Origin of the sequence: Pantoea dispersa (assembly GCF_019890955.1) — a bacterium.
GTDB lineage: Bacteria > Pseudomonadota > Gammaproteobacteria > Enterobacterales > Enterobacteriaceae > Pantoea > Pantoea dispersa.
Genome location: NZ_CP082346.1, coordinates 857,033 through 914,703 on the forward strand (window position 1 = coordinate 857,033; position 57,671 = coordinate 914,703).

At 60.6% G+C, this 57,671-nt stretch carries 39 protein-coding genes and 3 tRNA genes (2 of these 42 running past the window's edge); 29 read left to right on the plus strand and 13 right to left on the minus strand.

Going from position 1 to position 57,671, the window contains the following annotated elements; all coding sequences use genetic code 11:
* On the plus strand, positions 1-53 hold the 3' end of the coding sequence (recJ, locus tag K7H94_RS03950; RefSeq protein WP_211725015.1) for a single-stranded-DNA-specific exonuclease RecJ. Its footprint begins 1,675 nt before the window's first position; the window shows 53 of its 1,728 coding nt (coding positions 1,676-1,728); the start codon falls outside the window, past its left edge; its stop codon occupies positions 51-53.
* 3 nt (positions 54-56) lie between these two features.
* Here the strand turns inward: recJ and K7H94_RS03955 are convergent, their stop codons facing one another.
* Positions 57-2,813, minus strand: a complete 2,757-nt coding sequence (locus K7H94_RS03955) for an autotransporter domain-containing protein (RefSeq protein WP_222951682.1) — start codon at positions 2,811-2,813, stop codon at positions 57-59.
* A 551-nt stretch (positions 2,814-3,364) separates the two neighbouring features.
* Here K7H94_RS03955 and prfB point away from each other — a divergent pair.
* Both prfB and lysS read left to right on the plus strand, forming a co-directional pair.
* Positions 3,365-4,463 (plus strand): peptide chain release factor 2 gene (gene prfB, locus K7H94_RS03960; protein WP_104093670.1). Its coding sequence is split into 2 segments (ribosomal slippage): positions 3,365-3,439 and positions 3,441-4,463, totalling 1,098 coding nucleotides; the frame shifts between segments, so codons are not numbered across the junction.
* Between the two features lie 9 nt (positions 4,464-4,472).
* On the plus strand, positions 4,473-5,993 hold the full coding sequence (gene lysS / locus K7H94_RS03965; protein WP_211726624.1) for a lysine--tRNA ligase: 1,521 nt from the start codon (positions 4,473-4,475) through the stop codon (positions 5,991-5,993).
* Positions 5,994-6,242: 249 nt separating this feature from the next.
* Here the strand turns inward: lysS and K7H94_RS03970 are convergent, their stop codons facing one another.
* Positions 6,243-6,869: a serine protease gene (locus K7H94_RS03970; RefSeq protein ID WP_166720497.1), complete on the minus strand. Its 627-nt coding sequence runs from the start codon at positions 6,867-6,869 to the stop codon at positions 6,243-6,245.
* A gap of 391 nt (positions 6,870-7,260) precedes the next feature.
* On the opposite strand from K7H94_RS03970, the gene K7H94_RS03975 reads away from it, so the two are divergent.
* Positions 7,261-8,424 (plus strand): MFS transporter, encoded by a 1,164-nt coding sequence (locus tag K7H94_RS03975; RefSeq protein ID WP_059012302.1) that lies wholly within the window; start codon positions 7,261-7,263, stop codon positions 8,422-8,424.
* Here the strand turns inward: K7H94_RS03975 and K7H94_RS03980 are convergent.
* Positions 8,421-9,341, minus strand: a complete 921-nt coding sequence (locus K7H94_RS03980; protein WP_222951683.1) for a LysR family transcriptional regulator — start codon at positions 9,339-9,341, stop codon at positions 8,421-8,423. The genes K7H94_RS03975 and K7H94_RS03980 overlap by 4 nt on opposite strands.
* Positions 9,342-9,451: 110 nt before the next feature.
* Here K7H94_RS03980 and lysA point away from each other — a divergent pair, with 110 nt between their 5' ends.
* Both lysA and K7H94_RS03990 read left to right on the plus strand, forming a co-directional pair.
* Positions 9,452-10,705, plus strand: coding sequence for a diaminopimelate decarboxylase (gene lysA, locus K7H94_RS03985; RefSeq protein ID WP_222951684.1), 1,254 nt, complete (start codon positions 9,452-9,454; stop codon positions 10,703-10,705).
* A complete protein-coding gene (locus K7H94_RS03990; RefSeq protein WP_058757074.1) occupies positions 10,705-11,157 on the plus strand; it encodes a GNAT family N-acetyltransferase in 453 nt (150 codons plus the stop codon). Before lysA ends, K7H94_RS03990 begins: the two co-directional genes overlap by 1 nt.
* A 191-nt stretch (positions 11,158-11,348) precedes the next feature.
* Here the strand turns inward: K7H94_RS03990 and galR are convergent, their stop codons facing one another.
* Positions 11,349-12,350: an HTH-type transcriptional regulator GalR gene (gene galR, locus K7H94_RS03995; protein ID WP_222951685.1), complete on the minus strand. Its 1,002-nt coding sequence runs from the start codon at positions 12,348-12,350 to the stop codon at positions 11,349-11,351.
* Between the two features lie 196 nt (positions 12,351-12,546).
* Here galR and K7H94_RS04000 point away from each other — a divergent pair, with 196 nt between their 5' ends.
* The 8 genes from K7H94_RS04000 (at position 12,547) to lplT (ending at position 29,587) form a co-directional block, all read left to right on the plus strand.
* Positions 12,547-14,820, plus strand: a complete 2,274-nt coding sequence (locus tag K7H94_RS04000) for a molybdopterin-dependent oxidoreductase (RefSeq protein ID WP_222951686.1) — start codon at positions 12,547-12,549, stop codon at positions 14,818-14,820.
* A gap of 311 nt (positions 14,821-15,131) precedes the next feature.
* Positions 15,132-16,862, plus strand: a complete 1,731-nt coding sequence (locus K7H94_RS04005; protein WP_021506690.1) for a penicillin-binding transpeptidase domain-containing protein — start codon at positions 15,132-15,134, stop codon at positions 16,860-16,862.
* Positions 16,863-17,305: 443 nt separating this feature from the next.
* On the plus strand, positions 17,306-18,511 hold the full coding sequence (locus tag K7H94_RS04010; protein ID WP_222951687.1) for an MdtA/MuxA family multidrug efflux RND transporter periplasmic adaptor subunit: 1,206 nt from the start codon (positions 17,306-17,308) through the stop codon (positions 18,509-18,511).
* Positions 18,508-21,657, plus strand: a complete 3,150-nt coding sequence (locus K7H94_RS04015; RefSeq protein WP_222951688.1) for a multidrug efflux RND transporter permease subunit — start codon at positions 18,508-18,510, stop codon at positions 21,655-21,657. Before K7H94_RS04010 ends, K7H94_RS04015 begins: the two co-directional genes overlap by 4 nt.
* Entirely contained in the window at positions 21,654-24,755 is a 3,102-nt protein-coding gene (locus tag K7H94_RS04020) for an efflux RND transporter permease subunit (RefSeq protein WP_222951689.1), read from the plus strand. Before K7H94_RS04015 ends, K7H94_RS04020 begins: the two co-directional genes overlap by 4 nt.
* Positions 24,756-24,767: 12 nt before the next feature.
* The gene (locus tag K7H94_RS04025; RefSeq protein WP_420874725.1) at positions 24,768-26,159 is read left to right on the plus strand and encodes an efflux transporter outer membrane subunit; all 1,392 of its coding nucleotides are present in this window, start codon (positions 24,768-24,770) and stop codon (positions 26,157-26,159) included.
* Positions 26,160-26,249: 90 nt separating this feature from the next.
* Entirely contained in the window at positions 26,250-28,400 is a 2,151-nt protein-coding gene (gene aas, locus K7H94_RS04030; RefSeq protein WP_166720489.1) for a bifunctional acyl-ACP--phospholipid O-acyltransferase/long-chain-fatty-acid--ACP ligase, read from the plus strand.
* Entirely contained in the window at positions 28,397-29,587 is a 1,191-nt protein-coding gene (lplT, locus tag K7H94_RS04035) for a lysophospholipid transporter LplT (protein ID WP_222951691.1), read from the plus strand. The genes aas and lplT overlap by 4 nt, the downstream gene beginning before the upstream one ends.
* 129 nt (positions 29,588-29,716) lie before the next feature.
* Here lplT and K7H94_RS04040 read toward each other — a convergent pair whose 3' ends face one another.
* From K7H94_RS04040 to mutH, 4 genes are all read right to left on the minus strand, one after another.
* Complete coding sequence (locus tag K7H94_RS04040; RefSeq protein ID WP_021506697.1) at positions 29,717-30,757, minus strand: NADP(H)-dependent aldo-keto reductase; 1,041 nt, start codon at positions 30,755-30,757, stop codon at positions 29,717-29,719.
* 143 nt (positions 30,758-30,900) lie between these two features.
* A complete protein-coding gene (locus K7H94_RS04045; RefSeq protein ID WP_021506698.1) occupies positions 30,901-31,119 on the minus strand; it encodes a YgdI/YgdR family lipoprotein in 219 nt (72 codons plus the stop codon).
* Between the two features lie 116 nt (positions 31,120-31,235).
* The gene (locus K7H94_RS04050) at positions 31,236-31,946 is read right to left on the minus strand and encodes a TerC family protein (protein WP_021506699.1); all 711 of its coding nucleotides are present in this window, start codon (positions 31,944-31,946) and stop codon (positions 31,236-31,238) included.
* 97 nt (positions 31,947-32,043) lie between these two features.
* Positions 32,044-32,730 carry a DNA mismatch repair endonuclease MutH gene (mutH, locus tag K7H94_RS04055; protein ID WP_058757065.1) on the minus strand — a complete coding sequence of 229 codons (687 nt, stop codon included), beginning with the start codon at positions 32,728-32,730 and terminating at the stop codon, positions 32,044-32,046.
* A 684-nt stretch (positions 32,731-33,414) separates the two neighbouring features.
* On the opposite strand from mutH, the gene rppH reads away from it, so the two are divergent.
* The 12 genes from rppH (at position 33,415) to recD (ending at position 51,738) form a co-directional block, all read left to right on the plus strand.
* Positions 33,415-33,945 (plus strand): RNA pyrophosphohydrolase, encoded by a 531-nt coding sequence (rppH, locus tag K7H94_RS04060; protein WP_031279497.1) that lies wholly within the window; start codon positions 33,415-33,417, stop codon positions 33,943-33,945.
* Positions 33,946-33,957: 12 nt separating this feature from the next.
* Positions 33,958-36,204, plus strand: coding sequence for a phosphoenolpyruvate--protein phosphotransferase (gene ptsP / locus K7H94_RS04065; RefSeq protein ID WP_058757064.1), 2,247 nt, complete (start codon positions 33,958-33,960; stop codon positions 36,202-36,204).
* Positions 36,205-36,316: 112 nt separating this feature from the next.
* Positions 36,317-37,198: a prolipoprotein diacylglyceryl transferase gene (gene lgt, locus K7H94_RS04070; protein ID WP_222951692.1), complete on the plus strand. Its 882-nt coding sequence runs from the start codon at positions 36,317-36,319 to the stop codon at positions 37,196-37,198.
* Complete coding sequence (gene thyA, locus K7H94_RS04075; protein ID WP_222951693.1) at positions 37,195-37,989, plus strand: thymidylate synthase; 795 nt, start codon at positions 37,195-37,197, stop codon at positions 37,987-37,989. The genes lgt and thyA overlap by 4 nt, the downstream gene beginning before the upstream one ends.
* A 202-nt stretch (positions 37,990-38,191) precedes the next feature.
* Positions 38,192-38,662 carry a prepilin-type N-terminal cleavage/methylation domain-containing protein gene (locus tag K7H94_RS04080; protein WP_058757063.1) on the plus strand — a complete coding sequence of 157 codons (471 nt, stop codon included), beginning with the start codon at positions 38,192-38,194 and terminating at the stop codon, positions 38,660-38,662.
* Complete coding sequence (locus tag K7H94_RS04085) at positions 38,653-39,192, plus strand: prepilin peptidase-dependent protein (RefSeq protein ID WP_222951694.1); 540 nt, start codon at positions 38,653-38,655, stop codon at positions 39,190-39,192. The genes K7H94_RS04080 and K7H94_RS04085 overlap by 10 nt, the downstream gene beginning before the upstream one ends.
* The gene (locus tag K7H94_RS04090; protein WP_222951695.1) at positions 39,189-39,617 is read left to right on the plus strand and encodes a DUF2509 family protein; all 429 of its coding nucleotides are present in this window, start codon (positions 39,189-39,191) and stop codon (positions 39,615-39,617) included. Before K7H94_RS04085 ends, K7H94_RS04090 begins: the two co-directional genes overlap by 4 nt.
* Position 39,618: 1 nt before the next feature.
* A complete protein-coding gene (locus K7H94_RS04095) occupies positions 39,619-39,909 on the plus strand; it encodes a prepilin-type N-terminal cleavage/methylation domain-containing protein (RefSeq protein ID WP_230857086.1) in 291 nt (96 codons plus the stop codon).
* Between the two features lie 61 nt (positions 39,910-39,970).
* Positions 39,971-43,351 (plus strand): exodeoxyribonuclease V subunit gamma, encoded by a 3,381-nt coding sequence (gene recC, locus K7H94_RS04100; RefSeq protein ID WP_222951696.1) that lies wholly within the window; start codon positions 39,971-39,973, stop codon positions 43,349-43,351.
* A 109-nt stretch (positions 43,352-43,460) separates the two neighbouring features.
* On the plus strand, positions 43,461-46,358 hold the full coding sequence (gene ptrA / locus K7H94_RS04105; protein ID WP_222951697.1) for a pitrilysin: 2,898 nt from the start codon (positions 43,461-43,463) through the stop codon (positions 46,356-46,358).
* A complete protein-coding gene (gene recB / locus K7H94_RS04110; protein WP_222951698.1) occupies positions 46,355-49,894 on the plus strand; it encodes an exodeoxyribonuclease V subunit beta in 3,540 nt (1,179 codons plus the stop codon). Before ptrA ends, recB begins: the two co-directional genes overlap by 4 nt.
* A complete protein-coding gene (gene recD, locus K7H94_RS04115; protein ID WP_058757057.1) occupies positions 49,891-51,738 on the plus strand; it encodes an exodeoxyribonuclease V subunit alpha in 1,848 nt (615 codons plus the stop codon). Before recB ends, recD begins: the two co-directional genes overlap by 4 nt.
* A gap of 51 nt (positions 51,739-51,789) precedes the next feature.
* On the opposite strand, the gene argA is transcribed toward recD, so the two are convergent.
* Positions 51,790-53,118: an amino-acid N-acetyltransferase gene (gene argA, locus K7H94_RS04120; RefSeq protein WP_021506712.1), complete on the minus strand. Its 1,329-nt coding sequence runs from the start codon at positions 53,116-53,118 to the stop codon at positions 51,790-51,792.
* A gap of 232 nt (positions 53,119-53,350) precedes the next feature.
* Here argA and amiC point away from each other — a divergent pair, with 232 nt between their 5' ends.
* Entirely contained in the window at positions 53,351-54,586 is a 1,236-nt protein-coding gene (gene amiC / locus K7H94_RS04125) for an N-acetylmuramoyl-L-alanine amidase AmiC (RefSeq protein ID WP_031279511.1), read from the plus strand.
* Between the two features lie 88 nt (positions 54,587-54,674).
* On the opposite strand, the gene K7H94_RS04130 is transcribed toward amiC, so the two are convergent.
* The 3 genes from K7H94_RS04130 to K7H94_RS04140 form a co-directional block, all read right to left on the minus strand.
* Positions 54,675-54,751: transfer RNA gene (locus K7H94_RS04130), tRNA-Met, on the minus strand.
* Between the two features lie 52 nt (positions 54,752-54,803).
* Positions 54,804-54,880: transfer RNA gene (locus K7H94_RS04135), tRNA-Met, on the minus strand.
* Positions 54,881-54,932: 52 nt separating this feature from the next.
* Positions 54,933-55,009 (minus strand) — tRNA-Met (locus K7H94_RS04140).
* Positions 55,010-55,216: 207 nt separating this feature from the next.
* On the opposite strand from K7H94_RS04140, the gene mltA reads away from it, so the two are divergent.
* The gene (gene mltA, locus K7H94_RS04145; RefSeq protein ID WP_021507388.1) at positions 55,217-56,365 is read left to right on the plus strand and encodes a murein transglycosylase A; all 1,149 of its coding nucleotides are present in this window, start codon (positions 55,217-55,219) and stop codon (positions 56,363-56,365) included.
* Between the two features lie 60 nt (positions 56,366-56,425).
* Positions 56,426-57,232 carry a tRNA cyclic N6-threonylcarbamoyladenosine(37) synthase TcdA gene (gene tcdA / locus K7H94_RS04150; RefSeq protein ID WP_222951699.1) on the plus strand — a complete coding sequence of 269 codons (807 nt, stop codon included), beginning with the start codon at positions 56,426-56,428 and terminating at the stop codon, positions 57,230-57,232.
* Here tcdA and csdE read toward each other — a convergent pair.
* Positions 57,220-57,671 carry the 3' portion of a cysteine desulfurase sulfur acceptor subunit CsdE gene (gene csdE / locus K7H94_RS04155; RefSeq protein WP_058771612.1) on the minus strand. It continues 1 nt past the right edge of the window, so the window shows 452 of its 453 coding nt (coding positions 2-453); its start codon straddles the right edge of the window (only 2 of its three bases are visible, at positions 57,670-57,671); it ends in the stop codon at positions 57,220-57,222. The two genes, tcdA and csdE, sit on opposite strands and share 13 nt — an antisense overlap.

Sequence of the window (57,671 nt, forward strand, 5' to 3'; positions counted from 1 at the left end):
GCGGCAATCGCTCGGTACAGCTGATCATCGACCATATCTGGCCGCAGTCGTAACCTTTAGAACGTGACGTCGACACCGCCGCGCAGCACCTTCTCATCGCCGCGATCGGCCACGTGGCGGTCGGCACGCAGAAACAGCCGCGCGCGTGCCGACTGCACCAGATCAACCCGCGCACCAAACCACTGCGAGCGGCGATCGAGCTGCATACCCGGGATGGTGAAGCTCTGCTGACCGCTGCCGAAGCCGCTCCAGCGCGCGCTGACGTCCATCGACGGATTGCTGAACGCGTACTGGTATTCGCCATACAGGCTCAGCATGCTCCACCAGCCCGCCGACCAGTCCTGGCGCGCGCTGAGATTCAGGCCACCGTAACCGACGCTGCGGCGATAGCTGTCGCCGTCGCCCTGCAGGCCAAACGCGCTGCCGCTGTCGCTGAAGCTGCCGGTTTGCAGGCCGGTTTCACGCCAGCCGAGATAAGGCTCAATGCGATAATCCTCCTGCAGCGTCCAGCGATAGCCGCTCTGCAGCGCCGCCTGCCAGCTGTCTGTGCGGGCGGAAGAGGAGACCGGTGCAGCTTCATCCAGCAGCACCAGGCGCTGCAGTTTGTCGCGTCCATGCTGATAGCTGAGATTGCCCTGCCAGTACCAGGCTGGCGTCACCGCATAGCGCCCATACAGCATTACGCCCTGCAGGCTGTTCTGGCTGTTGCCGCCGGTGTCGTCATAGGTGGCATCAAGCTGAGTGTGCGTCCAGGCGATGCCGAGGCGCAGGCCGGGCAGGCCAAAATCGCTGTCGGCACCCAGCGCGGTCAGGGTGTTGCGATAGCGGTTGCCGAGATAGCCATCCTGATCGAGCGAACCGCGCAGCTGACCGCTCTCCAGCCAGAAGCCGAAGCGCCCCTGTTCGCTGGCATCATCGATGCGGTTGTTGAGCAGGCGCGTCTGATAATCAAGCGCGTTGAACAGCACCGCATTGCCGGAGGCATGCGCCTGGCCGGACAGGGAGTTGATCGCCGCCTGTGCGCTGCGGGTGTCCGCCAGCGTCTGGAAGGCGCCTGCGGCCGCCAGCGCTGACTGCTGCGCACTGCTCAGCGTCGCCTGACCCTGCCAGCGGTCTGCCAGCTCAAACGCCTGCTCCAGGTTGCGGCTGGTTTGCTGTGCGCTGGCACTGTCCATTCCCATCGCCTGTGCCGCTGCGGCGGTGTTCTTGCGCGTCAGCTGGCCGGTAACGCTGTGGGCGTCATAGCTGACGGAACCGTCGAGAAATACGCCGGTATTGACCTGGCTAAACTGGCCGCTCACGCCGCCGCCGCTGGTCAGCAGCGTTTCCTGCTGTTTCACCACGTAGCTGGCGGAGGGCGGCGCCAGGTTCAGCGTGCCGTCGAGCGCCGCGTTGCCGGTCACGCGCAGCGGATTGTTCAGCGTGACGTTGAGCGTACCGTCGGCGCTTTGCTGATAGTTGCCCGTCACCTGCAGGCCGCCGTTAACCGATCCCTGGTTGACCAGATTGCCGCCGATGCGCCCGCTGCCCCCCAGTTTGCCGCTACCGTTCACCAGCGCATTGCCGGCAATCGCACCGTCAATCAGCAGGCTATTAGCGGAGACCTGCGTCAGGCCCTGATAGCTGTTGTTGCCGGTCAGCTGCAGCGTACCGCCGCGTTCGCTGCCGTCCAGTACCAGCCCGCGATCGCCGCTGATGTCATTGCTGAACACATACTGGCCGCCGTCGAGGCGCGCACTGAAGTCCTCTGCCCAGAATTGTCCCGGCCCGTTTAAGGCTTTGGCGGCGTTAAGATCGCCCCAGCCGAACGTCTCATTGTATGGCCGCCCGTTCGCGCTGTCGGCGACGTTATCGTGCGCATCACTGCGGTAGGTAGCGGTGGTCAGCAGGGTTTGCTGCAGGTTATGGCCGCTCATCCACGGGAAACGCTGCAGCAGCTGCGAAGCTGCGGCCGTCACGCGCGGTGCGGCAAATGAGGTGCCGAAGCTGCGCACCTTTACCCAGCTGCCGTCAGAATTTTGATACAGATAATCGGTATAACCCGGCGCGGTCAGGCACCATGCGGCGGCCGCGCCGCAGGCGTCAAACGGTCCGGTGCCGGCTGCGCGTCCCGGCAGATCATAACCGGTATGATCCATGATGCCGGTGACCGCCAGCAGATTACGCGCCAGCTGCGGGTCGTTATACATCAGCGGTGTCAGCACGTCCGGTGCCGGCGTAGCGCCGCTGTTGTTGCCGGTGATCATCACCGCCAGCCCATCTGCCGCAGCCACCGCGTTAAGCCCCTGATACAGTGACTGATAGCGCTGGCGCGCATCGCTCAGCGCCTGCTGGCTGGTGAGGCGCTCCTGCGAACCGTAGGACATATTGAAGATGCGCACGCCCTGCGCCACTAAGCCCTGCACCGCGCGCGCAGTATTGTCATAGCTGAAAATGTTATTTTGTGACGCCTGCGCCACATACAGCGCGCTGTCAGGCGACAGCCCCAGCAGCGTCATCGCCACCAGCGTGCCGTGGCCGTTGATTCCCATGTTGTCGTTCAGCGCGGTGTTGCTGCCGACATAGCTGGAGAAATTCACGTTGGCGTAATTAATTTCGCTGCGGCCCGGGGCCAGACCAGAGTCAATGATGCCCACTTTATTGCTGGCGGCCGTGGCCGGCACTGTGGGTTCAATAACGGGCGTGACCGGGGTTAAGGTGCTGCCGCTACCACCACCGCCGCCGCCGCCGCCACCACAGGCGCTCAGCAGAAACGGGATGATCAGCGCCAGCAGGCGCGGTGAGGATCGAAAAGTAACAACAGGATAATGCATGGCAACTCCTCATGCCTCTCAGGGCATGTTGTCGCCCGTTCACGTTAACGGGCCTGAATGCAGTCTTTCCCTGTCACGAATACTCCTGAGCAACGTGGCTGACAGACAGAACGCAATAGATGAAGCACGAACCCCTGAGATTCCGCCAGGGTGCAGAAAGGATAAGGTGCGCACTGGCCGGTTGATGGCCAGGACAGCGCAGCATTGCGCAGGCTAATCACGCTATATCACGCTTCGAACCAGACATTTCTGATGGTGGGGTTTTAATGATTTTGTCTGAGAAATCATGGGTTTTAATAACGCCAGCTGGCGTTTATTGCCGTGATTATGTAGGAAAATTCTGAAGGCGCACCGCGTAGGTGGCGAAAGACAGCGGGATTTCTGGCAACCGTCATACCTGCTGGTTTCCAGAACTGGCGCAATTATTTTCTGCCGGTTCATACGCGGTATAGCCATTGATGTGCAAAGCTACAAACCAGGCGCGCTTTCGGGTAAACTAGCGCGTTACTTTTATCTCCTCTCACCGAATCGTCAAAAAAGACTGAAAAGCCATGTTTGAAATTAATCCGGTCAAAAATCGTATCCAGGACCTCAGCGAGCGCAGCAGCGTTCTTAGGGGGTATCTTTGACTACGATGCTAAGAAAGAACGCCTCGAAGAAGTAAACGCCGAGCTGGAACAGCCGGACGTCTGGAACGAACCTGAACGCGCGCAGGCGCTGGGCAAAGAGCGCGCCTCGCTGGAAGCGGTGGTTGAAACGCTCGACCAGATGCAGCAGGGGCTGGAAGATGTGCAGGGTCTGCTGGAGCTGGCGGTTGAAGCCGACGACGAAGAGACCTTTAACGAAGCCGTGGTCGAGCTGGACGCACTGGACGTGAAGCTGGGTGAACTGGAGTTCCGCCGTATGTTCTCCGGCGAATACGACAGCGCCGACTGCTACATGGATATTCAGGCCGGCTCTGGCGGCACCGAAGCGCAGGACTGGGCCAGCATGCTGCTGCGCATGTATCTGCGCTGGGCGGAAGCCAAAGGCTTCAAAACCGAGATCATCGAAGAGTCCGAAGGCGAAGTGGCCGGTACCAAATCAGCCACCATCAAAATCATCGGTGATTACGCTTACGGCTGGCTGCGTACCGAAACCGGCGTTCATCGTCTGGTGCGTAAGAGCCCGTTCGACTCCGGCGGTCGTCGTCACACCTCCTTCAGTTCGGTATTTATTTACCCGGAAGTGGATGACAACATCGACATCGAAATCAACCCGGCCGACCTGCGTATCGACGTCTATCGCGCCTCGGGTGCCGGTGGTCAGCACGTTAACAAAACCGAGTCAGCGGTGCGTATTACCCACCTGCCGACCAACATTGTGGTGCAGTGCCAGAACGACCGCTCGCAGCATAAGAACAAAGATCAGGCCTTCAAACAACTGCGTGCCAAGCTGTATGAATATGAAATGCAGAAGAAGAATGCCGATAAGCAGGCGGCGGAAGAGAACAAGTCGGACATCGGCTGGGGCAGCCAGATCCGTTCATACGTTCTTGACGATTCGCGCATCAAGGATCTGCGTACCAGCGTAGAAACGCGTAACACCCAGGCCGTACTGGATGGCGATCTTGACCGTTTTATTGAAGCAAGTTTAAAAGCAGGGCTATAAGGAACCGACATGTCTGAACAACAACCGCAGAGCGCTGATGCCGCCCTTGAGTTAAACAACGAACTGAAAGCGCGTCGCGAAAAACTCAGCGCGCTGCGTGAAAAGGGCGTGGCGTTTCCTAACGATTTCCGCCGTGACACCACCTCCGATCGTCTGCATGCCGACTATGACAGCAAAGAGAACGACGAGCTGGAAGCGCTCGGCGTTGAGGTGAGCGTAGCCGGTCGTATGATGACCCGCCGCATCATGGGTAAGGCATCGTTCGCCACCCTGCAGGATGTGGGCGGTCAGATCCAGATCTACGTTTCCCGTGACGATCTGCCGGAAGGCGTCTACAACGAGCAGTTCAAAAAGTGGGATCTCGGCGATATCCTCGGCGCGCGCGGTAAGCTGTTCAAAACCAAAACCGGCGAGCTGTCGATCCATATCTCTGAGCTGCGCCTGCTGACCAAAGCGCTGCGTCCGCTGCCGGACAAATTCCACGGCCTCGCCGATCAGGAAACCCGTTACCGTCAGCGTTACCTTGACCTGATCTCCAACGACGATTCGCGCAAGACCTTCAAAATTCGCTCACAAATCATGGCCGGCATTCGTCAGTTCATGGTTAACCGCGACTTTATGGAAGTGGAAACGCCGATGATGCAGGTGATTCCCGGCGGCGCGTCCGCGCGTCCGTTCATCACCCATCACAACGCGCTCGACATCGACATGTACCTGCGTATCGCGCCGGAGCTGTATCTGAAGCGTCTGGTGGTCGGCGGTTTTGATCGCGTGTTTGAGATCAACCGTAACTTCCGTAACGAAGGGATCTCGCCGCGCCACAATCCAGAGTTCACCATGATGGAACTCTATATGGCGTATGCGGACTACAAAGATCTGATCGAACTGACCGAGAGCCTGTTCCGCACCCTGGCGCAGGACGTGCTGGGCACCACGGAAGTGCCTTACGGTGAGCACACCTTCGATTTCGGCAAGCCGTTTGAGAAGCTCACCATGCGTGAAGCGATCAAGAAATACCGTCCGGAAACGGACCTCGCCGATCTGGATGACTTTGACAAAGCCGTGGCGATTGCTAACACGCTGCACATTAAAGTGGAGAAGAGCTGGGGTCTGGGCCGCGTGGTGACCGAGATCTTCGAAGAGACCGCCGAAGCGCACCTGATTCAGCCAACCTTCATCACCGAGTATCCGGCAGAGGTGTCACCGCTGGCGCGTCGTAATGACGAGAACCCGGAAATCACCGACCGCTTTGAGTTCTTCATCGGCGGCCGTGAAATCGGTAACGGCTTCTCCGAGCTGAACGATGCGGAAGATCAGGCCGAGCGTTTCCTGCAACAGGTTAACGCGAAGGACGCCGGTGATGACGAAGCGATGTTCTACGACGAAGACTACGTCACCGCGCTGGAGCACGGTCTGCCACCGACTGCGGGTCTGGGCATTGGTATCGACCGCCTGGTCATGCTGTTCACCAACAGCCACACCATTCGTGACGTGATCCTGTTCCCGGCTCTGCGCCCGACCGGTAAGTAATCAGGTTGCCTTCACCCTCACCCTAACCCTCTCCCGTGGGGAGAGGGGACTTGCCTGTACCCCGGTGTGAGAGGGCCGCTGTGGTTTTCTCCCTCTCCCCGTGGCAGAAGGCCGCTGTGGTTTTCTTCCTCTCCCTGTGGCAGAGGACCGCTATGGTTTTCTTCCTCTCCCTGTGGCAGAGGACTGCTGTGGTTTTCTCCCTCTCCCTGTGGGAGAGGGCCGGGGTGAGGGCATCAGCGCGCACCCAACCTAAGACTTCACCACGCCCTCCAGCCATGCCTGGAACCGCGCATAAGGCACATATAGCGCCACATCTTTAAACAGCGTTTTGCCGCTCTTATTATCATCAATCCGACTGCTATAGCCGACAATCACCCCGGCCAGCGTGTCGTCGCTGGCGTTATATACCGCGCCGCCGGACATGCCTTTCACCACGCCGGCATTGGCCGCCACCACTACGCAGCTGGCCTTATTCCAGTCATTGCTCAGCGTCGTATTGATCAGGTTTTTGCCGCTTGATGCCACCGGCAGCGCGGAGATAAAGCTATACCCATACAGATTAACGTTGTCGCCGATATGGCTGTTGCGGAATTGCGGGGGCAGGTTGGCTTCTTTATTCGCATGATAAACCACGGCGATATCGCACTCCGGATGCCAGGCCTTCACCCGATACAGCGAATATTTGGCCACGTGCGCCGCCGTCAGGCTGTATTCGCGCGTCAGGGGGATAGTGGTGCCCAGCGCACCCATGCCGAGCACGGTGGGGATGCCGGTGACGGTCATATCGACGCGCCTGGCCGCTTCTGAGCTGTATTCATAGTGCCCGACCGAGCAGCCGCTTAAGCCGCCGATCGCCAGCGCGATGATCCATCGCATAACTCTGTCCCCCTGTTGTGTTGACGCCGCATTACCGGGCAATCCATTGGGGTATCGGCAATGTGCGACCATCCTTTACTGCCTGATTTAACGCCAGAAAGCGCCGTCGCTGTGACAGCGATCACAACCTGTTATCAAGCGTAGTCTGTTATCGCCATCCTGTCTCAGTGATGCATAAGCGACACTTTTTAGTGCCGGGATTATTGCCGCGCAGGCAAAATAGCCTTGCTGCCGCCCGGGTGGTTGAGAGTCAGAGGCTGTGCTTTAATAGCAGACTGTGACGCAGTTCAAAAATAAACATCCCCGCACTGTCGGAGGGATACGCGTCTGTCTTAACCGTACGGCGTTCGTCGTGCGGCCCGCCTGCAAAATTATTTTGGGAGAGTGTGTTATGCCTGTTGCATTACTGGCGCTGGCGCTGAGTGCGTTCGCCATCGGCACCACGGAGTTCGTCATCATGGGGTTACTGCCGGAAGTGGCGGGTGACCTGCAGGTGTCGATTCCTTCTGCGGGCTGGCTGATCAGCGGCTATGCGCTGGGCGTGGCTATCGGCGCGCCAATCATGGCGTTGCTGACCGCGAAACTGCCGCGTAAACGTACCCTGATTCTGCTGATGATCATCTTCATCATCGGCAACGTACTCTGTGCGCTGGCTTATACCTATAACCTGCTGATGCTGGCGCGCGTTATTACCGCGTTGTGTCACGGTGCGTTCTTCGGCATCGGTTCAGTGGTGGCGGCCAGCCTGGTGGCGCCGAGCCGTCAGGCATCGGCGGTGGCGCTGATGTTTACCGGTCTGACGCTGGCCAACGTACTGGGCGTGCCGCTCGGCACCTGGTTTGGTCAGCTGTTTGGCTGGCGCGCCACCTTCTGGGGCGTGGCGATTATCGGCATCCTCGCGTTCATCGCGCTGATTGTCAGCCTGCCGACTAACAAAGATGAAAAACCGGTGCACCTGGCGAGCGAAATCAGCGCGCTGGCCAACGGCAAACTGTGGCTGTCGCTGCTGATGACGGTGTGTTTTGCCGCCGCGATGTTTGCGCTGTTCAGCTACATTGCGCCGCTGCTGCTGCAGGTGACCGGCATCAGCGATCGCGGTGTCAGCTGGACGCTGTTCCTGATTGGCGCTGGCCTGACGGTGGGTAACATTGTTGGCGGGAAACTGGCGGACTGGAAAGTGTCGTTCAGCCTGATCCTCAGCTTTTCGCTGATCGCCGTGTTCTCGCTGCTGTTCAGCTGGACCAGCCATGCGCTGTGGCTGGCAGAGGTAACCCTGTTCCTGTGGGCGATGGCGACCTTCGCCACCGTGCCGGGCCTGCAAATCAACGTGGTGCGCCACGGTAAAGAGGCGCCAAATCTGGTGTCGACGCTCAACATCTCGGCCTTTAACGTCGGTAACGCACTCGGTGCGTGGGTGGGCGGCGCAGTGATCGACAAAGGCTATGGCCTGACGGCGGTGCCGGTCGCGGCGGCAGCGCTGGCGGCAGCGGGATTAGTGGTTTGTCTGCTGACCTTCCGCAAATCGGGCGGTCAGCGCGAGACGGTGCGCGCTTAAGCCAGACGCTGGGCGATGCGCTGCGGAAAGGTGGCCACCTGCTGCTGCAGGTGGTCGCAGAAGTGATCGACCAGCGCCGATGCCGGCCGATGCTGTGGCCGCACCAGGCTCACCGTGAACGGCACGGCAATACTGAAGCGGCGCATCACCACGCCGCTGTCGGCGTAATCCAGCGCCGTCAGCGGATTAACAATCGAAATACCCACCCCGGCGCGCACCATCGCGCACACCGACGCGGCGCTGTGCGTCTCCAGCACCAGCCGCCGCTCCACCTGCTGCTCATGGAACAGCGCATCCAGCAACTGACGATAGCTATCGCTGCGCGACAGGCTGACATAGTTTTCACCGTGAAAATCCTGCGGCGTCAGCACCGTCCGCTGACACAGCGGATGCTGCGGCGGCAGCACGCACACTTCATCACTGGTCAGCAGTGCCAGGCGTTCAGTCCCGGCGGGCGCATGCTGGGTTTCGGTCAGACCGAGATCGTAGCGCTGCGCCGACAGCCACTCCTCCAGCAGCGGCGACTCCTGCGGAATAATATTCAGGCTCACCTGCGGATAGCGCTGTAAAAACGGCTGCAGCAGCGGCGGCAACAGCGACTGGGAAAAGACCGGCAGGCAGGCGATGGACAGCTCGCCCTGGCGGAACTGGCGCAGTCCTTCGGCGGCATCCATGATGCGATCCAGACCGTACCACGAGCGCTGCACCTCTTCGTACAGCCGCAGCCCCTGCACGGTGGGCTGCAGGCGGCCGCGCACCCGCTCAAACAGCTGTAAGCCCAGCTGCTGCTCCAGCCGCGCCAGTTCGCGGCTCACCGTTGGCTGCGAGGTGTGCAGCAGCGTGGCGGCCTGGGTCAGATTGCCGCTGGTCATCACCGCGTGAAAGATTTCGATATGCCGCCAGTTAATTTTTGCCATCGTCCCCTCCGTGTCATCCATATCATATTTGCATAGCTGATGCTTAAACAGATATTTTTCTGCATCACTGTGCTGTGGCTAAATGACAGCAACGACTCAGGAGAATGCTCATGCCACGTCCACTTAACGATTCCCAGACGGCGCTTAACGCCACAAATCTGCTGCCGCTGGCGCAGCGCTACAGCGGCCCGTTCTGGGCTTACGATGCCGAAATCATTCAGCAGCGTATTGCGCAGCTCAGCGCGTTTGACGTGGTGCGCTTTGCGCAAAAGGCCTGCTCGAATATTCATATTCTGCGGCTGATGCGCGCTGCCGGCGTCAAGGTCGATTCGGTCTCGCTCGGCGAGATCGAACGTGCGCTGGCCGCCGGTTTTCAGCCGGGCGGCGAGGATATTGTGTTCACCGCCGATGTGCTGGACTCGCCGACGCTGGCGCGCATCGCCGAGCTGAAGGTGCCGGTGAATGCCGGCTCCGTGGATATGCTGCATCAGCTCGGCGCGGTTTCGCCGGGTCACAGCGTCTGGCTGCGCATTAATCCGGGCTTTGGCCACGGTCACAGCCAGAAAACCAATACCGGCGGCGAAAACAGTAAGCACGGCATCTGGCATAGCGATCTGCCGCTGGCGCTGGCGGCGATTCAGCAGCATGGCCTGCAGCTGGTGGGGCTACATATGCACATCGGTTCCGGCGTCGATTATGGCCATCTGCAGCAGGTGTGCGACGCGATGGTCGACCAGGTAGTGGCCTTTGGTCAGGACCTGCAGGCCATTTCGGCGGGCGGCGGGCTGTCGATTCCTTACCGCTTTGGTGAGGAGGCGATTGATACGCAGCACTATTACGGCCTGTGGAACGGCGCGCGCGAGCGTATCGCGGCGCACCTCGGCCATGCGGTGAAGCTGGAGATTGAGCCGGGCCGTTTTCTGGTGGCGGAGTCGGGCGTACTGGTGTCGCAGGTGCGGGCGGTGAAGCAGATGGGTAGCCGTCACTTTGTGCTGGTGGATGCCGGTTTCAGCGATCTGATGCGTCCGTCGATGTACGGCAGCTATCACCATATTTCGCTGCTGCCTGCCGATGGCAGCGCGCCGGGTGAGGCGAATGTGGAGAGCGTGGTGGCCGGGCCGCTGTGTGAGTCGGGAGATGTGTTTACCCAGCTGGAAGGGGGCAAAGTGGAAACCCGCGCGCTGCCAGCGGCACAGGTCGGCGATTATCTGGTGTTCCATGATACCGGCGCTTACGGCGCATCAATGTCCTCCAACTACAACAGCCGTCCGCTGATCCCGGAAGTGCTGTTTGAGCAGGGCGTGCCGCGTGAGATTCGCCGTGCGCAGACCATTCAGGAACTGCTGGCGCTGGAGCTGAACTGATGCGCATCGTGCCGCTCAGCAGCGTGCCGCATCACGCCAGCCAGATCACCGACTGGCTATGGCAGGCGTTTGGTGACGGCACCTCGCGCGCGTTTTACGACAGCATTGTACGCAGTAGCCTGAACGGTGCCGCGTTTCCGGTGACCTTTGTCGCGCTGGATGACGATGACGTGCCGCATGGCACGGTAGGGTTCTGGCGCTGCGATTTGATTAGCCGTCAGGATCTCTATCCGTGGGTTGCCGCGCTGTATGTGGATGAAGCGGCGCGCGGGCAGGGGCTGAGCGCCGCCCTGCAGCAGCACGTGCTGGATTACGCCCGCCAGCGCGGCTATGCAACGGTGTGGCTGTGGTCGACGTTTGGCGGCTACTACGAGCGATTCGGCTGGCAGTATCAGTGTGATGCGCTGGAGTTTCCTGAGGTGCAGGTGAAGGTGTATTCGCAGGATTTATAGTGGGTTGGGTGCGCGCTGGCCCTCACCCCAACCCTCTCCCGCAAGCGGGCGAGGGGGCTGACCGCGCGCTCCCTGCCGCGAGGGCTGACCGCGCGCTCTGGAACGTTCTTCTCCCGTCAGGGCTGACCGCGCTCTGGAACGTTCCCTCTCCCTCAGGGAGAGGGTCAGGGTGAGGGAAAGCCCGCACCCGTTTAACCCGGTCCACCCACCGAATGCCGCCTGACCAGCGTCGGGCTAAACATATTGGTCACCTCCGGCAGCGCGGTGCCGTTGGCCAGCGCCAGCGCCAGCTGCGCGGCCTGCTGCGCCATGGTCACAATCGGATAGCGCACCGTGGTCAGGCGCGGACGTACGTAGCGCGACACCAGCACATCATCAAAGCCAATCAGCGACATCTCTTCCGGTACGCGAATGCCGTTATCGCTCAGCACCGCCAGCGCACCGGCGGCCATCGAATCGTTGTAGCACGCCACCGCGCTCACCTGCTTGCCGCGTCCGAGCAGTTCCGTCATTGCCTGCTCGCCACCGACCTCATCCGGTTCTCCCCACGCGACCAGCCGGTCGTTGCACGGCAGACCGTGCTCCTTCAGCGCATCGTAGTAGCCCTGCAGCCGATCTTCGGCGTCAGAAATGGTGTGCGTTGAGCAGATAAAGGCGATCTGCTTATGACCCTGCTGAATCAGGTGGCGCGTAGCCAGCCAGGCGCCGTAGCGGTCATCCAGCGCAATGCAGCGTGACTCAAACCCCTGCAGCAGCCGGTTCAGCAGCACCATGCCCGGCACCTGCTTCATCAGCAGCTCTAAATCGTCATCGGGAATTTTCTTGGCGTGCACCACCAGCGCAGCGCAGCGATGGCGCATTAGCTGTTCAATCGCCTGACGCTCTTTCTGCTCATTATGGTAACCGTTACCAATCAGCAGAAAGTTGCCGGTTTGCCCGGCGACTTCATCGACCGCTTTCACCATCGCGCCAAAAAACGGGTCTGACACATCGCCTACCACCAGCCCGAGCGTTTCGGTGGATTGCTGCGCCAGCGCGCGGGCATTGGCGTTCGGGTGATACTGCAGCTGTTCCATGGCCTGGGTAACGGCGAGGCGCGAACTCTCGCTGGCTTTGGGCGAATTATTGATGACGCGGGACACGGTCGCGACCGACACCCCCGCCATGCGGGCAACATCCTTAATAGTAGCCATGCAATGGTCGACATCCGGGAAAACGTTTACACATGCTCTCAGTGTTACGGAAAAGCCCGGCAGCCGCAACCCGCCAGAATGTCAGCGCTGTCGCAAAAGTGCGGAAAATCAGACGCTCACGGCGAGGCTTTAGCCCGGTAACGGCACCGTGCTATGCTGCCAGCCTGAATCACACCTGCCTGCCGGACCCATAACCATGAAAACTCGTGTGCCGCACCTTGCGCACTGGGGCGCGTTTACCGCCGTCACCGAAAATCAGCGCCTGATTGCCTGCGAACCTTTCTTCGCCGATGCCGATCCTTCCCCGATGATCCACACTATCCCTGAACTGGTGTACTCGGATAAACGCATCCGTCAGCCGATGGTGCGCCGTTCGTGGCTGAAGTCGCGTGAAAACAGCGATCGCACGCTGCGCGGCCGGGAAGATTTTGTCGCCGTGGACTGGGAAACCGCGCTCGATCTGGTGGCGGAAGAGAACCGCCGGGTGCGCGACCGCTACGGCGCTTCCGGCATTTTCAACGGTTCGTACGGCTGGTCATCAGCCGGTCGCGTTAACCACGCGCGCACCCTGATTCGTCGCTTCTATTTCCAGGGCGGCGGTGGCGTTGATCAGCAGGGTAACTACAGCTGGGGCGCGGCACAGTTCTTTCTGCCGTACGTGATTGGCACTTATATGCCGCTCACCGGCCGCGTCACCGACTGGCCGCAGGTGGTGGAGCATGCAGAAATTTTCGTCGCCTTTGGCGGCCTGGCGCTGAAAAATGCGCAGGTGGCCTCCGGCGGCGCCGGCGAGCACAGCCTGAAACCGGCGCTGCAGCAGCTGAGCGCCAAAGGCACGCCGATCATTAACATCAGCCCGATGCGCGATGACTGCCCGGCGTTCGTTAACGCCGAGTGGATTCCGATTCGCCCGAACACCGACGTGGCGCTGATGCTGGCGCTCGGCTATGAAATTACCCGCCGCAACGCGATCGATGAGGCTTTCCTCGCCAGCCACTGCACCGGCTGGCCGCAGCTGCGTGCCTATCTGCTGGGCGAAAGCGACGGCGTGGCGAAAACGCCCGCGTGGGCCAGTGCGATAACCGGCATCCCGGCAGCGCGTATCGCGCTGCTGGCGCAGCAGCTGGCGGGCAAACGCAGCTTCATCACCTGTGCTTATGCGGTGCAGCGCGCCCATCGCGGCGAGCAGCCGTACTGGATGATGATTGCGCTCTCGTCGATGCTGGGCCAGCCGGGACTGCCGGGCGGCGGCTTCTCTTTTGGCCATGGCTCGATGAACAGCGTCGGCAATCCGCGCCAGGAAGGCCCGGCGCCGCTGATGAGCACCGGCCCGAATCCGGCGAACCTGTCGATCCCGGTGGCGCGCATCAGCGACATGCTGCTCAATCCCGGCCAGCCGTATGCGTTTCAGGGCGAGACGCTGCACTATCCCGACATTCACCTGGTGCACTGGGCAGGTGGCAATCCGTTCCACCATCACCAGCAGCTCAACCGGCTGGTCGAGGGCTGGCAGCGCCCGGATACGGTCATCGTGCAGGATATCGTCTGGACGCCCGCGGCGCAGATGGCGGACATCGTGCTGCCGGCCACCACCACGCTGGAGCGCAACGACATTGGCGGCTCGTCGCGTGACCGCTTCGTGCTGGCGATGCACCAGGCGATTAAACCGCAGCATCAGGCGCGTAACGACTTTGATATTTTTGCCGATCTGGCCGATCGCCTTGGCTACCGTGATCGCTTTACCGAAGGACGCAACGAGATGCAGTGGATTGAGCATCTTTACCAGCAGTGCGCGCAGGCGCATGCGCAGCTGGACATCGCGTTCCCGGAGTTTGAGGCATTCTGGCAGCGCGGCTTTGTTGAGATTCCGCAGGGCGGCAAGCCGTACGTGTTTATGGATGATTTCCGCGCCGACCCGCAGGCGCATCCGATTCACACCGCCAGCGGCAAAATTGAGCTGTTTTGCCAGACCATCGCCGATTACCAGCTGGCGGATTTCGCCGGGCATCCGGAGTGGCGCGCGCCGCAGGAGTGGCTTGGCGCAGCGCTCAGCGCGCAGTTCCCGCTGCACATGATTTCGGTGCAGCCTGCGGATCGCCTGCACAGTCAGCTGGATGCCACCGCCACGGTGCAGGCCGGCAAAACTGCCGGTCACGAAACGCTGTATATGCACGTTGACGATGCCGCCGCGCGCGGTATCAGTGACGGCGATGAGATTGAAGTGAGCAACGCGCGTGGCCGTATGCTGGCTGGCGTTCGCCTGACGGACGGCCTGACGCCCGGCGTGGTGATCATCGCCACCGGTGCCTGGTTCGATCCCGGTTTTGGCAAAGCGTGGCAGCCGTGGGACCGCGCCGGCAACCCTAACGTGCTGACGCTCGACATCGGAACCTCGTCGTTAACTCAGGGCCCGAACGCCATGAGCTGCCTGGTGGAAATCAAAAAACACGCCAGTTGCACAATCGGCTAACAATCTCACCGCTGGTTACATTTTGCCGGTAACTGTTGCGTTTGAGTGATAGTTTCTGCGCTGAGCAACTTGCTACAGTCAGGGTCCCAGAGGTATTGATGGGTGAACATCAACAGTTTTCTTGATTACACCGACCTGCGCAGATGCGCAGGTTTTTTTTGCCTGCGATCTGCCGGTGTGAAGCGTCCCGTCGCGATGACCTCAATCGGGCATAAACGAACTGATACATTGTTTTCCTGTCAACTCGCTTTACCTTTCTTTATAACTGCAGCTAACCCCTTTGGATTCATCTTTTATCGCAGCGGATCGCCATGCCCCCGATTAAAAAATTTCTGGGAAAAGACCAGATTAAAGCCCCGTTTAACCCGTTTCGTTTTCGTCTGATTTGTCTGGGCGTACTAGGCTGCATGGGCCTGCTGCTGGCGCGCGTCGGCGATCTGCAGCTGATCAATCATCCGATGCTGGAGCACGAGGCCGACCAGCGCTCGCTGCGGACCGTGACGCTGCCGACCAACCGTGGCACGCTGCTCGACCGCGACGGCCAGGCGCTGGCGCTCAGCGTGCCATCACGCGATATCATCGCCGATCCGCTGCGCGTGCTGGAGGCCAATCCCGATTTCACCAGCGCCAAATGGAGCTATCTGGCGGCGGCGCTGAATTTGCGACCGGACGAGTTGCGCGCGCAGATCACCGCCAATCCGAAAAAGCGCTTCCTCTATCTCGGGCGCAAAATCGAGCTGGGCATTGCCAAAGATATTGCTGAGCTGCATCTGAAAGGCATCAGTTCGGTGTATGACGACAGCCGTTTTTATCCGATGAGTGAAGCCGCGGCGCCGCTGATTGGCATCGTCGGGGCGGACAATAACGGGCTTAACGGGCTGGAGAAGGGCTTTGACCGGGTACTGCAGGGCGAGCCGGGTAAAGAGGTGTATCGCCAGGACGGGGACGGCAACATTATTGCGATGATCGATTACGAGCCGCCGAAGCAGCCGCCGACGGTGCAGCTCAGCATCGATAAGTTTGACCAGTTTACGCTGTACAGCAAGCTGCGCGACGGCGTGCTGCTCAACAAGGCCGATTCGGGCGCGGCGGTGCTGGTGAAGATCGACACCGGCGAGATCCTCGCTATGGCGTCTTATCCGTCGTTCAACCCCAACAATTATGACAACGCCACGCCGGCGCAAATGCGCAATACCGCCATCAATGACAGCTACGAGCCCGGTTCGACGGTGAAGCCGCTGGTGGTGATGGAGGGGCTGCAGCGCCATCTGGTGCGCCCCGATTCGGTGATCGACACCACGCCCTACAGCGTCAACGGCCACCTGATCCGCGATGTCGGCCACTGGCCGCGCCTGACCATGACCGGCATTTTGCAGAAATCCAGCGACATCGGCGTGTCGCACATCGCGCTGGCAATGCCGGCGGAAGCGCTGGTGAACACCTATCAGGCGTTTGGTCTTGGCAAGCCGACCGGGCTGGGACTGACCGGTGAGAGCGTGGGCTACTTCCCGCTGCACCGCCAGCGCTGGGCGGACATCGAGCGCGCCACCTTTTCGTTCGGTTACGGTCTGCGCGTAACGCCGCTGCAGATTGCGCGTGAATACGCCACGCTCGGTTCGTATGGCGTCTATCGCCCGCTGTCGATCACCAAAGTGACGCCACCGGTGCTGGGCAGGCAGGTGGCGGATCCGCAGATCGTGCAAACCGTGGTGCACATGCTGGAGAGTGACGTGCTGCCGGGCGGTACCGGGGTGAAAGCAGCGGTTCCGGGCTACCGGCTGGCGACCAAAACCGGTACCGCGGAGAAGATGGGCAGCAGCGGCAAATATGACGGCGGCTATGTCAACTACACCGCCGGCATCGCGCCGGCCAGCCATCCGGAAGTGGCGCTGGTGGTGATGATTAACCATCCTACCGCCGGCGATCACTTTGGCGGCTCGGTGGCCGCGCCGGTATTTGGCAACATCATGGGGCCGGTGCTGAAACACATGAACGTGGCACCAGACGCGATTTACAGTAAACCGGCATCAGATAAATCTTAACGAAATCAGGATGTAAACGCGCAGTCGAGCTTTTCACACCTCGTTGCATTTCGCCGAACTCCGTTGCGATTTGCGGCTGTTATCCGCGCCGCCATTGCGCGACGATAAAGGTCCCAGAGGTATTGATTGGTGTGAAGATCGGCTGCTGCGGCAGCGATACCCTTGTGGTATTCACCCTGTTCGGTTGCACCGACCCACGCGGATGCGTGGGTTTTTTTTGCCTGTAAGTTGTCCTCCTCTCCCGTTTATAGCGCCTGCGCGCGCCATCACCGGCCGCTGCCGGGCGCGGTTTAAATCCTGCATCTCTTAACAAAACGCTTACGGTTTGCGTATAGAAAACGTTCTGGCGATCCGCCGATAATGCGCGTCGTGATGATTTTCGCTGAAATAATCCCCTGCTTACCGGGGTTTTTACCCACACTTTTGCTGATCTGAAGACGCTGATGACTATCCATGCTCCCCGTTCTGGTTTCTCCCGCTGGCTGAAATGGCTGCTTGTGTTGCTGGTGCTGCTGATCGCGGCAGGCGTGATCTGGCGTGTGGCAGGCGGCAAGCGGGGCGCAGCACCCGGCGACCTGCCGCCAGGCGGTCATCGCGGCGCGGCACCGATGAGCGGCCCGGCAACGCTGGTGCACAGCGGCGTTGCCGCGACGGCCGACGTACCGGTGTACCTGAATGCGCTCGGCACGGTGATCCCCAACGCCAGCGTCACCGTCACCAGCCGCGTGGCCGGGCAGTTGCAGCAGGTGTTCTTTACTGAAGGGCAGAAAGTCAGCGCCGGTCAGCTGCTGGCGCAGATCGATCCGCGCAGTTATCAGGCGACGCTGGCGCAGTATCAGGGCGATCTCAGCCAGAACCAGGCGCTACTGCACAGTGCGCAACTGACGCTGGCACGCTACAAAAAGCTGGCGGCGCAGGACTCGCTGTCGCGCCAGGATCTGGATAGCCAGATTGCTACCGTCGGCCAGTATCAGGGCGCGGTGGCGGCGGATCAGGCGCAAATCGCCAGCGCAAAACTGGATATTGAGTATGCCCGCATCACCTCGCCGATCAGCGGCCGCGTAGGCCTGCGGCTGGTCGATCCGGGCAATATGGTGCAGACCAGCGACACCACCGGCATTGTGGTGGTGACGCAAATGCAGCCTGCCGCCGTGACGTTCAGCGTGCCGCAAAGTTACATCGCGCAGCTGACGCGCGCCCTGCGCAACGGCCAGAGCCTGCCCGCGACGGCCTTCGATCAGGACAACAGCAGCGTACTGGCGCAGGGTGAGGTGAAGTACATCAGCAATCAGATCGATACCAGCACCGGCACCATCGAACTGAAAGCCAGCTTTCCTAACCAGGACGAAGCGCTGTTTGCCAACCAGTTCGTTAATCTGCGTCTGCAAACCGGCACGCTGAAAAACGCGACGGTGATTCCGGCGCAGGCGCTGCAGCTGAGCAGCGACGGGAGCTTTGTGTTTATTATCAACAAAGACAATAGCGTGACGCGCAAAGCGGTCACCACCGGACCGGCACTGGGGGAAGATCGTCAGACGATCCTGCAGGGCGTGGCGCCAGGCGATCGTCTGGTGACCGAGGGGATCGATCGTCTGACTAACGGCAGCAAAGTCCAGCTGGCTGACGACAGCAAAAGTACCCAGCCATGAATCCGTCTCGTCTGTTTATCCTGCGCCCGGTGGCGACGATTCTGCTGATGATCGGCGTGCTGATCGCCGGCCTGTTCGCTTATCGCTTTCTCTCCACCTCGGCGCTGCCGCAGGTGGATTATCCGACCATCCAGGTTACCACCCTTTATCCTGGCGCCAGCCCGGACGTGATGGCCTCATCAGTGACCTCGCCGCTGGAGCGTCAGCTCGGTCAGATGGCCGGTCTTAGCCAGATGACGTCTGCCAGTTCGGGCGGATCATCGATTATCACCCTGAAGTTCAGCCTCGATCTGTCGCTCGACGTCGCTGAACAGGAAGTCCAGGCGGCAATCAACGCGGCGAATAATCTGCTACCGGACGATCTGCCCAATCCGCCGACGTATAAAAAGGTCAATCCGGCCGACAGTGCGGTGATCACGCTGGCCGCCAGTTCCGACACGCTGCCGCTGACTGAGGTGCAGGATCTGGTGAACACGCGCGTGGCGCTGAAGCTGTCGCAAATCAACGGCGTGGGGATGGTGACCCTGGCGGGCGGTAATCAGCCGGCGATTCGCGTGCAGATGGATCCAAAAGCGCTGGCGGCGCACAAGCTGTCGCTGGAAGACGTCAATACGCTGATCGCCAACAGCAACGTCAATGGTTCGAAAGGCGGCTTCGACGGCAAATATCACTCGGTGACCATCGACGCCAATGACCAGCTGCGCACCGCGGCCGAATACGGCAATCTGATTCTCACCTGGCAGAACGGTGCGGCGCTGCGGCTGAAAGATATCGCCCATATCGAACAGGGGCCGGAGAATCGCTTTCAGTCGGCGTGGGCCAATAACCGTCCGGCGATTGTCATCAGCGTGCAGCGTCAGCCCGGCGCTAACGTCATTCAGGTGGTGGATAGCATTAAAAAACAGCTGCCCGTTCTGCAGGCGGCGCTGCCGGATGGCGTGAAAATGCGTGTGCTCGCCGATCGCACGCAGACCATCCGCGCCTCAATCAGCGACGTACAGTTTGAACTGATGCTGTCGATCGCACTGGTGGTGATGGTGACCTTCCTGTTTCTGCGCAACGTGGCGGCGACGCTGATTCCCAGCGTGGCAGTACCGCTGTCGCTGATTGGCACCTTTGGCGTGATGTATCTCGCCGATTTCAGCCTCAACAACCTGTCGCTGATGGCGCTGACCATCGCCACCGGGTTTGTCATTGATGACGCGATTGTGGTGGTGGAGAACATTTCGCGCCGGCTGGAGCAGGGCGAAACGCCAATGCAGGCGGCGTTAAAAGGCTCGCAGCAGATTGGCTTCACCATTATTTCCCTCACGTTTTCCCTGATTGCGGTCCTGATTCCGCTGCTGTTTATGGGCGATGTGGTCGGACGGCTGTTCCGCGAATTCGCCATCACCCTGGCCGTGTCGATTCTGGTGTCGATGGTGGTGTCGCTGACGCTGACGCCGATGCTGTGTGCCTGGCTGTTAAGGCATATTCCGGAGGCGCAGCAGTCACGCTTTGCGCGCAAAGGTGGCGAGCTGTTTGACAAACTGGTCCGCGGCTATGACCGCCTGCTCAGCGTAGTGCTCAACCATCAGAAGCTGACGCTGCTGGTGGCGCTGGCAACCTTTGCACTCACCGCGCTGCTGTATCTGGCCATCCCGAAAGGGTTCTTTCCCACGCAGGATACCGGGCTTATTCAGGGGGTGACCGTGGCGTCGCAGGATGTCTCCTTCACGGCGATGGCGCAGCGTCAGCAGGCGCTGGCAACGGTGATCCTGCAAAATCCGGCGGTCGAGAGTGTGTCCTCAACCATTGGTATCGACGGCAATAACACCAGCCTCAATAGCGGGCGCCTGCAGATCAACCTGAAAGCGTTTGACCAGCGCGACGTCAAAGCTGATGAGGTGATTGCGCAGCTACAGCAGGCGGCGCGCCAGGTCGCCGGCATTCAGCTTTATCTGCAGCCAGCACAGGACCTGACGGTCAACGATCAGGTGACGCCGAGCCAGTACCAGTTCACCCTTGATGATGCCGACAGCGAAAACCTGGTGCGCTGGACGCCGCAGCTGATAGCTGCGCTGCAGCAGCGCCCGGAGTTTAATGGCGTGGTCAGCAACCTGCAGGATCAGGGGCGCGTGGCCTATGTGGAGCTGAATCGCGATAAAGCGGCGCGCTACGGCATCACGGCAGCTGACGTCGACACCGCGCTGTACAACAGCTTTGGTCAGCGGCTGGTTTCCACCATTTTTACCCAGGCGAATCAGTATCGCGTGGTGCTTGAAGTGGCGCCGCAGTATCAGCAGTCGCCGGCGTCATTTGATGACGTTTATCTGCCGGTGAGCAGCAGTGCATCAACCGGCAGCGACAGCGACAGTGAGACCACCACCACCGGCATGGTGAAACTCACCGCCATCGCCAGCGTGCATGCGCGGACCGGAGCGCTGATGCACATGCGTCTGAATCAGTTCCCGGCGGTGATGGTGTCGTTCAATCTTAACCCCGGTTATTCGCTGGAGGAGGGGCAGCGGGCGATTGCGCAGGTCACGCAGCAGCTTAAACTGCCCGCCAGCATAACGCTGCGCTATCAGGGTGAAACCGCGGCGTTTCAGAGTGCCACCGGCAACACGCTGTGGCTGATTCTGGCGGCGCTGATCACCATGTACGTGGTGCTGGGCATTCTGTATGAAAGCTTTATTCATCCGGTGACCATTCTCTCCACGCTGCCGTCGGCGGCGGTCGGGGCGCTGCTGACGCTGATGCTGGCGGGCAGCGAATTCAGCCTGATCGCGCTAATTGGTGTCATTCTGCTGATTGGCATCGTTAAAAAGAACGCCATTATGATGATCGACTTCGCGCTGGAGGCGCAGCATAAGCAGCATATGACGCCGCGCGAAGCGATCCATCAGGCCTGCCTGCTGCGTTTCCGGCCGATTCTGATGACCACCATGGCGGCGCTGCTTGGGGCGCTGCCGCTGATGCTGGCCTCCGGTTCGGGTGCTGAACTGCGTCAGCCGCTCGGGCTGGTGATTGTTGGTGGCCTGCTGGTGAGCCAGGTGCTGACGCTGTTCTCCACCCCGGTGATCTATCTGTGGTTTGATGGGCTGGCGCAGCGCGGTAAGCGCTACGTGCAGCGCCGGCAGCAGCAGGCGCGGGGCGAGCCATGAACATCACCCGGCTGTTTATCTTTCGCCCGGTTGCCACGCTGCTGCTGACGCTGGCGATCCTGCTGCTCGGGGCGCTGGGCTACCGGCTGCTGCCCGTCGCGCCGCTGCCGCAGGTGGATTTTCCTACCATCATGGTCAGCGCCAGCCTGGCCGGTGCCAGCCCGGAAACCATGGCGGCCACGGTGGCGACGCCGCTGGAGCGTTCGCTCGGCCAGATTGCCGGTGTGACGGAGATGACGTCGACCAGCTCGCAGGGCTCGACCAGCGTGATACTGCAGTTTGAACTTGACCGCGATATCAATGGCGCGGCGCGCGACGTACAGGCGGCGATAAACGCGGCGCGCAGCCTGTTACCGAGTGCTATGGAGTCGCTGCCGACCTATCGCAAAGCGAATCCCTCGGACGCGCCGATTGTAATGCTGGCGCTTACCTCCGCCACGCGCACGCCGGGTGAACTGTATGACCTCGCCGAAAGCAAAATCGAGCAGGCGATGGGCCAGGTCAGGGGCGTGGGCGAGGTGTCGCTGATGGGCAGCGCGCTGCCGGCGGTCCGCATTGATCTGCAGCCGCAACAGCTGACGCACTATGGCATTGCGCTGGATACGGTGCGCAGCGCCGTATCCAGCAGCACCACCAATCTGCCTAAAGGCATGCTGCAGGGCAGCAGCCAGTCCTGGATGGTGGACGGTAACGGCCAGCTGGACAAAGCGGCACAGTACCGCGACCTGATAGTCAGCTACCACGTGGGTAAGGCGGTGCGACTGCATGACGTCGCCACGGTGTATGACTCGGTGGAGGATCAGTATCAGGCCGGCTTTCTCAATTCACAGCCGTCGGTGATGATCGCCATCAAGCGTCAGGCCGGCGCTAACATGCTCGACACCATTGACGCCCTCAAAGCGCAGCTGCCACAGCTGGAGAAAGATCTGCCTGCCGATACCCAGCTCAAAGTGGTGGTGGACCGTTCGCCAACGGTGCGCGCCTCCCTGTATGACACCGAAGAGACGCTGCTGGTGGCGATGCTGCTGGTGATTGCCGTGGTATTTGTCTTCCTGCGTAATTTGCAGGCGGTGGTGATTCCGGCGCTGGCGCTGCCGGTGTCGTTAATCGGCACCTGCGCGGTGATGTATCTGCTCGGCTACAGTCTCGATAACCTGTCGCTGATGGCGCTAATCATCGCCACGGGCTTTGTTGTTGATGACGCCATCGTGGTGCTGGAAAATATCACCCGGCACATCGAAGCCGGTCTGAGTCCGCTGCGTGCCGCCCTGCGCGGTGCCCATGAGGTGAGCTTTACGGTGCTGTCGATGACGGTGTCGCTGGTGGCGGTGTTTATCCCGATTCTGCTGATGGGCAGCATTGTTGGCCGCCTGTTCCGCGAATTTGCGGTGACGCTGACGGTCTCGCTGCTGATCTCTATGTTTGTCTCGCTCAGCCTGACCCCGATGCTGTGCGCCCGGCTGCTGCGGCCGAAGCCGCAGCTCACCCGGCGGCCGCATCCGCTCTATCAGCTGATCGAAAATGCGCTCAACGCGCTGCTGGCCGCTTACGCGCGTGGCCTGGCGTGGGTGATGGCGCACCAGAAGATTACCCTGCTGAGTTTGCTGCTCACCGTGCTGCTCAATCTGTTTCTGTTTAGCGTGGTGCAAAAGGGCTTTTTCCCCAATCAGGACACCGGCCTGCTGATGGGCGCCCTGCGCGCTGACCAGAACATCTCCTTCCAGGCGATGAAGCCAAAGATGCTGGCGTTCACCAAAATCATTGAGGCCGATCCGGCGGTAGACAGCGTGATGTCGTCAATGGGCAGCGGCATGTTTGGCTCGCGCAATAGCGCCAACTTTTTTGTCCGGCTGAAAGATTTTGACCAGCGCACTGCCAGCGCCACCGAAGTGGCTAACCGGCTGAGCCTGAAAACCCGCCATATTGCCGGGGCGCAGCTGTTCCTGATTGCCGCGCAGGATCTGCACATCGGCGGGCGCAGCGCCAACGCCACTTATCAGTACAGCCTGCAGGCTGACGATCTCGATCTGCTGCGCCGCTGGACGCCGAAAGTCCAGGCGGCGCTCGCCGCGATACCGCAACTCAACAGCGTGGATTCCGATGCGCAAACTGGCGGACAGGAGGTGGTGATCAACATCGATCGCGACCGCGCCACGCGGCTGGGCGTTAACGTGCAGATGCTGGACACGCTGCTGAACAATGCCTTTAGCCAGCGACAGATTGCCACGCTCTATCACACGCTCAATCAGTACCATGTGGTGATGGCCCTGCAGGATAGCGACACGCGCGATCCGGCCATGCTGCAACAACTGTATGTGATTAACGACAGCGGCGATCGCGTGCCGCTGGCGGCCTTTGCCCGCTTCAGCGGCGGCAACGCGCCGCTGTCGGTTGCGCATCAGGGCCAGTCAGCGACCAGCACCATCGCCTTCAACCTCAACGACGGCGTGTCGCTGGAGCAGGCGCAGACGCTGATTAAGCAAGCGATGGCACAGCTGGGGTTGCCCTCCAGCATTCAGGCGGGCTTTGCCGGCACCGCCGCGGCGTTCTCTCAGCTCACCGCCACCATGCCGTGGCTGATTATTGCGGCGCTGGCGGCGGTGTATATCGTCCTGGGCGTGCTGTATGAGAGTTACATTCACCCGCTGACCATTCTCTCCACGCTGCCGTCGGCAGGCGTCGGGGCGCTGCTGCTGTTGCTGCTGACCAATACGCAGCTGACGGTGATTGCGCTGATCGGCATCATTTTGCTGATCGGTATCGTCAAGAAAAACGCCATCATGATGATCGATTTTGCCCTGCACGCCGAGCGCAGCCAGGGGCTGTCGCCGCAGCAGGCGATTACGCAGGCATGCCTGATGCGCTTTCGGCCGATCATGATGACCACGCTGGCCGCCTTCTTCGGCGCTCTGCCGCTGGCGCTGGGCAGCGGTGGCGACGCTGATTTACGCAGTCCGCTGGGGATTGCGATTGCCGGCGGTCTGGCCCTGAGCCAGCTGCTGACCCTGTTTACCACGCCAGTGGTCTATCTCTGGCTGGATCGTCTCAGCCGCGCCACCCAGCGTCAGTGGCGGCGCGTGCGTCATGTGGAATCCTGATTGATGAAAATGATGAACATTGGCGCGCTGACGGCGGCGCTACTGGTTGCTGGCTGTAGCGTTGGCCCCGATTATCAGCGTCCGGCGATGGCGCTGCCGACGCATTATAAAGAGGCCAAAGGCTGGACGCAGGCCACGCCGCAGGACGCCAGTCGCAAAGGGGAGTGGTGGACGGTGTATCACGATGCTACCTTGTCCAGCCTGCTGCGCCAGGTGAGCATCTCCAACCAGAACGTCGCCAGTTATGCGGCGCAGTATCGCGAAGCTCAGGCGCTGAGCGCGCAGTCGCGCGCGGCGCTGTTTCCCTCACTCGACTACGATGTCAGCAGCACGCGCAGCGGCAGCCGTGCCAGCACCAGCGGTCAGCGCAGCGTCAGCAACAGCCACAGCGCCACGCTGAGTGCCAGCTGGGAGCTGGATCTGTGGGGAAAACTGCGCCGCACCCAGGAAGAGGATAAGGCCAGCGCGCAGGCCAGCCAGGCTGAACTGGCCAATGTTACGCTGAGCGCCCAGTCAGAGCTGGCGCAGGACTATTTTCAGCTGCGCATCATCGACGAAAAGATCGCGCTCTATCAGCGCAGCATTGAAGCTTATCAGCGCTATCTCAGCGTGATCGACAACAAGTACCGCGCCGGTAGCGAATCCCGCGCCACCCTGGCGCAGGCGCAGATGCAGCTGGAGAGCGCCCGCGCTTCGGCGCAGGATTATCAGTGGCAGCGCGCGCAACTGGAGCACGCGGTGGCGCTGCTGCTGGGGCGGGCGCCAGCCGACTTTACGTTGCCAGTGGCGAAGCTGGATGCCACGCTGCCGTCCATTCCACAGAGCCTGCCTTCGGCGCTGCTGCAGCGCCGTCCGGACATCGCCTATGCCGAACGTAACGTGGCGGCCGCCAACGCGGCGGTCGGAGTGGCGGTTGCCGGTTATTATCCCGACCTGACGCTCAGCGCCAGCGGTGGGGTGACCGCCTCAGCGATCCACAGTTTATTGTCGCTGCCGAATCGCGCCTGGTCGCTGGGGCCGGAGCTCAGCGGTACGCTGCTCGACTTTGGCGCGACCTCGGCGAAAGTGGCGCAGGCGCGTGCCGCCTATGATGCCAGCGTGGCCACCTATCGCCAGACGGTGCTGAGCGCGCTGGGAGAAGTGGAAGATAACCTGGTGGAACTGAATACCTTGCAGAGGGAAATCGCCGCGCAGCAGCGCGCCGCCGTGGCGGCACAGGAGTCAGCACGCGTAACGCGCAACCAGTATGACGCCGGCATGATTGATTACCTTGATGTCGCTACCACGGAAAACAGCAGCCTGAGCGAGCAGCAGAGCCTGCTGTCGCTGCAGAGCAGCCAGTGGGTGAGCAGCGTGGCGCTGATCGCCGCGCTGGGCGGCGGCTGGCAGGGCGAATCACCCTGAATTCATCACGATAAATCACTGCGCTACTTGTCGAACATCCCCGGATCCTGCAAGGTAAGAACCATTTTTTACCGCTGCTAAGGAGCTGGCATGCTATTTACCGTTCTGCGTTTCCTCTGTCGCCTGTTATGGCGCGTTGAGCTGCGTGGCGATCTGACTGCCCTGCACAAAGAAAAAGTGCTGATCACGCCAAACCATATGTCGTTTCTCGATGGCGTGCTGCTGGCGCTGTTTCTGCCCATCAAACCGGTGTTCGCCGTCTATTCTTCGATCAGCGAACAGTGGTATATGCGCCTGCTCAGGCCGGTCATCGACTTCGTGCCGCTCGACCCCACCAAACCGATGTCGATCAAACATCTGGTGCGCATGATCAACGAAGGGCGTCCGGTGGTGATCTTTCCGGAAGGGCGCATTACCGTCACCGGTTCATTGATGAAAATCTACAGCGGCGCTGGCTTCGTCGCGGCGAAATCCGCCGCCACCGTGGTGCCGATGCGCATTGAAGGCGCAGAGTACACCCCGTTTGGCCGCCTGGCCGGGGTGTTTAAACGTCGCCTGTTCCCGCGCATCACCCTGACGGTGCTGCCTGCCACGGTGATTCCCATGCCGGAAGCGAAACGCGCGCGCGACCGCCGCGTGCTGGCAGGTGAGCATTTACATCATGTGATGATGGAAGCGCGCATGGCGGTGCGCCCGCGCGAAACGCTGTTCGACGCTTTTCTCAATGCGCGCACCCGTTACGGGTTGAGCAAACCCTGCATCGAAGACATCAACTTTAAGCCGGACAGCTACACCGGACTGCTGAAAAAAGCGCTCGGCGTCGGACGCATTCTGGAGCGCTACAGCCAGCAGGGCGAATTCGTTGGCCTGCTGCTGCCGAATGCCACGGTGACCGCGGCAGCGATTCTCGGGGCTTCACTGCGCGGTCGCGTGCCGGCCATGCTCAACTACACCGCCGGCATCAACGGCATGCGCGCGGCGCTGACCGCCTCGCAGGTGAAAACCGTGTTTACCTCGCGCCAGTTCCTCGAGAAGGGCAACCTGTGGCACCTGCCGCAGGGGCTGACGGAGGTGCAGTGGATCTATCTGGAGGATCTGAAGGATACCGTCACGCTGCAGGACAAACTGTGGATCCTCGCGCACCTGCTGCTGCCACGCCGGGCACAGGTTGCCCAGCAGCCAGAAGACGCGGCAATGGTGCTGTTTACCTCCGGCTCGGAAGGCAATCCCAAAGGTGTGGTGCACTCGCATAAAAGCCTGCTGGCGAATGTGGAGCAGATTCGCACCGTGGCGGATTTCACCCCGCGTGACCGCTTTATGTCGGCGCTGCCGCTGTTCCACGCCTTCGGCCTCACCGTCGGGCTGTTCACGCCGCTGCTGACCGGCGCGCAGGTGTTCCTCTATCCCAGCCCGCTGCACTATCGCATCGTGCCGGAGCTGGTGTATGACCGTAACTGCACCGTGCTGTTCGGCACCTCCACCTTCCTCGGCAACTATGCGCGCTTTGCCAGCCCGTACGATTTCGCCCGGCTGCGCTACGTGGTGGCCGGTGCCGAGAAGCTGCAGGAAGGCACGCGCCAGATCTACATGGAGAAGTACGGCATCCGCATCCTCGAAGGTTACGGCGTGACCGAGTGTGCGCCAGTGGTGGCAATCAACGTACCGATGGCCGCCAAATCGCATACCGTCGGCCGTATTCTGCCTGGCATGGATTCACGTCTGATTGCGGTACCGGGCATTGAGCAGGGCGGACGGCTGCAGCTGCGCGGTCCGAATGTGATGAACGGCTACCTGCGGGTGGAAAACCCCGGCGTGCTGGAGCCACCGGTGGCGGATAACGGCGAGGGCGAACAGGAAGCCGGCTGGTACGATACCGGGGATATTGTCAGCTTTGACGAGGGCGGTTTCTGTCAGATTCAGGGGCGCGCTAAACGCTTCGCCAAAATCGCTGGTGAGATGGTGTCGCTGGAGAGCGTGGAGCAGATTGCCCTGAAAGCCTCGGCGGAGAAACAGCACGCGGCGTCGCTGCGGCCCGATGGCCAGCGTGGTGAAGCGCTGGTGCTGTTTACCACCGACAGTGAACTCAGCCGCGAGCGGCTGCAGCAGGCCGCGCGTGAGATGGGTGCGCCAGAGCTGGCCGTGCCGCGCGATATTCGCTACATGAAACAGCTGCCGATGCTGGGCAGCGGTAAACCAGACTACGTCAGCCTGAAACAGCTGGCAGAAGAGGAGCGGGCATGAGTCAGACGGTGAATCCGGACGCCCCGTTGCTGTCGCGCAGTATGCTGGCGGTGATCGTGGCACAGTTTTTCTCTGCCTTTGGCGACAACGCGCTGCTGTTCGCCACGCTGGCGCTGCTGAAAAGTCAGTTCTATCCGGACTGGAGCCAGCCGATCCTGCAGATGCTGTTTGTGGCCACTTACATTCTGCTCGCGCCGTTTGTCGGACAGATGGCCGACAGCTTTGCCAAAGGGCGGGTGATGATGTTTGCCAACAGCCTCAAGCTGCTCGGTGCGCTGGTGATCTGCTTCGGCTTTAATCCGTTTCTCGGCTACACGCTGGTGGGCGTTGGCGCGGCGGCATATTCGCCGGCGAAATACGGCATCCTGACGGAGATCACCAGCGGCGCGCGGCTGGTGAAAGCCAACGGGCTGATGGAGTCGTCGACTATCGCGGCGATTCTGCTCGGCTCGGTGGCAGGCGGCGTGCTCGCCGACTGGCATCTGCTGGCAGCACTGGTGGTGTGTGCACTCACTTACGCACTGGCGGTGGTGGCGAATCTGTTCATTCCGCGTCTGCTGGCAGCGCGCCCCGGCCAGAGCTGGCACGCTGGCGCGATGCTGCGCAGCTTTATCGCCTCGGCACAGCGGCTGTGGCGTAACGGTGAAACCCGCTTCTCGCTGCTCGGCACCAGCCTGTTCTGGGGCGCCGGCGTCACGCTGCGCTTCCTGCTGGTGCTGTGGGTGCCGGTGGCGCTGGGCATCACGGACAATAAAACGCCGACCACGCTAAATGCCATGGTGGCGATCGGTATCGTTATCGGCGCGGGCGCGGCGGCAAAACTGGTCACGCTGCAAACGGTGCGGCGCTGCATGCCGGCCGGCGTGCTGATTGGCGTGATGGTGGTGCTGTTCTCGCTGCAGCATAGCCTGCTGAATGCGTATCTGCTACTGATGCTGATTGGTGCACTCGGCGGCTTCTTTGTGGTGCCGCTCAACGCGCTGTTGCAGGAGCGCGGCAAAGATACCGTGGGTTCTGGCAACGCGATTGCGGTGCAAAACCTGGGTGAGAACAGCGCGATGCTGTTGATGCTGGGGCTGTATACCGTGGCGATTAAGCTGGGGGCGCCGGCGGTCGCGACGGGCGTAGGCTTCGGCGCGCTGTTCGCCATGGCGATTGCCGTGTTGTGGTGGAGAACGCGTCGCTGAGCGGCGCAGAAAGGGACCAGGTCGCCATGAATGGCGACCCTACCCAGGCCCGGCGCGTACGCCAAAACCACAGCAGGTACGCGAGGGTAACGAACCCTGTAGGGTGCGCGTTAACGCGCACCAGGGAGATTACGGTGCCGGATACGTATACTGACGGTGAATCGCTTCCAGCGCTTCTAACACCTCGCCGCTCAGCGTCAGGTTGAAACTCTCCACGTTAACCTTCAGCTGTTCCATGGTGGTGGCACCGAGCAGGGTGCTGGCCACAAACGGCTGCTGCCGCACATAGGCCAGCGCCATCTGTGACGGATCCAGGTTGTGCTGTTTCGCCAGTGCCACGTAGGCAGCAATCGCCTGCTGTGACTGCTCGCCGCTGTAGCGGGTAAAGCGGCTGAACAGCGTATTGCGTGCGCCGGCCGGTTTCGCCCCGTTGAGGTATTTGCCGCTCAGCGTACCAAAGGCCAGGCTGGAATAAGCCAGCAGTTCCACACCCTCATGCTGGCTGATCTCTGCCAGACCCACTTCAAAACTGCGGTTCAGCAAGCTGTACGGATTCTGAATGGTGACGATACGCGGCAGCTCGTGCTTCTCCGCCAGCTGCAGGTAGCGCATTACGCCCCAGGCCGTTTCGTTCGAGACGCCAATGTAACGGATCTTGCCCGCGCGCACCTGTTCGGTCAGCGCTTCCAGCGTCTCCAGCAGCGTAACGGTGGCGGTGTTATCACTGTACTGATAACCGAGCTTGCCAAAGTAGTTGGTCTGGCGCTGCGGCCAGTGCAGCTGGTAGAGGTCGAGGTAATCGGTATTAAGGCGTTTCAGGCTGGCGTCCAGCGCTTCGCGGATGTTCTTGCGATCCAACGCCTGGTTGGGGCGAATCAGCGCATCGCTGCCGCGCACCGGGCCGGCGACTTTACTCGCCAGAATGATTTTGTCGCGGCTGCCGCGCTTCTGCAGCCAGCTGCCAATGTATTTTTCGGTCAGGCCCTGGGTTTCCGGACGCGGTGGCACCGGATACATCTCGGCGGTATCAATCAGGTTAATACCCTGGCTAACGGCGTAATCAAGCTGCTGGTGGGCGTCGGCTTCGCTATTCTGCTCACCAAACGTCATCGTGCCTAACCCCAGCTGACTGACTTCCAGCGTGCTATGGGGGATACGGTGATAATGCATTGCCGGCTTCCTTTTTTCATTATGAAACGGAATGTTGTGTTCTCTGGGACTATAGCCTGTGAAGTGGCGCAGAAGGAAGGGGGGAAAGTTCGGGAAATCGCCTGCACAGGGGGAAAACGCGTACAGGCGAGGCAATTTGGCACTTAACGCTCAATGATGGTGGAAACCTCGTCACCATTAATTTGCATAACATGGCCCTGTTCGTCGGTGTACTGCACCAGACCGGTTTCTTTATCAATCGACGGCTTACCTTCGGTCATAATCATGCGGCCATCTTTGGTGGCCATAACGTAATCACTGCTGCAACCGCTTAATGCCAGCGCCGCCAGCAGCAGGCCCACTGCACTTACCAACCCTTTCATTCTCAGCTCCCTCAAGCCACTTCAACAGCAAAAGTGTAGTAATAAATGCTTTTGCCAGCTGGAGTAATCGCATCATTCCTAAAATAACAGGGCGAGATGCGCTCGCCCTTGACAGGTTACGCTTTGTTTTTCCTGCTGCGCATCAGGTTCAGACACTCTACCGCCATGGAGAAGAACATCGCAAAATAAATGTAACCTTTTGGTACATGCATACCAAAACTCTCGAGGATCAGGGTAAAGCCGACCAGAATCAGAAACGCCAGCGCCAGCATCTTGACCGACGGATGCCGCTCAACAAACTCACCAATCGCGCGCGCGGCCACCATCATCATCAGCACCGCGATAACCACCGCCGCCATCATTATGAACAGGTGATCGGACAGACCGACGGCGGTGATCACCGAATCCAGGCTGAAGATGATGTCGAGCAGCATGATCTGCACGATGGCGCCGAAGAAAGAGTGCACATTGGTTTTGTGCTCCTCTTCGCCGCCTTCGATGGTTTCATGGATCTCCATGCTCGACTTCCACAGCAGGAACAGGCCGCCGAACAGCAGAATCAGATCGCGCGCGGAAAAGGCGTGGTCCATGATGGAAAACAACGGCTGCGTCAGCCTCACCACCCAGGCGATGGAGGCCAGCAGCCCGAGGCGCATCAACATCGCCCCCATCAGACCCAGCCGGCGCGCCCGGTTTTGCTGGTGCTGCGGCAGTTTCGCGACCACCAGAGACAGGAAAATAATGTTATCGATACCCAGCACCACTTCCAGAATGGTTAATGTTCCCAGCGCCAGCCAGGCGTTGGGATCAGCAATCCAGTCAAACATGAATCCTTCATTCCTAAACGAAAAGTAAACGGGAATTATACACGGCGCAGGCGGCGCTGCCTAAAGCGATCCTGCAAGGGCGAGGTTGTACCGGGCATTACAGCAGAAAATGCCGTGCCAGCAGCGGTCCGGTAAAGCTCTTCTTGAGGTAAAAACCGCGCGGCAGCGTCATGATCGGCTCGCCGTGTTCGCCGATGGCTTCGGTCAGCGCTTTGCTGTTGGCCGCTTTTGGCCTGATTTGCAGCCACGCACCGTGGCGGGCGGTGATGCGCTCCACCTGGCCGAGCACGATCATGTCCATCAGCTCTTCCCAGTCCTCACGTAACTGCTGCTCTTCCTGCGCATTCGGCTGCCACAGCAGCGGCGAACCCACGCGGCGTTCGGCCAGCGGAATGGCACGATCGCCCTCCACCGGGATCCACAGCACCCGTGCCAGCTTGTGGCGCACGTGGCTGGTTTGCCAGGTAACGCCGCTGTTGCCGGTGAGCGGTGCCACGCAGACAAAGGTGGTTTCCAGCGGCTTACCCAGCGCGTCGACCGGAATGGTTTTGAGTTCAATGCCCAGATGCGCAAAATCCTGCTCGGCTTTACTGCCGGCGCTGGCGCCAAGCAGCAGCTCCAGCAGCATGCCAACCCAGCCTTTGTCACGGCGTAAATCGGCGGGCATCGGCAGGCCAAGCTGCGCGGCCAGCGCGGCAAAGCTCTGACCAGCCAGCTGTTGGGCACGCTGAAGCAGTTCGGCTTCGTTACGGGGCGCAGCAGGCAAGGCGGCAGGGCAATTCATGATAAAACTCGCATTGGTCAAAATGTGGTCAGTAAAGGTCAGCGCGTGTTGTCCACATCGTGCCGGACAATGTAAACGTGATAATAGCATGATTCAGCATGCTTTTTTAGCGCGATTGACCAGGCGCTCACCAGGGTAAGAGGCGGTTATCCCGGTTTGTTATCGACAATGAACAGGATCTTAAACCCAGTTATCCACAGAAAAGTGGGATAACCCCACGTTTTGCCCACCCCTGTTTCCATTTACAGCCTTGACTTTGCCGAACTGCGCGCTTTTTTTCCATTCTCTGCCCAGGTTTAGGACATTCTCTGTGGATAAAATCAACGGTGATGGATCTTTGAGCAGCGGTAACCGCGTGGGGAAGAATAACCGGCTTTCACGCTGTGTATCTGAACGGGTTAACAGGCTATCGCTATGATAAATGGTGGTTTTAGTGCTATTCTCCCCGGCGTGCATGAGAATTTTCCGAAGCGGTTATTCAACTCATTCCCGTGTTCTGCACAAAGCTATCCACAGAAAAGGTGAATAAGATCGCCGTTAAATGCCCCTGTCTGTTTATAACATGGCTATTATCTGTGAGTTATCCCATTGTTATCCGGTCAGCGGCGCGGATATCCAGTGGTTTACCGCCTGTAAGGAGTATGAAACAATCAGGCTATTCAAATTTAGCTTTGAGGTAGTCCAGTGATCGATGATGATGGCTACCGCCCGAATGTTGGTATCGTAATCTGTAACAGGCAAGGACAAGTGTTATGGGCCAGGCGCTTTGGACAGCACTCCTGGCAGTTTCCTCAGGGAGGCATCAATCCGGGTGAAACCGCTGAACAGGCAATGTATCGCGAACTGTTCGAAGAAGTGGGTTTACACCGCAAAGATGTTCGAATACTTGCTTCAACCCGTAACTGGTTACGTTACAAGTTGCCAAAACGTTTGGTGCGTTGGGACACAAAGCCGGTGTGTATCGGCCAGAAACAAAAGTGGTTTCTTCTGCAGTTGATGTGTAGTGACGCGGATATCAATGTGCAACACAGCAGCACGCCGGAGTTCGATGGCTGGCGCTGGGTCAGCTTCTGGTATCCGGTACGTCAGGTTGTCTCTTTCAAGCGCGATGTGTATCGCCGCGTCATGAAGGAATTCGCTGGCGTGGTGATGTCTATGCAGGAGAGTGCGGGGCAGCGCAATAACAACGCCGCCCATCGACGTAAAAGAGGATAGGCCACGCCCTTTATGCTCACTCAGTTGCGCGAAATTGTAGAAAAAGTGGCGAGTGCACCGCGTCTGAATGAAGCACTCGACATTCTGGTCAACGAAATATGCCTGGCGATGGAGACCGAGGTCTGCTCGGTTTACCTCGCCGATCACGATCGGCGTTGCTACTACCTGATGGCAACGCGCGGCCTGAAAAAGCCGCGCGGCCGCACGGTTACGCTGGCGTTCGACGAAGGTATCGTCGGTCTGGTGGGCCGCCTGGCCGAACCTATCAACCTCGCCGATGCGCAAAGTCATCCCAGCTTCAAATACATTCCCTCCGTCAAAGAAGAGCGCTACCGCTCATTTCTGGGTGTGCCAATCATCAGCCGGCGTCAGCTGCTCGGCGTGCTGGTGGTGCAACAGCGAGAGCATCGTCAGTTTGACGAAAGCGAAGAGTCATTTCTGGTTACGCTGGCCACGCAGATGGCCGCGCTGCTGTCGCAGTCGCAGCTTGGCCAGCTGTTCGGTCAGTTCCGCCAGACGCGCGTCAAAGCGATTGCCGCCGCGCCGGGCGTCGCCGTTGCACCTGGCTGGGTTGATGAAACGCAGCCGCTGCTCGACCAGGTGTCCGCCGCCTCTACGCTCGATCCACAGCGTGAACGCGAGCGCCTGATTGTCGCCATGGGCGAGGCGGGTAACGAGTTTCGCCGCTTCAGCAAGCGTTTCGCGGCCAGCGTGCAGAAAGAGAGCGCGGCGATCTTCGATCTCTACTCGCACCTGCTCACTGATGCGCGACTGAAAAAAGATCTGTTTGCCGAGATCGAGCGCGGATCGGTAGCCGAGTGGGCGGTTAAAACGGTGATCGAGAAGTTTGCCGCACAGTTTGCCAGCCTGCAGGATCACTATTTACGCGAGCGCGCCGGGGATTTGCGCGTGCTCGGCCAGCGGCTGCTGTTCCACCTTGACGACACGCTGGTGGGCACCAACGCCTGGCCGGAACGTTTTGTGCTGGTGGCCGATGAACTCACCGCCACCACCCTGGCGGAGCTGCCGCAGGAGCGGCTGGCGGGCGTAGTGGTGCGCGATGGCGCAGCCAACTCGCACGCGGCGATCCTCACGCGCGCCATGGGTATTCCGACCGTGATGGGCGCGGATATCCTGCCGTCGCAGCTCAACAAGCGGCTGCTGATCGTTGACGGTTATCGCGGCGAAGTGCTGATCGATCCAGAGCCGGTGCTGGTGCAGGAGTATCAGCGGCTGATCAGCGAAGAGAACGCGCTGAGCAAAATGGCCGAAGATGTGGTGGAGCAGCCCGGCGAGCTGAAAAGCGGCGAGCGCGTGCAGGTAATGCTCAACGCCGGTCTCAGCCCGGAACACGAACAGGCGCTCGACAACTGGGTTGACGGCATCGGCCTGTATCGCACCGAAATTCCGTTCATGCTGCAAAGCGGCTTCCCGTCGGAAGAGGAGCAGGTGGCGCAATATCAGGGCATGCTGCAACTGTTTTACGACAAACCGGTGACGTTGCGTACGCTGGATGTCGGCGCTGACAAACAGCTGCCTTACATGCCGATCAGTGAAGAGAACCCCTGTCTCGGCTGGCGTGGCATTCGTCTGACGCTCGACCAGCCGGAGATCTTCCTGGTGCAGGTGCGCGCCATGCTGCGCGCCAACGTCGCCTCGGGCAACCTGAGCATTCTGCTGCCGATGATCAGTCATATCGACGAGATCGAAGAGGCACGGCGCCTGATCGATCGCGCCGGTCGCGAAGTGGAAGAGATGCTCGGTTATGCCATTCCGAAACCGCGCATTGGCGTGATGATTGAAGTGCCGTCGATGCTGTTTCTGATCCCGCATCTGGCACAACGCGTGGACTTTATCTCCGTCGGCACCAACGATCTCACCCAGTATCTGCTGGCGGTCGATCGCAACAATACCCGCGTCGCCAACCTTTACGATTCGCTGCATCCGGCGATGCTGCGGGCGTTGCAAACCATCGCCAGTGAAGCCCGCCAGGCCAAACTGGAGCTGTGCCTGTGTGGTGAAATGGCGGGCGATCCGATGTGCGTCGCGCTGCTGGTGGGTCTGGGTTATCACCATCTCAGCATGAACGGCAAGAACATTCCGCGCGTCAAATACCTGCTGCGCCACCTCGATTATGAAGAGGCGCAGAAACTGAGCCAGCAGGGCGTGATGGCACACACCGCAACGGAAGTGCGCCATCTGGTGTCGGCCTTCATGGAGCGGCGCGGCTTGGGCGGACTGATTCGCGGCGGACGTTAACTGTTTACATTTCTGCGGAAATTGTGAAAAGCGGCTGTGCTATGATGCGCAGCCTTTTATTGTATGGCCCTTTAGCCACGCCCTTTTGCGGGCAGAAAAAACATGGTGAAAGATGACTAACGGCTACATTTCATTTCCCCAATTCGATCCGGTGATCTTCTCCATCGGACCGGTTTCGCTGCACTGGTACGGCCTGATGTATCTGGTAGGCTTTGTGTTTGCTATGTGGCTGGCGGTGCGCCGCGCCAACAAACCCGGTAGCGGCTGGAAAAAAGAAGAAGTGGAAAACCTGCTGTATGCGGGCTTCCTTGGCGTGTTCCTCGGCGGCCGCATCGGCTACGTGCTCTTCTATAACCTGCCGCTGTTCCTCGACAACCCACTCTATCTGTTCAAAGTGTGGGACGGGGGCATGTCATTCCACGGTGGTCTGATTGGGGTGATCGTGGTGATGCTGATCTTCGCCCGCCGTACCAAACGCACCTTCTTCCAGGTCTCTGATTTCATTGCGCCGCTGATCCCGTTTGGCCTCGGTGCTGGCCGTCTCGGCAACTTCATCAACGGCGAACTGTGGGGCCGCGTGGCGCCTGACTTCAAATTCGCCATGCTGTTCCCGGGTTCGCGCAGCGAAGACCTCGCGCTGGCGGCCAATAACCCGCAATATCAGGAACTGCTGAACACGTACGGCGTGCTGCCGCGCCATCCGTCACAGCTGTACGAGCTGTGCCTGGAAGGCATCGTGCTGTTTATCATCCTCAACCTGTTTATTCGCAAGCCGCGCCCGATGGGCAGCGTCTCCGGCCTGTTCCTTATTGGCTACGGCTCATTCCGCATCATCGTGGAGTTTTTCCGCCAGCCGGATGCCCAGCTTGGCCTGTTCGAAGGCGGTATCAGTATGGGCCAGATTCTGTCGATCCCGATGATTCTGGCCGGAGTGATTATGATGGTCTGGGCGTATCGTCGTCGCCCGCAGCAACAAACGCGTGAGGTAAAATGAAACAGTATCTGGATTTGATGCAACATGTGCTGAATGAAGGCGCAGAAAAGGCCGACCGTACCGGTACCGGCACGCTCTCCATCTTTGGCCACCAGATGCGTTTCAATTTGCAGGACGGTTTTCCGCTGGTCACCACCAAGAAGGTGCATCTGCGCTCGATCATTCATGAGCTGCTGTGGTTCCTCAAAGGCGACACCAACATCGGCTACCTGACAGAGAACAAGGTCACCATCTGGGACGAGTGGGCGGATGAAAACGGCGATCTGGGACCGGTCTACGGCAAGCAGTGGCGCAGCTGGGGCAAAGCTTCCGGCGAAGAGATCGATCAAATCAGCAAGGTGATTGAGCAGCTGAAACGCGATCCGGATTCGCGCCGCATTATCGTTTCGGCATGGAACGTCGGTGAGCTGGATCAGATGGCGCTGGCGCCGTGCCACGCGTTTTTCCAGTTTTACGTGGCGAATGGCAAGCTGTCGTGCCAGCTGTACCAGCGTTCGTGCGATATCTTCCTCGGCCTGCCGTTCAATATCGCCAGCTATGCGCTGCTGGTGCATATGGTGGCACAGCAGTGCGATCTTGAGGTGGGCGATTTCATCTGGACCGGCGGCGATACGCACCTGTACAGCAACCATCTCGAACAGGCGCGACTGCAGCTGACGCGTGAACCGCGACCGCTGCCGAAACTGGTGATTAAGCGTAAGCCCGCGTCGATTTTTGATTACCAGTTCGATGATTTCGAGATCGAAGGCTACGATCCGCATCCGGCGATCAAAGCGCCGGTCGCCGTGTAATCTGCCGCTCTTCAGCATCAGGCCCTGCCATCGCGCAGGGCTTTTTTTTGCCTGGCCTCCGCCCGCTTCTGCGGGGATTTTCTGAATCCGGCGCGCAAAAAAAGGGTGTTGTCTGCACCGGGCATAACTTTCCTGCGGCACGCTTTCCATCTTCTCTGTTTGCCGCTGTTGCTTTTCGTCCGGCAGGCGCAGAGTGCCGGTTATGAACAGAACCCAAAACGCCGGCTTTACGCTGCCGGAACTGCTGCTGGTTATGGTGATTGCCGGCATCCTCAGCATCGCCGCCTTACAGGGCTGGCAGCGCTGGCAACAGTATCAGCAACTGCGTGACAGCGTACTGCAACTGCAGAGCTTTTTGCTGCGGCTGCGCGCACACGCCAGCTGGCACAACCGCGACCTCAGCCTGTGGCTGCAACCGGGCGAAAACGGCTGCCTCGGCACCGGGCCGCAGCCCGCAGAAGGATGTCAGCTGCCGTCGCGCTGGCTGTTCCGGCCGCCTTATCGCGAAGTGCGCATCACCGCACTGGTCGGCGAGCCGGGCTTTTACGGCCGACGCGATGTGGCCCGGCCCGGCAGTATCGAACTGGAGAGCGCAGCTGGCCGCTGGCGCGTCATCCTCTCCGCCCGGGCGCGCATCCGGGTCTGCCAGCCGGGAGAGAAGGGATGCGAATAGCGCAGGGGGGCTTCAGTCTGCTGGAGATGCTGATCGCCATGGCGATTGGCGCGGTGCTGATGGTCAGCGTCGGCCGCTTTCTGCCGCTGCTGCTGGAACAGAACCTGCGCCTGCTGCAGCGGGTCCAGCTGCAACAGGAGCTGCAGCAGGTTGCCGGCTCGCTGGCCAAAGCGCTGCGCCGTGCCGGTTACTGTCACGGTCAGTGCAGCGGTGCGGCGCTCACGCTGGTGAGCGGCGGCAGCTGTGTACTGCTGCGCTGGGACGAAAACAGTAACGGACGCTGGGAAGGCGTCGGTCACAGTGAAAGCGATTATTACGGCTATCGTCTGCGCAACGGACAGCTGGAGATGCAGCGCGGCGTGGACGAGTGCAACAGCAACGGCTGGGAGCGCATCACCGACCCGGCATTCCTCAGCCTCAGCACCTTCCGGGTTGAGCGCCAGGGCACGCGGCTGTTGTTGCAGTTGGCCGCCACGGCGGGCCGCCAGCAGGCAGAGCTGACGATAATAGCGGAGGGGTTGAATCTGTGAAGCAGCGGGGCAACAGCACGCTTGGCATGGTGGTGATGTTACTGCTGATGGGCGGGCTCACGCTGCACGCCGCGCGTACGCAGCTGGCGCAGGGCATGGCGCTGGTCGCCGACGAGCAGCAGCATCAGCAGGATTTTTGGCAGGCGCAGGCCGCTTTAACGTGGGGCCGGCAGCAAAACTGGCCGCGGGCCGCGGGCTGGCAGTGTCAGACCGCTCTGACCGACGCGTGGCAAAGCTGCCTGCTGCGGCAGGAGGAGAATCATGGCTTATTATCGGCGCGCGGCACCGGACGTGCGCTCGTGCTCTATCAGTGGGTGTCGCTACGCAACGGTCAGCTGCAGCCACAGCCGCATGGCTGGATCGACTACTGCCCGCTGGCAAAGGCGGAGCAGTGTCAGTTGCCAGAGGCGACAGCAGGGTTTTAGCCTGGCGGAAACGCTGGTCGCGATGCTGCTGCTGGCGATGACCATCAGCACGCTGCTGCAGTATCATCGCGCACTGGCGCTGGGATTTAGCCAGCAGTGGCAGCAGCGCCAGGCGTGGCAGGTAGCCGGGCAGGCGCTGCTCGGGCGTGATACCGCCGGCTGGCACATTGTGCACCAGCCGCAGAGTTTACCTGGCGGCTGCGTGCTGGATCGCGTTACCGTCACCGGACCCCATCAGCGCACGGCGTCGCTGGCGCGGCTCAATTGCCGCGAAGGTGATGCCGGCGGGTAGGCAGGCCAGACGATTAAGGGTAGAGTGACCGGGCTGCGCTTTCCCTTCTTTAAGGAGTTTTATGTTCCGGGTTTACCACTCCAATCGGTTAGATTTATTGAAAGACTTAGCGGTAGAGCTGATAAAACTCCAGCCGCTGGCCGATCCGCTCGCGGCTGAGCAGGTGCTGGTACAGAGCCCGGGCATGGCGCAGTGGCTGCAGATGGAGCTGGCTAACCGCTTTAACATTGCCGCCAACATCGATTTTCCGCTGCCCGCCAGCTTTATCTGGAGCATGTTCGTTAAAGTGCTGCCGGATATCCCGGAAGAGAGCGCTTTCACCAAAGCCAGCATGAGCTGGAAGCTGATGCACCGGCTGCCGGTGCTGCTGGAGCAGGAGGCGTTTCAGCCGCTGCGCAGCTATCTGCATGACGACGACGATCAGCGCAAACTCTACCAGCTCAGCGCGCGCGTGGCGGATCTGTTCGACCAGTATCTGGTCTACCGGTCCGACTGGCTGAACCGCTGGGAGCGCGGCGAGCAGGTGGACGGGCTGAGCGACGCTCAGCAGTGGCAGGCGGCGCTGTGGCGCGATCTGGTCGAATTCACGCGCAGCCTCGGTCAGCCGATGTGGCACCGTGCCAATCTCTATGCACGGTTTATTCAGGCGCTGGAGCAGGCGACAACGCCGCCGCCGGGGCTGCCGCAGCGCGTCTTCATCTGCGGTATCTCTGCGCTGCCGCCGGTTTATCTGCAGGCGCTGGAAGCGCTGGGTCGCCACATTGATATTCACCTGCTGTTTACCAATCCCTGTCGTCACTACTGGGGCGATATTCAGGATTACGCCTTCCTCGCGAAGCTGCAGAGCCGCCAGCGGCTGCGCCTGCATTCGCAGGAGACACAGCCGCTGTTCCGCGACCCGGATGCTGCGCCAGCGCTGTTTAACGAACTGGGCGAGCAGCAGCTGACCAATCCACTGCTGGCCTCATGGGGCAAGCTGGGCCGCGACAACCTGTTTCTGCTGAGCCAGATGGAGTCAGCCGCCAACGACATCGATGCGTTTGTGGAGATGTCACCGGACAATCTGCTGCACTGCCTGCAGGCCGATCTGCTCAATCTTGACGATCGCGCGGTGATTGGGCTCAGCGCTGGCGAGCTGGCAGATAGCATGGACAAGCGTCGGCTCGATCCGCACGATCGTTCCATCACGCTCCAGGTGTGTCACAGCGCCCAGCGTGAAGTGGAAGTGCTGCAGGATCACCTGCTGGCGCTGATGGAAGCCGATCCGGAGCTGAAGCCGCGCGATATCATCGTCATGGTGGCAGACATCGACAGCTACGCGCCTTTTATTCAGGCGGCTTTTGCCAGTGCGCCGCCTGAGCGCTATCTGCCGTTCGCCATTTCTGACCGGCGCGCCAGTCAGGCGCATCCGGCCATCCTCGCGCTGCTCAGCCTACTGGCTCTGCCGGACAGTCGCTTTGCCTCAGAAGAGGTGCTGGCGCTGCTGGAGGTGCCGGCGCTGGCACAGCGTTTCTCCGTCGAGGAGAGCGGCCTGCGCCTGCTGCGCCGCTGGGTGATGGAATCCGGCATCCGCTGGGGACTGGATGACGCCAGCGTGGAAGCGCTGGCGCTGCCGGTCACCGGCCAGCACACCTGGCGCTTCGGCCTGCAGCGTATGCTGCTGGGCTACGCGCTGGAAAGCCGCAACGGTGACTGGCAGGGCATTCTGCCGTATGACGAATCCAGCGGCCTGATCGCCGAGCTGGCGGGCCATCTGGCCGAGCTGCTGGCACGGCTCGACAGCTGGCGCACGCGCCTTGCGCAGACACGCACCCTGGCCGAATGGCTGCCGCTGTGCCGCGAGCTGATCGACAGCTTCTTCAGCGGCGATGCCGACAGCGAGGCGGCGCTGCTGCTAGTCGAAACGCAGTGGCAGGAGATCATTGAACAGGGGATGCAGGCCGCGTATCAGCAGCCGATTCCGGTCACGCTGCTGCGCGATGAGCTGCGTTCGCGCCTCGATCAGCAGCGCATCAGCCAGCGTTTCCTGGCCGGGCCGATCAACTTCTGTACGCTGATGCCGATGCGCTCCATCCCGTTTAAAGTGGTGTGCCTGCTGGGCATGAACGACGGCGTGTATCCGCGCACCCTGGCGCCGCTCGGTTTTGACCTGATGCAGCAGCAGACGCGGAAAGGCGATCGCAGCCGGCGTGATGATGACCGCTATCTGTTCCTTGAAGCGCTGATCTCGGCGCAGCAGCAGCTGTACATCAGCTACATTGGCCGGGCGATTCAGGACAACACCGAGCGCTATCCCTCGGTGCTGGTGACTGAACTGGTGGATTATCTGGCGCAAAGCTTCTGTCTGCCGGGCGATGAAGCCTGTGAGCCGGACGTCAGTGAGCAGCGGGTGCGGGCACATTTGCAACGCCTGCACAGCCGCATGCCGTTTGCAGCGGAAAATTTTCAGCCGGGAAGCCACGTGCAGAGCTTCGCCGCAGAGTGGTTGCCGGCGGCGACCGGCAGCGGCGTGGCGCAGCCCGGGTTTGTTCAGCCGCTGCCGGTTCAGCCGCTGACCACGCTGTCGCTGGAGCAGCTGCTGCGCTTCTGGCGTCATCCGGTGCGGGCGTGGTTCCAGCAGCGCCTCGGCGTGGCTTTCTGGATGGAGGAGAGCGAGCTGCCGGACAGCGAACCGTTCGCACCGGACAGCCTGGAGCGCTATCAGATCAATGCTGAACTGCTCAATACGCTGGTCAACGGTGACGATCCGGCCCAGCTGTATGCGCACCACCGCGCCGCCGGTAATCTGCCTTACGGCGCCTTCGGGGAACTTTTCTGGCAAAGCCAGACCGAAGAGATGCAGGAGGTGGCGGCGGAAGTGAGCGCGCAGCGGCTGCCGGCGGAGAGCTGGGAAGTCAACCTGACGCTGGGCGCAACGCAGTTGACCGGCTGGCTGACTCAGGTGCAAGCTGATGGGCTGCTACGCTGGCGTCCGGGCGTGCTCAACATCAACGATGGCCTGCTGCTGTGGCTGGAACATCTGGTGTATTGTGCGCTGGGCGGCAACGGCACCAGCCGCATGTACGGTCGCAAACAGAGCCGCTGGCGCTTCGCGGCGGTGGCTCCCGCCCAGGCGCAGGCGCAGCTGGCTGAATATGTGGCCGCCTGTGAGGCGGGTCTGGCGCAGCCGCTGCTGCTGCTGAATAAATCCGGCGCCGCCTGGCTGGACGCCAGCTTTGACAGCAAATCCGGCCAGCTTCAGGAAGATGACGCTACGCAGAAAAAGGCGCTCAACAAGCTGTTGCAGGCGTGGCAGGGCGGCTATCAGGTTGAAGGCGAGGGCAGCGATCCCTATCTGCAGCGCCTGTGCCGCACGCTGGACGAGCCGACGCAGCAGCAGATCATCGCTGCGGCGCGTCAGTGGTATTTGCCGGTGCGCCTCGCGCATCAGGATGATGAATAGCAACGGAAGAGCGGCCTGTACCTTGGCAGCCACCGTCTTATAAGAAAGTGTTTGAGTATCCCGACCGGCGCAACGCCCCGGCGGATAAGGGTAACGTTAAGGGGTAGAAATGCGGATTTACGCACGCTGGATAGGAGCGCTGCTGCTGAGCATGCTGGCGCTGAATGCCTTTGCCGACGACGGGCGCGGCTGGCAGCCGATTGATGAAACCATCCGCAAGAGCGATCACGATCCGCGCAGTTATCAGGCCATTACCCTGAGCAATGGCATGACGGTGCTGCTGGTGTCGGATGCTGCCGCGCCGAAATCGCTGGCAGCGCTGACGTTACCGATCGGTTCTCTGGACGATCCCGACAGTCAGCTGGGCCTGGCACACTATCTGGAACACATGGTGCTGATGGGGTCAAAAAATTATCCGCAGCCGGATAACCTGGCGGAGTTTCTCAAGAAGCACGGTGGCAGCCACAATGCCAGCACAGCCTCGTACCGCACCGCGTTTTACCTGGAAGTCGAAAACGATGCGCTGCAACCGGCGGTGGATCGTCTGGCGGATGCGATTGCGCAACCCCTGCTCGACCCGACCAACGCGGACCGCGAGCGGCATGCGGTTAACGCTGAGCTGACGATGGCACGCTCGCGCGATGGGCTGCGTATGGCGCAGGTTGGCGCGGAAACCCTCAACCCGGCGCACCCCGGCTCGCGCTATTCGGGCGGTAATCTTGATACCCTGAGTGACAAACCCGACAGCAACCTGCATCAGGCGCTGCTCGATTTCTATCATCGCCACTACTCGGCGAATCTGATGAAAGCGGTGATTTACAGTAACAAACCGCTGCCGGAGATGGCGACGATCGCTGCCGAGACCTTTGGTCGCGTGGCCAATCATCAGGCCAGCGTGCCGGATATTACCGTGCCGGTGGTCACCGATGCGCAGAAAGGCATCATCATTCATTACGTGCCAGCGCAGCCGCGCAAGCAGCTGAAAATTGAGTTTCGCATCGCCAACGACAGCGACCAGTTCCGCAGTAAAACCGACACCTTAATCAGCTATCTGCTGGGCAACCGCAGCAAAAATACCCTGAACGACTGGCTGCAGCAGCAGGGACTGGCGGATGGCGTCAATGCCGGCGCGGATCCGATGACCGAGCGCAACAGCGGCGTGTTTGCCATCTCGGTTTCGCTGACCGACAAAGGTCTGGCGCAGCGCGATCGCGTGGTGGCTGCAGTATTCAGCTACCTTGATATGCTGCGCAAACAAGGCATCGACAAGCGCTATTTCGATGAAGTTGCGCACGTGCTGGCGCTGGATTTCCGCTATCCATCAATTACCCGTGATATGGATTACATTGAGTGGCTGGTGGATACCATGCTGCGCGTGCCGGTGACGCACACGCTGGATGCGCCTTATCTGGCCGACCGCTATGATGCGACCGCGATCAACGCCCGTCTGGCTGAGATGACGCCGCAGAACGCCCGCATCTGGTACATCAGTCCCGCTGAGCCGCACAACAAACAGGCTTACTTTGTGAATGCGCCTTATCAGGTGGATAAAATCAGCGCCGCGCAGTTCAGCGCCTGGCAGCAGCAGGCGCAGCAGATTCCGCTATCGCTGCCGACCCTGAATCCCTACATTCCGTCGGATTTCGCCCTCATCCCCTCTGACGGTAAGCACTACGATCATCCGGTGGCGCTGACCAATGGCGACAGCATGCGCATCTACTGGATGCCGAGCCAGTTCTACGCCAGCGAGCCGAAGGCCGCTATTACGCTCGCGCTGCGTAACAAATCCGCAATCAGCGATGCGCGCCAGCAGGTGTTGTTTGGTCTCAACGACTACCTCTCCAGCCTGGCGCTGGATGAGCTGAATTCGCAGGCTTCGGTGGGCGGCATCAGCTTCTCTACCGGTGAGGACGACGGGCTGGTATTCAATGCCAGCGGCTTCACCCAGCGCCTGCCGGAGCTGCTGAAAAAGCTGGTTGAAGGCTACGCCAGCTTCCAGCCGGATGCGCAGCAGCTGGAGCAGGCGAAATCCTGGTATCTGGATCGGCTGGAAGCAGCGGAAAAGGGCAAAGCGTTTGAACAGGCGATTCAGCCGATGCAAATGCTGTCCCAGCTGCCTTATACCCAGCGTGAGGCGCGACGCCAGCTGGTGAAACAGATCACGCTGCAGGAGGTGATGGATTACCGCGATGCGCTGCTCCAGCACGCCACGCCGGAAATGATGGTGGTCGGCAATCTGTCGGCCGATCGCGTCAGGCAGCTGGGCGAAGAGCTTAAACAGCAGCTGCACAGCACGGGGCACGGTTACTGGCACAGCGATTATGTGGTGGTGGATAAGCCGATCAAAGCCAACCTGCAGAAAACCGGCAGCAGCACCGACTCGGCGCTGGCGACGCTGTATGTGCCGCTCGGCTACAGCGAGTATCAAAGTATGGCTAACAGCACCATGCTGAGCCAGATTGTGCAGCCGTGGTTCTACAATCAGCTGCGCACCGAGGAGCAGCTGGGCTATGCGGTGTTCGCTTATCAGATGCCGATTGGTCGCCAGTGGGGCATTGGCTTCCTGCTGCAAAGCAACAGTAAAGCGCCCGCTTATCTGCTGCAGCGTTTCCAGGCGTTCTATCCGCAGGCGGAACAGCGTCTGCGCAGCATGAAAGCGGAGGATTTCGCCCAGTATCAGCAGGCACTGATCAACGACCTGAAACAGCGTCCGCAAACGCTGGATGAAGAGGCCAACCGTTACAGTCGTGATTTCAATCGCCAGAACTTCGCGTTTGATACGCGCGAAAAGGCCATTGCGCAAATTCAGCAGCTGACACCGGCCAGCCTGGCTGACTTTTTCCATCAGGCCGTGCTGGCGCAGCAGGGCATGGCGATGATCTCGCAGATTGGCGGCAGTCACGATGGCACCCACGATGCGGATTACGCGCCGCTGCCGGGCTTTACCACCTGGGATGAAGTCGCCCGGCTGCAGCAGTCGCTCTCCGTGAAGAGTGATGCGCCATGAGTCAGCGCCCTGAATCGCTCAATCCCCTGACGCTGCCGCTGCAGGGTGAGCGTCTGATTGAGGCCTCCGCCGGCACCGGTAAGACCTTTACCATTGGTCTGCTCTACCTGCGTTTGCTATTGGGACTTGGCGGACCGAATGCCTATGCGCGCCCGCTGTCGGTGGAAGAGATTCTGGTAGTGACCTTTACCGAAGCCGCCACCGCCGAACTGCGCGGCCGTATCCGGGAAAATATTCATGAGCTGCGGCTGGCCTGTCTGCGCGGCGTCAGCGCAAATCCGATGCTGATGCAGCTGCTGGCCGACATTGCCCAGCCCGCTGAGGCGGCCTCGCTGCTGCTGGCAGCGGAACGTCAGATGGACGAGGCGGCGATCTTCACCATTCACGGCTTCTGCCAGCGCATGCTCAATCTCAATGCATTTGAGTCCGGTATGCTGTTCGAGCAGCAGCTGATTGAAGATGAACAGCAGCTGTTGCGTCAGGCGACGGCGGATTTCTGGCGGCGCCACTGCTATCCGCTGACGCTGGATATTGCGCGCATCATCGTTTCGGAATGGAGCGGGCCGGAACAGCTGTTGTCGACGCTGCGCCCGTGGCTGCAGGGCGAGTCGCCCAGCCTGCGTCTGGCGCCGCACGACAGTGAAACCCTGACATCGCGCCACAGCAGCAACCTGGCGCGTATTGCCGAAATGAAAGCGCAGTGGCGGGCGCTGGGCGAAGAGGTGCTGACGCTGGTCGGGCAGTCTGATGTCGATAAGCGCAGCTACAGCAGCAAAAACCTGCCGCTGTGGGTCAGCAAAGTCAGCGCCTGGGCGCAGAGCGAGACCGCGGATTACCAGATCCCCGCCGAGCTGGCGCGTTTCGGTCAGCAGGTGCTCAATGAAAAAACTAAAAAGGGCGCGCCACCGCAGCACCCGTTGTTTGCTGCCATTGATACGTTCCTGGCGCAGCCGCTGTCGCTGCGCGATTTGGTGATTGCACGCGCGCTGGTGGAGGTGCGTCACGCGGTGCGTAAAGAGAAACGCCTGCAGGCGCTGCTGGGGTTTGACGATCTGCTGAGCCGGCTGGACGAGGCGCTGCAACAGCCCGGCGGCGAGCAGCTGGCGCAGGCGATTCGCCAGCGCTTTCCGGTGGCGCTGATTGATGAATTCCAGGATACCGATCCGCTGCAGTACCGTATTTTCCGCACGCTCTATTTACAGCAGCCGCAGCATGCGCTGCTGCTGATTGGCGACCCGAAACAGGCTATCTACGCCTTCCGCGGTGCGGACATCTTTACCTATATTCGCGCGCGCGGTGAAGTTCACGCGCACTACACGCTGGATACCAACTGGCGCTCGTCACCGGCGATGGTGGAGAGCGTCAATCAGCTGTTTATGCGCCAGCCCGCCCCGTTTCTGTTTGCGGACATCCCGTTTCTGCCGGTCAATGCCGCGCCGCCCAATCAGCGTTTGTCGCTGAGTATCGACGGCGAGGAACAGGCCGCGCTGCGCTTCTGGCTACAGCCGGGCGCAGGCTGCAGCGTCAGCGAATACCAGCAGCTAATGGCGCAGCAGTGCGCCGCCGATATCAGCCGCTGGCTGCAGGCGGGTCAGCAACAGCGCGCGCTGCTGGGCAAAACGCCTGACCAGCGGCCGGTGCAGGCCTCGGACATTACCGTACTGGTGCGCAGCCGGAACGAAGCCAATCTGATTCGCGCCGCGCTCAATCAGCTCGGCATCCCTTCGGTGTATCTCTCCAACCGCGACAGCGTGTATACCACGCCCGAGGCGCGAGAACTGCTGTGGCTGTTGCAGGCGATCCTCGCGCCCGAGCAGGAGCGGATGCTGCGCACCGCGCTGGCCACGTCGCTGTTTGCCTTTGATGCCGCGCAGCTGGACGCGCTGGATCAGGATGCACGCGGCTGGGATGCGCTGGTGGATACCTTTGCCCGCTGGCAGCAATTGTGGCACCAGCGTGGCGTACTGCCGATGCTGCGTCAGCTGATGCTGGAGCGCCAGCTGGCAGAAAACCTGCTGGCCTCAGAGAATGGCGAGCGTCGCCTGACCGATCTGCTGCACCTCGGCGAACTGCTGCAGGAGGCGGCGGCCCAGCTCGACAGTCCGCACGCGCTGGTGCGTTATCTGGCGCAGCAGATCGCCCGACCAGACAGCCAGTCGGCCAGCCAGCAGCTGCGGCTGGAGAGCGACCGCCACCTGGTGCAGATTGTCACTATCCATAAATCCAAGGGGTTACAGTATCCGCTGGTGTGGCTGCCGTTTGCCGCCGGTTTCCGCGAGGCCGATATCGCGCTCTATCACGACCGCGAGCATTACAACGCGGTGCTGGATTTGCAGAATGATGAGCAAAGTCTGGCGCTGGCGGAGCAGGAGCGGCTGGCAGAGGATTTACGCCTGCTGTACGTGGCGCTGACGCGTTCGGTGTATCACTGCAGCGTCGGCGTGGCACCGCTGTTTCGCGGCACGCGCAAGAAAGAGGGCGAGAGCGATTTACATAAAAGCGCGCTGGGTTTCCTGCTGCAGCGCGGCGAGCCGGCCACCGCAGAACAGCTGGCGAGTTTACTGCACGACATCAGCGTGACCGGAACCGAAGTGGTGCTGGCGCAGCCGCAGGGCCATGAACGCTGGCAGGCGCTGGACGAGGTTGACGATGCGCTGGATGCGCGCAGCGTCACGCGCGCGCTGGCCGATCCGTGGCGTGTCACCAGCTACTCCGGGCTGCAGCAGCACGGCAGTCACCGTCTGCTGGATGTTATGCCGGGCTTCGATGCGGAAGCGGTCGGGGAAGATCGCGAGGCGGAAGTGCTGGAAGCCGCGCTGACGCCGCACCATTTCCCGCGTGGCGCAGCGCCCGGGACTTTCCTGCATACGCTGTTTGAATCGCTCGACTTCACCCAGCCGCCGTCAGCGCCGCAGCTGGAACAGCAGTTGCAACAGAGCGGCTATCCGCTGCACTGGCAGCCGATGCTGAGCGAGTGGATTACCCGCGTGGTGAACACGCCGCTCAACACTGAAGGGATCCGGCTGAGCGACATCACACCGGGCAATCGCCTGATCGAGATGGAGTTCTATCTGCCGATTGACGGACTGCTGACGGCACCGGCGCTGGACGCGTTAATGCGGCAGGATCCGCTGTCGCGTCAGGCGCCGCCGCTCGACTTCCGCCAGGTGCAGGGCATGCTGAAAGGCTTCATCGACCTGGTATTTCGCTGGCAGGGCAAATACTATCTGCTGGATTACAAATCTAACTGGCTGGGCGAGAGCCATCAGGCATACACACCGCAGGCGATGGCACAGGCGATGATCGACCACCGTTACGATTTGCAGTATCAGCTGTATACGCTGGCGCTGCATCGCTATTTGCAGCACCGCCTGACGGATTACGATTATGAACAGCATTTTGGCGGCGTATTCTATCTGTTTTTACGCGGCATGGATGGCAGCTCGCCGGATAACGGGGTGTTCCATACCCGACCGACGTCAGATTTCGTTTCACAACTGGATAGCCTGTTTCGCGGGCCGGGAGCAGCAGCATGAGTAGCATGAGTACGCTATTGGCACAGGCGGCAGAACTGCGCCTGCTGCGGGCGCTGGATATTCAGTTTGCCCGGCTGCTGGCCGACGACGATCGGCCCGCGCATCTGCTGGCGGCTGCCTGTCTCAGCGCGGAAGCCGGTGACGGTCACGTCTGCCTGCCGCTGTCGCAGCTTACCCGCGAAGGGCTGTTCAGCGGTCGTCATCCGGAGCTGGCGCACGCCATCTGGCAGGCCGCCGGCGAGCCGCAGGACTGGCCGACGCTGCTGGCGGACTGGCAGGCGCTCAGCGCCAGCGATCGCCCGGCACCGGTGGTGCTGCGTGATAACCGGCTCTATCTGCACCGGCTCTGGCATCACGAAGGGGAAGTGGCGCGCTTCTTCCAGCCACAGGCGGCGCCGCAGCTGTTTGCGCCCGAACAGGTGCGCAGCGTGCTGGATACCTTTTTCGGCAGCCAGCCTGAGGACTGGCAGAAAATTGCGGCGGCGGTGGCGCTGACGCAAAAAACCGCGGTGATCTCCGGCGGGCCCGGCACCGGCAAAACCACCACGGTGGCGAAGCTGCTGGCAGCGCTGATTCGCCTCAGTGAGGGAACCCTGCGCATTCAGCTGGCCGCCCCTACCGGCAAGGCGGCGGCGCGGCTCACCGAGTCGCTGGGTAAGGCGCTGCGCAGTCTCGACGTCAGCGATGCGGAGCGCCAGCGTTTTCCGGCAGAAGCCACCACGCTGCACCGTTTACTCGGTGCCCAGCCGGAGACGCAGCGCCTGCGCTACCACGCCGGTAACCCGCTGCATCTCGACGTGCTGGTGGTCGATGAAGCTTCAATGGTCGATCTTGGCATGATGGCAAACCTGATCGCTGCGCTGCCCGCTCACGCGCGGGTGATTTTTCTCGGCGATCGCGACCAGCTGGCCTCGGTTGAAGCCGGTGCGGTACTCGGGGATATCTGCCGCTGTGCCGAGGCGGGTTACAGTCCGGTGCGTGCGCTGCAGCTCACCACGCTGACCGGCTGCGAGGTTGCCGGCACCGATGATGCGGTGGCCCCGGCGGTGCGTGATGCCATCTGCCTGCTGCGCAAAAGCTACCGTTTCGCGGCGCACTCCGGCATCGGTCAGCTGGCTGCGGCGGTCAACGCCGGCGAAGCGCAGGCGGTCGAGGCGGCCTTTCAGGCGGGCTTCAGTGATATCGTGCGCCAGCCGCTCAACGATGCCGAAGCGTATCAGGCGATGCTGACGCAGATTGCCGAAGGCTATCGGCCATTTCTCCAGCTGATTAACCAGCGTGCCGCACCAGCCGAGGTGATTGCTGCGTTTGGCCGTTATCAGCTGCTGTGCGCCCTGCGCGAAGGGCCATTTGGCGTGCAGGGGCTCAATCAGCGTATTGAGCACAAGCTGATGCAGCTGCAGCTGATTCGGCGTCCGGCAGGAGGCAGCCGCTGGTATCAGGGGCGTCCGGTGATGGTGACGCGTAACGACAGCGCGCTCGGCCTGTTCAATGGTGACATCGGCATTACGCTGTTCGATGAGGAAGGGCTGCTCAAGGTGTTTTTCCCGCTGCCTGATGGCAGCATCAAAGCGGTACAGCCAAGTCGCCTGCCGGCCCATGACACGGCATGGGCGATGACGGTGCACAAATCACAGGGTTCGGAGTTTGACCACACCGCGCTGGTGATGCCGGCTCAGTTCCTGCCGGTACTGACGCGCGAGCTGATTTACACGGCTATTACCCGGGCGCGCAGCCAGCTGACGCTGTTCAGTGATGAAGCGGTGTTCCGGCGCGCGGTGCAGCTGCGCACGCAGCGGCGCAGCGGGCTGCTGGATCGCTTAGGGGGAGAAGAGGGTAGATGATTGCGCCGCCGCGGGGACTTTCCCTCAGCGGCGCGTAAGGTGCGCTGACGCTTAGCGTAAGTCTGCCATCAGCACTTTGGAACGACGCTGATAGTTGTACATCTGCTTTTTGCTTTCAGGCAGCGACTCAATATCCACCGGCGTGAAGCCGCGCTCCTGGAACCAGTGGATGCTGCGCGTGGTCAGCACGAACAGCTTCTTCAGCCCCATCTGCCGCGCCTGCAGCGCTACGCGCTCCAGCAGCAGCTCGCCGCGTGACGAGCTGCGATAGTCGGGGTGCACCGCCACGCAGGCCATCTCGCCGATTTGCTCGTCCGGGAACGGATAGAGCGCTGCGCAGGCGATGGTCATATTGTCGCGCTGAATAATGGTGAATTTGTCGATCTCCATCTCCAGCTGCTCGCGTGAACGGCGCACCAGAATGCCCTGCTGCTCCAGCGGACGAATCAGTTCGAGAATCCCGCCGATGTCGTTGATGTTGGCGCGGCGAATCTGCTCGGCCGACTCCATGACAATCTGCGTACCGATACCGTCACGCGAGAACAGCTCCTGCAGCAGTGCGCCATCTTCCTGATAGCTGATCAGATGGCTGCGGCGCACGCCGCTGCGGCAGGCTTTGACCGCGCCACGCAGGAAGCGCACGGTGCCGGAGAGAAAATCACCGTCGCTCTCCATTTCATCAATCCGCGTCTGCGCCTCGTTCGGGAACAGCTCGGAAATGATGGTGCCTTCGCGGTCGGTTACACCCTGTTCGGAGCAGAAACCGATCATCTTCTCGGCTTTTAGCTTGATCGCCAGCTGCGTCGCCACCTCTTCCGAGGTCAGGTTAAAGCTTTCGCCGGTCACCGAGACCGCCACCGGCCCCAGCAGCACAATGGCATTGTTATCCAGCTGACGATGGATCGCCTCTTCGTCAATGCGGCGGATGCGGCCGCTGTGGCAGTAATCGACGCCGTCATCCACGCCCAGCGGCTGAGCGATGATGAAGTTACCGCTCACCACATTAATATGCGCGCCCTGCAGCGGCGTATTATTCAGGCTCATCGACAGACGCGCCGTAATATCGAGCTGTAAACGCCCGGCCGCCTGCTTCACCAGCTCCAGCGATTGGGCATCAGTCACGCGCGTGTGTTTGTGATAAATCGGCTCCAGCTGCTGCTGCGCGAGGCTGGCATCGATCTGCGGCCGCGCGCCATAAACCACCACCAGGCGAATGCCGAGACTATGCAACAGGCCGATATCGTTAACGATGCTGGAGAAGTTCTCATGCTCGATGGCCTCGCCACCCAGCATGATGACAAACGTCTTGTCACGGTGGGCATTAATATAGGGAACGGTATGGCGAAAACCCTGAACCAGTTCGGTACTGCGTTCCTTCACGGCAAACCCTCTGTGAATGGTTATTCGAAATTTATGTATTTTTATGCTCTTTCGCCACTTTTTGCAAGCATCGGACCTGACGTTACTTTACGATTTTCCTGATGCAAGCCACGCTAACAGACTGCATTATCTGGTTTTTCCGGCAAGACAAGACATTCCTCATTGAATAAAGTTTTCGCCTTCTGCTCGTCAACTGACGATTTTTTAGACATAACACAGTAGCTGGAGCGGCATGTCCGAAGCTTTTACCCGAAGACGACTTTTACAGGGCGCAGGTGCGCTGTGGTTGCTGAGCGTGACGCGCAGCGGTTTTGCGGCCAGTCAGCACATTGTGGCCGTGCGCATCTGGCCATCCTCGACTTACTCGCGCGTGACGCTGGAATCCAACGTCGCGCTGCACTATAAGCAGTTCACGCTGAGCAATCCCGAACGGCTGGTGATCGATATCCAGAACCTGCATATCAACAGCGCGCTGAAAGGCATTGATAAGCTGGTGCGGGTGGACGATCCCTACATTAAAACCGCGCGTGTCGGTCAGTTCGATCCCACCACGGTGCGCGTGGTGCTGGAGCTGAAGCGCAGCGTGGCGCCGAAAACCTTCACCCTCGATCCGGTCGCCGGTATTCGCCACCGGCTGGTGGTCGATCTCTATCCCAGCCAGTCGTCACAGGAAGAGGATCCGCTGCTGGCGTTACTGAAGGATTACAACCAGGGCGAACTGGAGCGCGATCAACCGGCGCAGGCGCCGCTACCGGGTAAAGCCGGGCGCGATCGACCGATTATTATCATGATCGATCCCGGTCACGGCGGGGAAGATCCCGGCGCGCACGGCAAGTACAAAACGCGCGAGAAAGATATCGTGCTGAAGATTGGACGCTATCTGAAAGCGCTGATCGACAAAGAACGTAATATGAAGGCTTACATGACGCGCAACGAAGATGTGTTTATACCGCTGCGCGTGCGGGTCGCGAAAGCGCGCAAGCAGCGCGCCGATCTGTTTGTCTCAATTCACGCCGACGCCTTTACCAGCCGGGCGGCGCGCGGCTCTTCGGTCTTCGCGCTCTCCACCAGCGGCGCAACCTCGGCCGCCGCGCGCTTTCTCGCCCAGACGCAGAACGAAGCGGATTTGATCGGCGGGGTCAGCATGAGCGGCGATCGCTATCTCGACCACACCATGTTCGATATGGTGCAGCGGCAGACCATCAGCGACAGTCTGAAGTTTGGCAAAGAAGTGCTGACGCGCATGGGCCACATTAACCACCTGCATAAACGCACGGTGGATCAGGCCGGCTTTGCGGTGCTGAAAGCGCCGGATATTCCGTCGATTCTGGTGGAAACGGCGTTTATCAGTAACGTCGAAGAGGAGCGGAAGCTGCGTACCCCGCGCTATCAGCATCAGGTGGCGGAAGCCATTCTGCACGGTATTAAGGCGTATTTTGACAAAGGCGGCGTGCTGGCACGGCGTTAGGGCAGGGCGGCAGCGATGCCGCTTTTTACCGGGCGCAGAAACAAAAAAACACCCGTCAGGGTGTTGTGATGTTCTTCCGCAGAAGAAGTGGTTGCGGGGGCCGGATTCGAACCGACGACCTTCGGGTTATGAGCCCGACGAGCTACCAGGCTGCTCCACCCCGCGTCCGTCTGTCGCACTGAGCGACTTTGCACATTGTATTCTTCGTTAAGACAATTGGTTGCGGGGGCCGGATTCGAACCGACGACCTTCGGGTTATGAGCCCGACGAGCTACCAGGCTGCTCCACCCCGCGTCCGTCTGTCGCGCTAAGCGACTTGCCACATTGTCTCTTCATCACGAAGAATTGGTTGCGGGGGCCGGATTTGAACCGACGACCTTCGGGTTATGAGCCCGACGAGCTACCAGGCTGCTCCACCCCGCGTCCGTGGATGCGCACTATACACCGGGCGTATGATGATGCAACCCCTTTTTTGCGTTAAAGCGCTAAATAGACAAACAGTTGCTGAATTATTTGGCCATTGGGCGATTTATTATACAGATGTGAGCGCACTAGCCTGCGGCAGATTTCATTCTGTCTGCCCCTTTGCTATCGTCGCCGTGCAAACAACCAGCTTAAAAAGAGAAGGTAATGAAAGGACATTGGGCGAAGTATGCACTTACTGGCGCATTTCTGGCGCTGTTAGCCGGTTGTAGCTCTAAGCCGACCGATCGCGGTCAGCAATATATTGATGGCAAGCTGGAGCAACCGCTCGGGCTGGTGAATGAGCCGAACGCCAAAGGGCGTCCGGTCAATGGCCGTGATTTCGGCCTGCAGGTGCAGCAGATCCAGTCGGCGTCGTCCGGTCTGTATGGCCGCAACCTCGGCACTTACAGTGCGATTCAGAACTGGCTGCTCTCCGGCGCCGATACGCGTCAGCTGCGCCAGTTCGGCCTGAACGCCTATCAGATGGAAGGCACCGACAGCTACGGCAACGTACAGTTTACCGGTTACTACACACCGGTGGTGGAAGCGCGTTATACCCGTCAGGGCGAATTCCAGTATCCGATTTATCGCATGCCGCCGCGTCCGCGCGGACAGAAGCTGCCAAGCCGCGCTTCTATCTATAGTGGCGCACTGGATGAGCGTTATGTGATTGCCTGGAGCAACTCGCTGATCGACAACTTTATGATGGACGTGCAGGGCAGCGGCTATGTCGATTTCGGCGATGGCCGTCCGCTGCGCTTCTTCGGCTACGGCGGCAAGAACGGCTGGGCTTACCACAGTATTGGCAAAGAGCTGATCGATCGCGGTGAAGTGAAGCGCGAAGACATGTCGATGCAGGCGATTCGGCAGTGGGCGCAGGAGCACTCGCCGCAGGAAGTGCGCAATGTGCTGGAAACCAACCAGTCGTTCGTGTTCTTCAAGCCGGAAGAGTATGTGCCGGTGCGCGGTGCCAGCGCGGTACCGCTGATTGCCAAAGCCTCGGTAGCGTCCGATCGTTCGCTGATTCCCGCCGGCACGGCGCTGCTGGCTGAAGTGCCGCAGCTGAATGAGAAGGGCAAATTCAACGGCAAATATGAGATGCGCCTGATGGTCGCGCTGGACGTGGGCGGCGCGATCAAAGGCCAGCACTTCGATATCTACCAGGGCGTCGGCCCGGATGCGGCGCATCTGGCGGGCTTCTACAACCATTATGGCCGCGTCTGGGTACTGAAAGCCGCGCCGGGAACCGGCCAGCCGCTGTTCAGCAATCCGCAAAACGGCAATAATGGTTCATTGATTATCGGCGCAAATTGATAGGCTGCGCACCCTGGGTTTGTCGGGTGCGCGTCTGCGCATCGTACTAAAAGGTTAGCTATGAAAGTTGTCAGCGACGCCTGGCGCCAGCGATTTGGCGGCACGGCGCGTCTCTACGGGCAGGAAGCACTGCAGCGTTTTGCCGACGCGCATTTCTGCGTCATCGGTATTGGCGGCGTCGGTTCCTGGGCGGCCGAAGCGCTGGCGCGCACCGGCATCGGTAAAATTACCCTGATCGACATGGACGATGTGTGTATTACCAATACCAACCGTCAGATTCATGCGTTGCAGGGGCATGTCGGTCAGGCGAAAACCGAGGTGATGGCGCAGCGTATTCACGCCATCAATCCGGAGTGTGAGGTGATCTGCATCGATGACTTTATCACGCCGGACAATACCGCTGAGCTGATGGCGGCGGGGTTCGACTATGTGATTGACGCGATTGATAGCGTGCGCCCCAAGGCTGCGCTGATCGCCTGGTGCCGGCGCAATAAGATCCCGCTGATCACCACCGGTGGCGCCGGCGGACAGATCGATCCGACGCAGATTCAGGTCAGTGACTTAGCCAAAACCATTCAGGATCCGCTGGCTGCCAAACTGCGCGAGCGGCTGAAAAGTGATTTTGGCGTAGTGAAAAACAGCAAGGGTAAACTGGGGATCGACTGCGTGTTCTCTACTGAGGCGCTGGTGTATCCGCAGCCGGACGGCAGCGTATGCGCTTCGCGCAGTACGGCGGAAGGGCCAAAGCGCATGGACTGTGCCGCCGGCTTTGGTGCGGCCACCATGGTGACCGCCACCTTTGGTTTTGTTGCGGTGTCGCACGCGCTGAAAAAATTCCTCGCGCGCGCGGAGCGTCAGTCTGCCTGATGCGCGCGGGCGGCACGCTGTACCGCCTCTGCCAGCGCCTGTAAACCACTGCTGCGCGAGGCGCTCAGTTGCGCGCGCAGCCCTAAGGTATCAAACAGCGCCAGCGGGTCTGTGGCTAACAGGGCCGCGGGCGTTTTTCCTTCCACCGCTGTCAGCAGCACCGCCAGCAATCCGCGCACAATGCGCCCCTCACTGTCGCCGTAAAAATGCAGCGTGCCGTCGGCCCGCTGCTGGCTGCTGAGCCAGACGCGGTTTTCGCAGCCGGAGAGCTCAATGTCCGCCGTTTTCAGCGCTTCCGGCAGTGCCGGCAGCTGGCGGCTGAGCTGAATCAGCTGGCGATAGCGATCTTCCCACTGATGAAAATGGGCAAACTTCTCCGTCAGGCTGGCTTCGGTAATCAGGTCACCAAACGGATGGGGGGCAAGCAGGGCTGATGTCA

Bases quoted from the DNA above. Each gene is read 5' to 3' on its own strand.
- K7H94_RS03955 (WP_222951682.1), bottom strand. From the start codon at position 2,813: ATGCATTATCCTGTTGTTACTTTTCGATCCTCACCGCGCCTGCTGGCG.
- lysS (WP_211726624.1), top strand. From the start codon at position 4,473: ATGTCTGAACAACAACCGCAGAGCGCTGATGCCGCCCTTGAGTTAAAC.
- K7H94_RS03970 (WP_166720497.1), bottom strand. From the start codon at position 6,869: ATGCGATGGATCATCGCGCTGGCGATCGGCGGCTTAAGCGGCTGCTCG.
- K7H94_RS03975 (WP_059012302.1), top strand. From the start codon at position 7,261: ATGCCTGTTGCATTACTGGCGCTGGCGCTGAGTGCGTTCGCCATCGGC.
- K7H94_RS03980 (WP_222951683.1), bottom strand. From the start codon at position 9,341: ATGGCAAAAATTAACTGGCGGCATATCGAAATCTTTCACGCGGTGATG.
- lysA (WP_222951684.1), top strand. From the start codon at position 9,452: ATGCCACGTCCACTTAACGATTCCCAGACGGCGCTTAACGCCACAAAT.
- K7H94_RS03990 (WP_058757074.1), top strand. From the start codon at position 10,705: ATGCGCATCGTGCCGCTCAGCAGCGTGCCGCATCACGCCAGCCAGATC.
- galR (WP_222951685.1), bottom strand. From the start codon at position 12,350: ATGGCTACTATTAAGGATGTTGCCCGCATGGCGGGGGTGTCGGTCGCG.
- K7H94_RS04000 (WP_222951686.1), top strand. From the start codon at position 12,547: ATGAAAACTCGTGTGCCGCACCTTGCGCACTGGGGCGCGTTTACCGCC.
- K7H94_RS04005 (WP_021506690.1), top strand. From the start codon at position 15,132: ATGCCCCCGATTAAAAAATTTCTGGGAAAAGACCAGATTAAAGCCCCG.
- K7H94_RS04010 (WP_222951687.1), top strand. From the start codon at position 17,306: ATGACTATCCATGCTCCCCGTTCTGGTTTCTCCCGCTGGCTGAAATGG.
- K7H94_RS04015 (WP_222951688.1), top strand. From the start codon at position 18,508: ATGAATCCGTCTCGTCTGTTTATCCTGCGCCCGGTGGCGACGATTCTG.
- K7H94_RS04020 (WP_222951689.1), top strand. From the start codon at position 21,654: ATGAACATCACCCGGCTGTTTATCTTTCGCCCGGTTGCCACGCTGCTG.
- K7H94_RS04025 (WP_420874725.1), top strand. From the start codon at position 24,768: ATGAACATTGGCGCGCTGACGGCGGCGCTACTGGTTGCTGGCTGTAGC.
- aas (WP_166720489.1), top strand. From the start codon at position 26,250: ATGCTATTTACCGTTCTGCGTTTCCTCTGTCGCCTGTTATGGCGCGTT.
- lplT (WP_222951691.1), top strand. From the start codon at position 28,397: ATGAGTCAGACGGTGAATCCGGACGCCCCGTTGCTGTCGCGCAGTATG.
- K7H94_RS04040 (WP_021506697.1), bottom strand. From the start codon at position 30,757: ATGCATTATCACCGTATCCCCCATAGCACGCTGGAAGTCAGTCAGCTG.
- K7H94_RS04045 (WP_021506698.1), bottom strand. From the start codon at position 31,119: ATGAAAGGGTTGGTAAGTGCAGTGGGCCTGCTGCTGGCGGCGCTGGCA.
- K7H94_RS04050 (WP_021506699.1), bottom strand. From the start codon at position 31,946: ATGTTTGACTGGATTGCTGATCCCAACGCCTGGCTGGCGCTGGGAACA.
- mutH (WP_058757065.1), bottom strand. From the start codon at position 32,730: ATGAATTGCCCTGCCGCCTTGCCTGCTGCGCCCCGTAACGAAGCCGAA.
- ptsP (WP_058757064.1), top strand. From the start codon at position 33,958: ATGCTCACTCAGTTGCGCGAAATTGTAGAAAAAGTGGCGAGTGCACCG.
- lgt (WP_222951692.1), top strand. From the start codon at position 36,317: ATGACTAACGGCTACATTTCATTTCCCCAATTCGATCCGGTGATCTTC.
- thyA (WP_222951693.1), top strand. From the start codon at position 37,195: ATGAAACAGTATCTGGATTTGATGCAACATGTGCTGAATGAAGGCGCA.
- K7H94_RS04080 (WP_058757063.1), top strand. From the start codon at position 38,192: ATGAACAGAACCCAAAACGCCGGCTTTACGCTGCCGGAACTGCTGCTG.
- K7H94_RS04085 (WP_222951694.1), top strand. From the start codon at position 38,653: ATGCGAATAGCGCAGGGGGGCTTCAGTCTGCTGGAGATGCTGATCGCC.
- recC (WP_222951696.1), top strand. From the start codon at position 39,971: ATGTTCCGGGTTTACCACTCCAATCGGTTAGATTTATTGAAAGACTTA.
- ptrA (WP_222951697.1), top strand. From the start codon at position 43,461: ATGCGGATTTACGCACGCTGGATAGGAGCGCTGCTGCTGAGCATGCTG.
- recB (WP_222951698.1), top strand. From the start codon at position 46,355: ATGAGTCAGCGCCCTGAATCGCTCAATCCCCTGACGCTGCCGCTGCAG.
- recD (WP_058757057.1), top strand. From the start codon at position 49,891: ATGAGTAGCATGAGTACGCTATTGGCACAGGCGGCAGAACTGCGCCTG.
- amiC (WP_031279511.1), top strand. From the start codon at position 53,351: ATGTCCGAAGCTTTTACCCGAAGACGACTTTTACAGGGCGCAGGTGCG.
- mltA (WP_021507388.1), top strand. From the start codon at position 55,217: ATGAAAGGACATTGGGCGAAGTATGCACTTACTGGCGCATTTCTGGCG.
- tcdA (WP_222951699.1), top strand. From the start codon at position 56,426: ATGAAAGTTGTCAGCGACGCCTGGCGCCAGCGATTTGGCGGCACGGCG.